Origin of the sequence: Polynucleobacter sp. MWH-Braz-FAM2G (genome assembly GCF_018687635.1) — a bacterium.
In the GTDB taxonomy this organism is placed as follows: domain Bacteria; phylum Pseudomonadota; class Gammaproteobacteria; order Burkholderiales; family Burkholderiaceae; genus Polynucleobacter.
Genome location: NZ_CP061300.1, coordinates 1,023,389 through 1,081,059 on the forward strand (window position 1 = coordinate 1,023,389; position 57,671 = coordinate 1,081,059).

General features: G+C 43.2%; 56 protein-coding genes and 5 tRNA genes (2 of these 61 running past the window's edge). 37 read left to right on the plus strand and 24 right to left on the minus strand.

Annotation, left to right across the window (positions count from 1 at the left end; translation table 11 throughout):
* The 5 genes from phaC to FD973_RS05385 form a co-directional block, all read left to right on the plus strand.
* Positions 1-672 carry the 3' end of a class I poly(R)-hydroxyalkanoic acid synthase gene (gene phaC / locus FD973_RS05365; RefSeq protein ID WP_215324583.1) on the plus strand. 963 nt of this gene lie to the left of the window's left edge, so 672 of the gene's 1,635 nt are visible here — the last part of the coding sequence; its start codon lies beyond the left edge, outside the window; its stop codon occupies positions 670-672.
* A gap of 32 nt (positions 673-704) precedes the next feature.
* Entirely contained in the window at positions 705-1,445 is a 741-nt protein-coding gene (locus FD973_RS05370) for a 3-ketoacyl-ACP reductase (protein ID WP_215324584.1), read from the plus strand.
* A gap of 116 nt (positions 1,446-1,561) precedes the next feature.
* Positions 1,562-2,122 carry a polyhydroxyalkanoate synthesis repressor PhaR gene (phaR, locus tag FD973_RS05375; protein WP_215324585.1) on the plus strand — a complete coding sequence of 187 codons (561 nt, stop codon included), beginning with the start codon at positions 1,562-1,564 and terminating at the stop codon, positions 2,120-2,122.
* Between the two features lie 2 nt (positions 2,123-2,124).
* Positions 2,125-3,483: a 30S ribosomal protein S12 methylthiotransferase RimO gene (rimO, locus tag FD973_RS05380; RefSeq protein ID WP_215324586.1), complete on the plus strand. Its 1,359-nt coding sequence runs from the start codon at positions 2,125-2,127 to the stop codon at positions 3,481-3,483.
* A 70-nt stretch (positions 3,484-3,553) separates the two neighbouring features.
* Positions 3,554-4,738 (plus strand): acetyl-CoA C-acyltransferase family protein, encoded by a 1,185-nt coding sequence (locus FD973_RS05385; protein ID WP_215324587.1) that lies wholly within the window; start codon positions 3,554-3,556, stop codon positions 4,736-4,738.
* A 34-nt stretch (positions 4,739-4,772) separates the two neighbouring features.
* Here the strand turns inward: FD973_RS05385 and serB are convergent, their stop codons facing one another.
* Together serB and mfd are read right to left on the minus strand one after the other, a co-directional pair.
* The gene (gene serB / locus FD973_RS05390; RefSeq protein ID WP_215324588.1) at positions 4,773-5,663 is read right to left on the minus strand and encodes a phosphoserine phosphatase SerB; all 891 of its coding nucleotides are present in this window, start codon (positions 5,661-5,663) and stop codon (positions 4,773-4,775) included.
* A gap of 21 nt (positions 5,664-5,684) precedes the next feature.
* A complete protein-coding gene (mfd, locus tag FD973_RS05395; RefSeq protein WP_215324589.1) occupies positions 5,685-9,227 on the minus strand; it encodes a transcription-repair coupling factor in 3,543 nt (1,180 codons plus the stop codon).
* A 23-nt stretch (positions 9,228-9,250) separates the two neighbouring features.
* On the opposite strand from mfd, the gene ispD reads away from it, so the two are divergent.
* From ispD to FD973_RS05440, 9 genes are all read left to right on the plus strand, one after another.
* Positions 9,251-10,000 carry a 2-C-methyl-D-erythritol 4-phosphate cytidylyltransferase gene (gene ispD / locus FD973_RS05400; protein WP_215324590.1) on the plus strand — a complete coding sequence of 250 codons (750 nt, stop codon included), beginning with the start codon at positions 9,251-9,253 and terminating at the stop codon, positions 9,998-10,000.
* 9 nt (positions 10,001-10,009) lie between these two features.
* Complete coding sequence (gene ispF, locus FD973_RS05405; RefSeq protein WP_215324591.1) at positions 10,010-10,513, plus strand: 2-C-methyl-D-erythritol 2,4-cyclodiphosphate synthase; 504 nt, start codon at positions 10,010-10,012, stop codon at positions 10,511-10,513.
* A 79-nt stretch (positions 10,514-10,592) separates the two neighbouring features.
* Positions 10,593-10,679 (plus strand) — tRNA-Leu (locus FD973_RS05410).
* A 57-nt stretch (positions 10,680-10,736) separates the two neighbouring features.
* On the plus strand, positions 10,737-12,074 hold the full coding sequence (gene tig / locus FD973_RS05415) for a trigger factor (RefSeq protein WP_215324592.1): 1,338 nt from the start codon (positions 10,737-10,739) through the stop codon (positions 12,072-12,074).
* Between the two features lie 30 nt (positions 12,075-12,104).
* On the plus strand, positions 12,105-12,734 hold the full coding sequence (gene clpP, locus FD973_RS05420; protein ID WP_215324593.1) for an ATP-dependent Clp endopeptidase proteolytic subunit ClpP: 630 nt from the start codon (positions 12,105-12,107) through the stop codon (positions 12,732-12,734).
* 28 nt (positions 12,735-12,762) lie between these two features.
* Positions 12,763-14,124: an ATP-dependent Clp protease ATP-binding subunit ClpX gene (gene clpX / locus FD973_RS05425; protein WP_215324594.1), complete on the plus strand. Its 1,362-nt coding sequence runs from the start codon at positions 12,763-12,765 to the stop codon at positions 14,122-14,124.
* Between the two features lie 191 nt (positions 14,125-14,315).
* Complete coding sequence (gene lon, locus FD973_RS05430; protein ID WP_215324595.1) at positions 14,316-16,748, plus strand: endopeptidase La; 2,433 nt, start codon at positions 14,316-14,318, stop codon at positions 16,746-16,748.
* Between the two features lie 105 nt (positions 16,749-16,853).
* Positions 16,854-16,929 (plus strand) — tRNA-Val (locus FD973_RS05435).
* A 109-nt stretch (positions 16,930-17,038) separates the two neighbouring features.
* Positions 17,039-18,502: a peptidylprolyl isomerase gene (locus FD973_RS05440; RefSeq protein ID WP_215324596.1), complete on the plus strand. Its 1,464-nt coding sequence runs from the start codon at positions 17,039-17,041 to the stop codon at positions 18,500-18,502.
* Between the two features lie 12 nt (positions 18,503-18,514).
* On the opposite strand, the gene FD973_RS05445 is transcribed toward FD973_RS05440, so the two are convergent.
* A complete protein-coding gene (locus FD973_RS05445) occupies positions 18,515-19,186 on the minus strand; it encodes an arylesterase (protein WP_251368848.1) in 672 nt (223 codons plus the stop codon).
* Positions 19,187-19,188: 2 nt separating this feature from the next.
* On the opposite strand from FD973_RS05445, the gene FD973_RS05450 reads away from it, so the two are divergent.
* From FD973_RS05450 to FD973_RS05460, 3 genes are read left to right on the plus strand one after another with little or no spacing between them, the layout of a single operon-like run.
* Positions 19,189-19,863, plus strand: a complete 675-nt coding sequence (locus tag FD973_RS05450) for an ABC transporter ATP-binding protein (RefSeq protein ID WP_215324597.1) — start codon at positions 19,189-19,191, stop codon at positions 19,861-19,863.
* A 21-nt stretch (positions 19,864-19,884) separates the two neighbouring features.
* A complete protein-coding gene (purL, locus tag FD973_RS05455; protein ID WP_215324598.1) occupies positions 19,885-23,922 on the plus strand; it encodes a phosphoribosylformylglycinamidine synthase in 4,038 nt (1,345 codons plus the stop codon).
* A 3-nt stretch (positions 23,923-23,925) separates the two neighbouring features.
* Positions 23,926-24,696 (plus strand): spermidine synthase, encoded by a 771-nt coding sequence (locus FD973_RS05460; protein WP_251368849.1) that lies wholly within the window; start codon positions 23,926-23,928, stop codon positions 24,694-24,696.
* 83 nt (positions 24,697-24,779) lie between these two features.
* On the opposite strand, the gene FD973_RS05465 is transcribed toward FD973_RS05460, so the two are convergent.
* Both FD973_RS05465 and FD973_RS05470 read right to left on the minus strand, forming a co-directional pair.
* Complete coding sequence (locus FD973_RS05465; RefSeq protein ID WP_215324599.1) at positions 24,780-27,365, minus strand: bifunctional aconitate hydratase 2/2-methylisocitrate dehydratase; 2,586 nt, start codon at positions 27,363-27,365, stop codon at positions 24,780-24,782.
* Positions 27,366-27,572: 207 nt separating this feature from the next.
* Positions 27,573-27,761, minus strand: a complete 189-nt coding sequence (locus FD973_RS05470) for a superinfection immunity protein (RefSeq protein ID WP_215324600.1) — start codon at positions 27,759-27,761, stop codon at positions 27,573-27,575.
* Between the two features lie 111 nt (positions 27,762-27,872).
* On the opposite strand from FD973_RS05470, the gene FD973_RS05475 reads away from it, so the two are divergent.
* Genes FD973_RS05475 through ftsB form a run of 4 tightly spaced genes read left to right on the plus strand, consistent with a single transcriptional unit; the run spans position 27,873 to position 32,062 of the window.
* Positions 27,873-29,534, plus strand: a complete 1,662-nt coding sequence (locus tag FD973_RS05475) for a CTP synthase (protein WP_215324601.1) — start codon at positions 27,873-27,875, stop codon at positions 29,532-29,534.
* Between the two features lie 8 nt (positions 29,535-29,542).
* Positions 29,543-30,406, plus strand: coding sequence for a 3-deoxy-8-phosphooctulonate synthase (gene kdsA / locus FD973_RS05480; protein WP_215324602.1), 864 nt, complete (start codon positions 29,543-29,545; stop codon positions 30,404-30,406).
* A gap of 52 nt (positions 30,407-30,458) precedes the next feature.
* The gene (gene eno, locus FD973_RS05485) at positions 30,459-31,745 is read left to right on the plus strand and encodes a phosphopyruvate hydratase (protein WP_215324603.1); all 1,287 of its coding nucleotides are present in this window, start codon (positions 30,459-30,461) and stop codon (positions 31,743-31,745) included.
* An 11-nt stretch (positions 31,746-31,756) separates the two neighbouring features.
* Positions 31,757-32,062, plus strand: coding sequence for a cell division protein FtsB (ftsB, locus tag FD973_RS05490; RefSeq protein WP_215324604.1), 306 nt, complete (start codon positions 31,757-31,759; stop codon positions 32,060-32,062).
* Between the two features lie 4 nt (positions 32,063-32,066).
* Here the strand turns inward: ftsB and FD973_RS05495 are convergent, their stop codons facing one another.
* Positions 32,067-33,032 (minus strand): Hsp33 family molecular chaperone HslO, encoded by a 966-nt coding sequence (locus FD973_RS05495; protein ID WP_215324605.1) that lies wholly within the window; start codon positions 33,030-33,032, stop codon positions 32,067-32,069.
* 64 nt (positions 33,033-33,096) lie between these two features.
* Here FD973_RS05495 and gltX point away from each other — a divergent pair, with 64 nt between their 5' ends.
* The 5 genes from gltX to FD973_RS05520 all read left to right on the plus strand — a co-directional run bounded on the left by gltX (position 33,097) and on the right by FD973_RS05520 (position 36,400).
* A complete protein-coding gene (gene gltX / locus FD973_RS05500; protein WP_215324606.1) occupies positions 33,097-34,494 on the plus strand; it encodes a glutamate--tRNA ligase in 1,398 nt (465 codons plus the stop codon).
* Positions 34,495-34,572: 78 nt separating this feature from the next.
* A tRNA-Ala gene (locus FD973_RS05505) sits at positions 34,573-34,648 on the plus strand.
* Between the two features lie 32 nt (positions 34,649-34,680).
* Positions 34,681-34,756, plus strand: a tRNA-Glu gene (locus FD973_RS05510).
* A 52-nt stretch (positions 34,757-34,808) separates the two neighbouring features.
* Positions 34,809-34,885: transfer RNA gene (locus FD973_RS05515), tRNA-Asp, on the plus strand.
* 144 nt (positions 34,886-35,029) lie between these two features.
* On the plus strand, positions 35,030-36,400 hold the full coding sequence (locus tag FD973_RS05520) for a hypothetical protein (RefSeq protein WP_215324607.1): 1,371 nt from the start codon (positions 35,030-35,032) through the stop codon (positions 36,398-36,400).
* A gap of 16 nt (positions 36,401-36,416) precedes the next feature.
* Here the strand turns inward: FD973_RS05520 and FD973_RS05525 are convergent, their stop codons facing one another.
* The 9 genes from FD973_RS05525 to FD973_RS05565 form a co-directional block, all read right to left on the minus strand.
* Positions 36,417-36,893: a hypothetical protein gene (locus FD973_RS05525; RefSeq protein WP_215324608.1), complete on the minus strand. Its 477-nt coding sequence runs from the start codon at positions 36,891-36,893 to the stop codon at positions 36,417-36,419.
* A 15-nt stretch (positions 36,894-36,908) separates the two neighbouring features.
* The gene (locus FD973_RS05530; RefSeq protein WP_215324609.1) at positions 36,909-37,538 is read right to left on the minus strand and encodes a hypothetical protein; all 630 of its coding nucleotides are present in this window, start codon (positions 37,536-37,538) and stop codon (positions 36,909-36,911) included.
* Between the two features lie 170 nt (positions 37,539-37,708).
* Positions 37,709-38,110, minus strand: a complete 402-nt coding sequence (locus FD973_RS05535; protein WP_215324610.1) for a hypothetical protein — start codon at positions 38,108-38,110, stop codon at positions 37,709-37,711.
* Between the two features lie 400 nt (positions 38,111-38,510).
* Positions 38,511-38,870, minus strand: coding sequence for a hypothetical protein (locus FD973_RS05540; RefSeq protein WP_215324611.1), 360 nt, complete (start codon positions 38,868-38,870; stop codon positions 38,511-38,513).
* Between the two features lie 2 nt (positions 38,871-38,872).
* Complete coding sequence (locus FD973_RS05545; protein ID WP_215324612.1) at positions 38,873-39,088, minus strand: AlpA family transcriptional regulator; 216 nt, start codon at positions 39,086-39,088, stop codon at positions 38,873-38,875.
* Positions 39,089-39,174: 86 nt separating this feature from the next.
* The gene (locus FD973_RS05550) at positions 39,175-39,909 is read right to left on the minus strand and encodes a hypothetical protein (protein WP_215324613.1); all 735 of its coding nucleotides are present in this window, start codon (positions 39,907-39,909) and stop codon (positions 39,175-39,177) included.
* Positions 39,902-41,083, minus strand: a complete 1,182-nt coding sequence (locus FD973_RS05555) for a site-specific integrase (protein ID WP_215324614.1) — start codon at positions 41,081-41,083, stop codon at positions 39,902-39,904. Before FD973_RS05555 ends, FD973_RS05550 begins: the two co-directional genes overlap by 8 nt.
* 257 nt (positions 41,084-41,340) lie before the next feature.
* Positions 41,341-42,063, minus strand: coding sequence for a sterol desaturase family protein (locus tag FD973_RS05560; protein WP_215324615.1), 723 nt, complete (start codon positions 42,061-42,063; stop codon positions 41,341-41,343).
* Between the two features lie 43 nt (positions 42,064-42,106).
* Entirely contained in the window at positions 42,107-42,985 is an 879-nt protein-coding gene (locus FD973_RS05565) for a carboxylesterase (protein ID WP_215324616.1), read from the minus strand.
* A gap of 35 nt (positions 42,986-43,020) precedes the next feature.
* Between FD973_RS05565 and FD973_RS05570 the strand changes: the two genes are divergently transcribed.
* Genes FD973_RS05570 through FD973_RS05580 form a run of 3 tightly spaced genes read left to right on the plus strand, consistent with a single transcriptional unit; the run spans position 43,021 to position 44,952 of the window.
* A complete protein-coding gene (locus tag FD973_RS05570) occupies positions 43,021-43,476 on the plus strand; it encodes a DUF4118 domain-containing protein (protein WP_215324617.1) in 456 nt (151 codons plus the stop codon).
* Complete coding sequence (locus FD973_RS05575) at positions 43,469-43,705, plus strand: acyl carrier protein (RefSeq protein WP_215324618.1); 237 nt, start codon at positions 43,469-43,471, stop codon at positions 43,703-43,705. The genes FD973_RS05570 and FD973_RS05575 overlap by 8 nt, the downstream gene beginning before the upstream one ends.
* Positions 43,702-44,952, plus strand: coding sequence for a beta-ketoacyl synthase (locus tag FD973_RS05580; RefSeq protein WP_215324619.1), 1,251 nt, complete (start codon positions 43,702-43,704; stop codon positions 44,950-44,952). The genes FD973_RS05575 and FD973_RS05580 overlap by 4 nt, the downstream gene beginning before the upstream one ends.
* A gap of 2 nt (positions 44,953-44,954) precedes the next feature.
* Here the strand turns inward: FD973_RS05580 and FD973_RS05585 are convergent, their stop codons facing one another.
* Both FD973_RS05585 and FD973_RS05590 read right to left on the minus strand, forming a co-directional pair.
* Positions 44,955-45,314: a hypothetical protein gene (locus tag FD973_RS05585; protein WP_215324620.1), complete on the minus strand. Its 360-nt coding sequence runs from the start codon at positions 45,312-45,314 to the stop codon at positions 44,955-44,957.
* 6 nt (positions 45,315-45,320) lie between these two features.
* The gene (locus FD973_RS05590; protein ID WP_251368850.1) at positions 45,321-45,917 is read right to left on the minus strand and encodes a hypothetical protein; all 597 of its coding nucleotides are present in this window, start codon (positions 45,915-45,917) and stop codon (positions 45,321-45,323) included.
* 144 nt (positions 45,918-46,061) lie between these two features.
* Here FD973_RS05590 and FD973_RS05595 point away from each other — a divergent pair, with 144 nt between their 5' ends.
* From FD973_RS05595 to FD973_RS05605, 3 genes are all read left to right on the plus strand, one after another.
* Positions 46,062-46,649, plus strand: coding sequence for a YqiA/YcfP family alpha/beta fold hydrolase (locus tag FD973_RS05595; RefSeq protein WP_215324622.1), 588 nt, complete (start codon positions 46,062-46,064; stop codon positions 46,647-46,649).
* Between the two features lie 81 nt (positions 46,650-46,730).
* Positions 46,731-47,300 (plus strand): HNH endonuclease, encoded by a 570-nt coding sequence (locus FD973_RS05600; RefSeq protein WP_371816873.1) that lies wholly within the window; start codon positions 46,731-46,733, stop codon positions 47,298-47,300.
* 101 nt (positions 47,301-47,401) lie between these two features.
* On the plus strand, positions 47,402-48,301 hold the full coding sequence (locus tag FD973_RS05605; protein WP_251368851.1) for a DUF3108 domain-containing protein: 900 nt from the start codon (positions 47,402-47,404) through the stop codon (positions 48,299-48,301).
* Here the strand turns inward: FD973_RS05605 and FD973_RS05610 are convergent.
* The 6 genes from FD973_RS05610 to mltG form a co-directional block, all read right to left on the minus strand.
* Positions 48,298-48,822, minus strand: coding sequence for an ion channel (locus FD973_RS05610; RefSeq protein ID WP_215324623.1), 525 nt, complete (start codon positions 48,820-48,822; stop codon positions 48,298-48,300). The two genes, FD973_RS05605 and FD973_RS05610, sit on opposite strands and share 4 nt — an antisense overlap.
* A gap of 74 nt (positions 48,823-48,896) precedes the next feature.
* On the minus strand, positions 48,897-49,604 hold the full coding sequence (locus FD973_RS05615; protein ID WP_251368852.1) for an ankyrin repeat domain-containing protein: 708 nt from the start codon (positions 49,602-49,604) through the stop codon (positions 48,897-48,899).
* Positions 49,601-50,392, minus strand: coding sequence for a TatD family hydrolase (locus FD973_RS05620; protein WP_215324625.1), 792 nt, complete (start codon positions 50,390-50,392; stop codon positions 49,601-49,603). The genes FD973_RS05615 and FD973_RS05620 overlap by 4 nt, the downstream gene beginning before the upstream one ends.
* Before the next feature lie 31 nt (positions 50,393-50,423).
* Positions 50,424-51,569 carry a DNA polymerase III subunit delta' gene (locus FD973_RS05625; RefSeq protein WP_251368853.1) on the minus strand — a complete coding sequence of 382 codons (1,146 nt, stop codon included), beginning with the start codon at positions 51,567-51,569 and terminating at the stop codon, positions 50,424-50,426.
* Positions 51,570-52,208 carry a dTMP kinase gene (gene tmk / locus FD973_RS05630; RefSeq protein ID WP_215324626.1) on the minus strand — a complete coding sequence of 213 codons (639 nt, stop codon included), beginning with the start codon at positions 52,206-52,208 and terminating at the stop codon, positions 51,570-51,572.
* Between the two features lie 12 nt (positions 52,209-52,220).
* Positions 52,221-53,294 carry an endolytic transglycosylase MltG gene (mltG, locus tag FD973_RS05635; RefSeq protein ID WP_215324627.1) on the minus strand — a complete coding sequence of 358 codons (1,074 nt, stop codon included), beginning with the start codon at positions 53,292-53,294 and terminating at the stop codon, positions 52,221-52,223.
* A 20-nt stretch (positions 53,295-53,314) separates the two neighbouring features.
* On the opposite strand from mltG, the gene FD973_RS05640 reads away from it, so the two are divergent.
* Together FD973_RS05640 and FD973_RS05645 are read left to right on the plus strand one after the other, a co-directional pair.
* Positions 53,315-54,322, plus strand: coding sequence for a folate-binding protein YgfZ (locus FD973_RS05640; RefSeq protein ID WP_215324628.1), 1,008 nt, complete (start codon positions 53,315-53,317; stop codon positions 54,320-54,322).
* Between the two features lie 9 nt (positions 54,323-54,331).
* Positions 54,332-55,189: an NRDE family protein gene (locus FD973_RS05645; protein WP_215324629.1), complete on the plus strand. Its 858-nt coding sequence runs from the start codon at positions 54,332-54,334 to the stop codon at positions 55,187-55,189.
* Positions 55,190-55,194: 5 nt separating this feature from the next.
* On the opposite strand, the gene FD973_RS05650 is transcribed toward FD973_RS05645, so the two are convergent.
* Positions 55,195-55,674, minus strand: coding sequence for a PaaI family thioesterase (locus tag FD973_RS05650; protein ID WP_215324630.1), 480 nt, complete (start codon positions 55,672-55,674; stop codon positions 55,195-55,197).
* 55 nt (positions 55,675-55,729) lie between these two features.
* Between FD973_RS05650 and FD973_RS05655 the strand changes: the two genes are divergently transcribed.
* The 3 genes in view from FD973_RS05655 to FD973_RS05665 are tightly spaced (at most 39 nt apart) and all read left to right on the plus strand, a layout consistent with a single transcriptional unit that may run on beyond the window.
* Positions 55,730-57,193, plus strand: a complete 1,464-nt coding sequence (locus FD973_RS05655) for a YdiU family protein (RefSeq protein WP_215324631.1) — start codon at positions 55,730-55,732, stop codon at positions 57,191-57,193.
* A 39-nt stretch (positions 57,194-57,232) separates the two neighbouring features.
* The gene (gene msrB / locus FD973_RS05660) at positions 57,233-57,646 is read left to right on the plus strand and encodes a peptide-methionine (R)-S-oxide reductase MsrB (protein WP_215324632.1); all 414 of its coding nucleotides are present in this window, start codon (positions 57,233-57,235) and stop codon (positions 57,644-57,646) included.
* Positions 57,647-57,668: 22 nt separating this feature from the next.
* Positions 57,669-57,671, plus strand: the 5' portion of a protein-coding gene (locus tag FD973_RS05665) for a septation protein A (protein WP_215324633.1). The gene runs 546 nt beyond the window's last position; only the first 3 of its 549 coding nucleotides appear in the window; the start codon lies at positions 57,669-57,671; its stop codon lies off the right edge, out of view.

Sequence of the window (57,671 nt, forward strand, 5' to 3'; positions counted from 1 at the left end):
GAGAACACCATTGGTGGTAAAGGTGGTAAGTATGGAATGATGTCAGGCCTTGATTTGGGTAACACCTTCTCATTCTTACGACCAAATGACTTGGTGTGGAATTATGTTGTTGAGAATTACCTTAAAGGCAATTCGCCTCCACCATTTGATCTGCTCTATTGGAATGGTGACTCTACCAATCTTCCAGGTGCGATGTACTGCTGGTACTTGCGTCATACCTATTTGCAAAATGATTTGATTAAGCCAGGCAAAGTCAAAATTTGTGGCGAGAAGATTGATCTTGGAAAAATTAAATGTCCTGCTTATCTGTACGCTTCTCAAGAAGATCATATCGTTCCATGGCAATCTGCTTATGAGTCGACGCACATTCTCAAAGGTAAAAATCGCTTTGTGTTGGGCGCATCTGGCCATATCGCTGGCGTGATTAATCCACCTGCCAAAAATAAGCGCTACTATTTTGAAAATAGCAAGATTGCTCCAACCGCACAGGAGTGGCTGGAAGGTGCAAAACAGATTCCAGGAAGTTGGTGGCCAGACTATACAAAATGGCTTGAGCAATATGCTGGCAAACAAAAGCCAGCTAGCAAAACCTTCGGCAATTCCAAGTATAAAAAAATGGAAGCCGCACCTGGGGTGTATGTAAAAGAAAAAGCAACACCTGAATTCAAGTAACTATTAACAAAGCTTTTTAAAAGGGGAAAGTAATGTCTCAAAAAGTCGCATATGTAACTGGTGGTATGGGTGGTATTGGTACCGCTATTTGTCAACGTCTTGCTAAGGATGGCTTTAAGGTCATTGCTGGTTGTGGTCCTAATTCACCACGTAAAGATCGTTGGATTGCTGAACAAAAAGCCCTTGGCTATGATTTCATCGCCTCAGAAGGTAACGTTTCAGACTGGGATAGCACTGTTGCCGCTTTTGACAAGGTAAAGGCTGAAGTAGGTCGTGTCGACGTATTGGTAAATAACGCAGGTATTACTCGTGACAGCGTGTTCCGTAAGATGACACCTGATGCATGGAAAGCGGTTATTGATACAAACCTGAACTCTTTGTTTAATGTAACGAAGCAAGTGATCGATGGCATGGTCGATAACAACTGGGGTCGCATTATCAATATCTCCTCAGTAAATGGACAAAAGGGTCAATTTGGTCAGTGTAACTATTCCACTGCTAAAGCAGGTTTACATGGTTTCACTATGGCTTTGGCTCAAGAAGTCGCAACTAAAGGCGTTACTGTAAACACCGTTTCACCTGGCTATATCGGTACAGATATGGTGAAGGCTATTCGTGAAGATGTGTTGGAGAAAATCGTTTCTGGTATCCCTGTTAAGCGTTTGGGAACTCCTGAAGAGATTGCTTCTATTTGTTGCTGGATTGCTTCAGATGATGGTGGCTATGCAACTGGCGCAGACTTCTCGCTAAATGGTGGTATCCATACTGGTTAATATTGCACTGCAACAATAAACAGTATTTGCAGTACGCAACACAGCGTATTTACCTTTTGGTCAAACTAAGGCTAAACTACGCTGATGTTGCGATGCAGTAAAGAGTAAGGAAAAAAATGGTAACCCGCGCAAAACGAGCCGGCGAAGATCGGCTCATCAAAAAGTATCCCAATCGTCGCCTTTACGATACCCAGACAAGTGCATATGTCACCTTGTCCGACATCAAAGGTTTGGTCATGGCAAATGAAGTATTTAAGGTTGTCGATGCTAAAACTGAAGAAGATTTAACGCGCAATATTTTGCTGCAAATTATTCTCGAGGAAGAGGCTGGTGGTGCCCCAGTCTTCTCATCGCAAATGTTGTCTCAAATCATTCGCTTCTATGGAAACTCCATGCAAGGTTTGATGGGTAATTATTTAGAAAAGACAATGCAATCTTTTGTCGATATCCACAATAAACTTGGTGATCAAACAAAGGGCCTCGGTGCAGGAAGTACTCCGGAGGCTTGGTCTCAAATGATGAATCTGCAAAATCCGCTAATGCAAGGCTTGATGGGAAACTACATGGAGCAAAGCAAGGATCTTTTTATTAAGATGCAAGAGCAAATGCAGGGTTCACAAAATATTTTTGGAAGCTTTCCATTTACGACTCAGCCTAATAAAACTGAAAAAGAATAGTTGTGGCTGGAAAAATTGGTTTTGTCTCCTTAGGCTGTCCTAAGGCATTAGTAGATTCTGAGTTAATCCTTACGCAACTGAGTGCGGAAGGTTATGAAACTGCTAAGGATTACTCAGGCGCAGATCTCGTAGTAGTTAATACTTGCGGCTTTATTGATTCAGCTGTTGAGGAGAGTCTCTCAGCAATTGGTGAGGCCTTGGCTGAAAACGGTAAAGTGATTGTAACCGGCTGTCTTGGCGCGAGAAAAAATCCTGATGGAAGTGATCTCATCTCGACCATTCACCCCAAAGTGCTTGCAGTTACAGGGCCACACGCTACCGATGAGGTCATGCAGGCAATTCATTTGCATCTGCCAAAGCCGCACGATCCATTTACAGATTTAGTTCCATCAACTGGTGTTAAGTTAACTCCAAAACATTACGCCTACCTCAAAATTAGTGAGGGCTGCAATCATCGCTGTACTTTTTGCATCATCCCCAGTTTGCGCGGTGATTTGCTATCTCGACCAATAGGAGAGGTTTTGCTTGAAGCAAAACGCTTGTTTGAGTCAGGCGTTAAAGAGTTATTGGTTGTCTCTCAAGATACGAGTGCTTATGGTGTGGATATTCAATATCGCACAGGCTTTTGGGATGGAAAGCCTGTAAAGACCAAAATGTTTGATTTGGTGAGTGCCTTAAATCAAATCGCCCGAGAATATAAGGCTTGGGTCAGATTGCACTATGTTTATCCCTATCCACATGTGGATGATGTCTTGCCTTTGATGGCTGAATTTTCTGAGCACGGTTACGGAGTTTTGCCTTACCTTGATATCCCTTTGCAACATGCCCATCCAGATGTGCTCAAGCGGATGAAACGGCCTGCTAGTGGCGAGAAGAATTTAGAGCGTATTTTGGCTTGGCGTTCAGCATGTCCAGACCTAGTTATTCGTAGTACTTTTATTGCGGGTTTCCCTGGTGAGACTGAAGAGGAATTTGAATATCTACTGCAATTCTTGGATGAGGCTCAAATTGATCGTGCGGGATGTTTTGCATATTCACCGGTTGAGGGCGCAACTGCCAATCAATTAGATAATCCAGTGCCTGAGCAAATTCGGGAAGAACGTCGTGCCAGGTTTATGGAAAAGGCTGAAGCCATCTCTGTTGAGAGGCTTGCTAAAAAAATAGGCAAACGTATTCAGGTCATTGTTGATCGTGTCGATGACTCTGGTGGAATAGGCAGAAGTATTGGGGATGCCCCTGAAATTGATGGTTTGGTGCGGGTTTTTCCGCCAAGTAAGCCTTCAAAAAGGTATCGTGCCGGAGAAATTATTCGAGTTTCAGTCATAGGCTCCCAAGGGCATGACCTAATAGCCGAAACTTGACTAATGTTATAAAAATGATGGTTGAATTATTAATTTAGCCCAATTTGTGGGCTTAGATAAGGGGATTAATATGAGTCGTGATGTCGTTGTCTTGAGTGCAGTTCGTTCCGCAATCGGTACCTTTAATGGCGCTCTCAGTAGTTTTGAGCCCTCCGAGCTTGGCGGTATCGTGATGAAAGAGGCGGTTGCTCGCTCTGGGGTTGATCCAGCATTAATTAACTATGTCACTGTTGGTAATACTATTCCGACAGACAGTCGCTATGGCTACGTTGCACGTGTTGCATCCATCCAGGCCGGCCTGCCAATGGAATCTGTTGCAATGGCATTAAATCGTCTTTGCAGCTCTGGATTGCAAGCAATTGTTACTACTGCCCAACAAATTATGTTGGGTGATTGCGATTACGGTATTGGTGGTGGTGTAGAAGTGATGTCACGCGGTATGTATGGTTCCCCAGCAATGCGCAGTGGTGCTCGTATGGGTGACACCAAGATGCTTGACTTGATGGTGGCGATTTTGACTGACCCATTTGGCGTTGGTCATATGGGTGTTACTGCAGAAAACCTAGTAGAAAAATGGAAGCTAACACGTGAGGAGCAAGATGCTCTTGCAGTTGAATCTCACCGCCGTGCTGCGAATGCTATTAAAGAAGGTCGCTTTAAATCTCAAATCGTTCCGATCACCATCAAAACTCGTAAGGGTGACGTGGTGTTTGATACCGATGAGCATGTAAAGCCAGACACCACTATGGAAACACTAGCCAAGATGAAGGCAGTGTTCAAAAAAGAGGGTGGTTCAGTAACTGCTGGTAACGCCTCAGGCATTAATGATGGTGCTGCATTCTTTGTTTTGGCTGATGCTGAAACTGCAAAGAAAGCAGGTCAAAAGCCAATCGCTCGCTTGGTATCCTATGCAATTGCTGGTGTACCTAATCACATTATGGGTGAAGGCCCAATTCCTGCGACTAAGATTGCTCTAGAGCGTGCTGGTCTGAAATTAGATCAAATCGACGTGATTGAGTCTAATGAAGCATTCGCAGCGCAAGCACTCGCGGTGACCAAAGGTTTGGGATTAGATCCTGCTAAAACTAACGTTAATGGCGGCGCTATTGCATTGGGTCACCCAATTGGTTGCTCTGGTGCAGCTATTGCTACTAAGGCGATTCATGAGTTACATCGTGTTCAAGGCAAATATGCGTTGGTAACAATGTGTATTGGTGGTGGTCAAGGTATTGCGACTATTTTCGAGCGCCTGTAATTATTCAAATTACCTATGATCTCTTAAGTAAATCTTAAGAGATCAACAGTAAGGCAGCATCCAAGCCGACATGGTCAAAAGCCGCGTCGGCTTTTTCTTTAACTACAGGTTTAGCTTTATAGGCAACGCTAATTCCTGAGCCATTCATCATGATTAAATCATTCGCACCATCACCCATGGTGATGGAATTTGCTTTAGTGCAGCCAAGACGTTCACATACTGCATCCAGGTGAGCCGCCTTTGCAAAGCCGTCGACGATATCACCGAGCACTTTACCGGTTAGCTTGCCATCAATAATCTCAAGTGTATTGGCTTGGGTTTGTTTAATTCCAAGTTGTAACCGCAATTTTTCGGTAAAGAATGTAAAGCCTCCAGATACAAGCAAACTATAAATTCCGCGTTCATTAGCACCCGCTAAAAGTTCGGCTGCTCCAGGATTGGGTTTTAAGCGTTCTCGGTACACTGATTCAAGTGCGTCAGCGTGAACGCCTTCAAGTAAGGCGACACGCCTTCTCAAGCTTTCTTTGAAGTCTTTAATTTCTCCGCGCATTGTGGCTTCAGTGATTGCAGCAACAGCGGATTTTTTACCTGTGAAATCAGCTATTTCATCAATACATTCGATATTGATGAGAGTGGAATCCATATCCATCGCTAAGACTTGAATGTCTTGTGAAACTAAATCAGCACGCAAGAAACAGAGATCGGTGCTGTAATTTGATGCAATGCTTCTGAGCGCCTCTCTTTGAAGGGTATCTAGATTAGCACTGCATTCCCAACGCGCACTATAGTAGGCGCCATTAAATAGTTGATCACCAAGGGTATGCAAACTGACGCCTATAAGGTGAGCATGATTTTTTAATTCAAAAACCAGCTTTTCTGCGATAGGCGTTCTAGAAAGAGCAACAAGAGTTTGATGGTTTGCCATAGATTGAATAATAGTGGATGACTAACTTGCCTTGACGCTATTAAGGACGGCGGATTCATTTAAGCGACGCAGGACTTGCCGAATGGCATCGAGGCGTTGTTCCAGCTTCTCAAATTCGCGATCTTTTTGCGGAAGAACCTTGAGCTTATCTTGACCATTTAATTGAATAAATTTTGAAGACTGAATCAATTGGATAATCTTCATGGGGTCAATAGGTGGATTAGGAATAAATTGAATCTGAATGGCAGCTGGGGTGGCATCAATCTTTTTTATTCCAAATCCTGACATCTCTAATCGTAGGCGATGAGTTTCATAAAAAGACTTAGCTTGATCTGGAAGATTGCCAAAGCGGTCTACCAACTCCTCTCGTAAACCCATTAATTCAGAGAAATCATTTGTCCCAGCAAAGCGCTTATACAAAGATAAGCGTTCATGCACATCGGGACAATAATCCTCAGGAAGTAGAGCAGGAACCCCTAAGTTAACATCAGTTGTCGCCTGCAGTGGCGAGAGTAAATCAGGCTCTTTACCACTTCGTAAAGATTTGACTGCGCGATTTAACATTTCTGTATATAGCTGAAAACCAATCTCATGAATTTCACCAGACTGCTTATCACCTAAAACTTCACCAGCACCGCGGATCTCAAGGTCATGCATCGCTAAATAGAATCCAGAACCCAATTCTTCCATTGCTTGAATGGCGTTTAAACGTAATTGCGCTTGTTTACTCAAAGCCTCGGGGTCTGGAACTAATAGATAAGCATAGGCTTGATGATGTGATCTGCCAACACGTCCACGAAGTTGATGTAACTGGGCTAAACCAAACTTATCAGCGCGGTGCATGATGATGGTATTGGCGGTAGGCACATCAATACCCGTTTCAATAATGGTGGTGCATAAAAGGATATTGGTTCGCTGAGTAACAAACTCACGCATTACCGACTCTAATTCGCGCTCATGCATTTGGCCGTGCGCTACGCTAATACGGGCCTCTGGAATAAGCTCTTGTAATGCATGCTTACGATTTTCAATCGTTTCAACTTCGTTATGTAAAAAATAGACCTGACCTCCACGTTTAATTTCGCGTAACACTGCCTCACGAATAACGCCATCACCTTCTCTGCGCACAAAAGTCTTAATTGCTAGACGTTTTTGTGGGGCGGTGGCGATAATAGAAAACTCGCGCAAACCTTCCATCGCCATTCCTAGGGTTCTAGGTATCGGTGTAGCTGTTAATGTCAGAATGTCTACCTCGGCACGCAGTGCTTTAAGCGCATCTTTTTGACGAACACCAAAGCGATGCTCTTCATCCACGATCACTAGGCCTAAATTAGCAAATTGCGTTTCTTTGGAAAGTAATTTATGCGTGCCAATAATGATGTCTGCTTCACCTTTAGCAATGGCTTCAAGTGCAGCATTAATTTCTTTGCCTGTTTTAAAGCGCGATAGCTCGACAATCCGCACAGGCCAGTCTGCAAATCGGTCTTTCCAAGTGGCGACATGTTGTTCTGCAAGTAGTGTTGTTGGTGCCAGAATAGCTACTTGTTTACCGCCCATTACCGCTACAAAACTAGCCCTTAGTGCAACCTCGGTCTTACCAAAACCCACATCGCCACACACCAATCGATCCATTGGTGTGCCACTAGTCATATCACCAATGACTGCGGCGATAGCATTGGCTTGATCTGGCGTCTCCTCAAATCCAAAGCTCTCAGCAAATGCAGCATAGTCATGAGCAGAAAATTCAAAAGCGTGACCTTTCCGAATTGCTCTTGCCGCATAAAGTCCTAAGAGCTCTGCAGCCGTATCCCGAATTTGTTGAGCAGCTTTGCGCTTAGCCTTATCCCACTGACCAGAACCTAGTTGATGCAAGGGTGCTGAATCAGGATCAGATCCTGCATAACGCGTCACCATTTGTAGTTGTTGCACCGGAACATACAAGGTTGCTTGACCTGCGTATTGCAGGTGCAGGAATTCTTCAAAGATTGGCGCTTCTTTGGGGGGTGCTAAATTTAAAATGACTAAGCCTTGATAGCGACCAATGCCATGTTCAGCATGCACTACTGGATCACCAATCTTGAGTTCAGATAGGTCCTTGAACAGCATATCCGGATCGGCACTCTCGGATCCTTTGCCCTTGCGTCTTTGTCTGGCTGTAGATGTAAATAGCTCCGCCTCGGTAATGATGAGCAAGTTCTCTGCAGGCCATAAAAAGCCATTAAAGAGTGGGGCTGTCACCAAGCCAAATGAAGAATCGCTTTTTACAAATTCGGCGATGCTCTCAAAGCTCTCAGGCTTTAAGGGGTATAGTGGCTTGCCATCTTGACCAGATACTGCGTTACTTTCTTCCAATAGTTGTCGAATGGATTCTTTGCGACCAGCGCTATCACTGCAAATAAGAACCCTGAGCTTTTCTTGGGAAACTAATGCTCTTAAACGAGACAGCGGGTCAGTATCGCGGCGATAAACGGCAATATCTGGAACCGACAAAAACAGAGGCTCTTCAGTAGTTTCCTTTTCGAGCGATATACGGGCATATGGTTTGGAGATAGAGAAGAATTCATCAACATCCAAAAATAATTCTTTGGGATCAAGAATCGGTCGATCAAGATCGTGCTTGAGAAACTCATAACGAGAGAGGGTGTCTTTCCAAAAGCCTCGAATGGTTTCTTCTATAGCGCCTGTACTTACAAGCCATACTGGATCTCCAGATCGGGGAAAGTAGTCAAAGACATTGGATTGCTCTTCAAAAAAAAGCGGCAAATAAGATTCAATGCCTGCACTAGGAATGCCTAGATTTGCGTCTTTGTAAATCGAGCAACGAGTGGGATCGCCTTCAAACACTTCGCGCCATCGACCCCTGAAGGCTGTTCTGGATGCATCATCAAAGGGGAACTCATGACCAGGAAGAAGTCGAACTTCTTTGACGGGGTAGAGGCTACGTTGGGTATCAGGATCAAAAGCCCTGATTTGCTCAATTTCGTCGCCAAATAAATCTAGGCGATAGGGAAGGCTAGATCCCATTGGAAATAGATCGATCAGTCCACCGCGAATACTGTATTCACCTGGGCGCATTACTGCACTTACTGGATCGTAACCAGCCTGTTGGAGTTGTAGTTTGAGCGCTGCCTCATTGAGCTTATCCCCTTGTCGGAAGAAAAAGGTATGCCCTGATAAGAAATTTGGTGGACCTAAGCGCTGTAGAGCGGTTGTGATTGGTACTAGAACAATGTCGCAACTTCCATTTAGTAATTCATAAAGAGTTGCTAAACGTTCAGAGACCAAATCTTGGTGAGGAGAGAAGTGGTCATAGGGAAGGATCTCCCAGTCAGGTAAAAGACGCACTTTAAGTTGCGGAGCAAATGCAGGAATTTCTTCAAGGAGGCGTTGGGCCTCTTGCGCTTGTGCGCAAAAGATCACCATGACGGAATAATCACTTCGATAGCGTAGGGCAGTTTGGGCTATTAATGCTGAATCAGCCGAGCCAACTAGGCCTGAAAAGGTAAAGCGCTGCCCAGCCCGCGGTGCGGGTATGGGGGGTACAAGATTTAATGCATCTGACATCTATGCTCATTATAGAATCAGGCATGAGCACTGAAAATCATTCAAACAAGAAATGCCATGCGCTTCTACCAACAGCGGGTACAGGTTCCCGTCTTGGCGGTGAGCTGCCCAAGCAGTTTCAGATGCTTGCTGGCAAGCCTATGCTTTCTTATGCGCTTGATGCATTTCTAAAATCCCCTCGTATACAGACGATTTGGATAGGGGTGAGCCCTGGATTTATTGAGAATCCGATTTTGAAGACGATTGCCGCTACCAATAGCGATATTCATTTTTTACCAACAGGTGGCCCAACAAGGCAAGAAACAGTACGCAATACATTAGCTGCAATGCTGAAGGCTGGTATAGCTGAGGATGACTGGATTTTGGTTCATGATGCCGCTAGGCCTGGGATAACACCCGCATTAATCGAGAAGTTAATTCATTCTGTAGAGGGATCTAGTGCTGGAGGCATTTTGGCAGTTCCCCTTGCCGATACCCTTAAGCAAGCAGATCTTGATTCGGTTATTGCGGGAAATATTCCGCATTCAGAAAGAACTATTCCACGCGAACATCTCTGGCAAGCGCAAACTCCGCAAATGTTTGGTTTAAAACAATTGCATGATGCTCTTGAGAATGCAATTCGTCTTGAGGCAGATGTGACCGATGAAGCAAGCGCAATTGAATTGGCTGGCGCCAAACCATTATTGATAGAAGGTGCAGCGCGTAACTTCAAGGTTACCCATCCCGCGGATTGGGAATTAATGCAACTGCTACTCAGTTCAGTTACCAAATAAAGACCTAATATGACCCAAAGTCCTACTCATATTCCACAATTTCGCATTGGCCAAGGTTACGATGTGCACGCATTAGTAGCCAATAGAAAGCTCATTTTGGGTGGAGTGCATGTGCCTTACGAAAAAGGCCTCTTGGGCCATTCAGACGCAGATGTCTTGTTGCATGCTTTGACTGATGCTTTGCTGGGGGCGGCTGGTTTAAACGATATTGGGCAGTTATTTCCAGATACTGACCCGCAATTTAAGGATATGGATAGCCGTATTTTGCTTAGGGCAGCTTTGCAAAAGGTTCAGGCCGCAGGGTTTCATATCGGCAATGTGGATGCAACAATCATCTGTCAAAAGCCAAAACTAGCTGATTTTTTGCCCGAAATGGTCAGAAATATAGCCACCGATTTGGCTGTTACCCCCAGCCACGTGAATCTCAAGGCCAAGACAAATGAATCTTTGGGTCACCTTGGAAGGGGTGAGGGCGTTGCCGTGCATGCGGTTGCTTTGCTCTATAAGGCCTAAAAGAACCTCTAAAACCGCAGGCATTGTAGAATTACGGTCTTTAGAGTGAAGTTTAAGCTTGGTAGTTTTGCGGATGTTCGCGAGGATGGCGAAATTGGTAGACGCACCAGGTTTAGGTCCTGACGCCAGAAATGGTGTGGGGGTTCGAGTCCCCCTCCTCGCACCACAAGATTACTACTTGGCTTGGACTTCACATTTCCAGATCTTCATTTAATAGACGAGAATGGCTGTGCAGATAGAAAATTTAGGTTCACTAGACCGCAAAATGACTTTGGAATTCGCCCGTGCCGATTTGGCAAAAGCGCGCGAAGCCCGTTTGGCTAAAGTTGGTAAGACCATGAAAATGGCTGGCTTTCGTCCAGGCAAAGTGCCAAAGAACCTCGTTGAAAAACAGCATGGTATGCAAGTGGACTTTGAACTCCAGTTTGATAAGGCTGCTGAACTCTTTTATGAGCAAGCCCAAAAAGAAGGCGTAGCTTTAGCGGGACAACCTCGCCTTGAGCCAAAGAGTGAGCTTGATGCTGAGAAGGTGGTCTTTGATGCCTTCTTTGAAGTATTGCCAGAAGTGAAAATTGGTGACTTTAGCGCTGCTGAAGTTACAAAGTACACAACAGAAATTGGTGAAGCAGAAATTGATCGTGCTTTAGATGTGTTGCGTAAGCAGCAAGTTCATTACCATCCACGTGGTGAGGCTGGTGCTCACGGTGATGGGGGTGCGGATACATCAGCACAAAACGGCGATCAAGTTGTTATCGACTTCGTTGGCAAAATCGATGGCGTTGAATTTGCTGGCGGCAAAGCTGAAAACTTTGAATACGTTTTAGGTGAAGGCCGTATGCTTCCTGAGTTTGAGGCTGCAACTTTAGGTCTTAAAGCGGGTGAGAGCAAGTCTTTCCCGTTAAGCTTTCCAGCTGATTACCATGGCAAGGATGTAGCAGGCAAGACTGCTGAGTTCACTATTACTGTTAAGTCTGTAAATTGGCCACATCTTCCTGTAGTTGATGATGCGTTTGCATTGTCATTGGGTGTTACTGAAGGCGGTGTTGCAAAAATGCGCGCTGAAGTAAAAGAAAATTTAGATCGTGAAGTGAAGCGTCGCATTACTTCATTGTTGAAAAATGATGTAATGGATAAGCTCAATGAATTATGTGAACTCGATGTTCCTAAATCATTGGTTGCTTCTGAGCAAGAACGTTTAGTTGAAACTGCTCGTCAAGATTTAATGCAGCGTGGCGTTCCAAATGCTAAAGATGCGCCTATTCCTGCGGAGATTTTTGCAGAACAAGCGACTAAGCGTGTTCGTCTTGGTTTGATCTTGAGTGAGTTGGTCAAAAAGCAAAACTTAGCTGCAACTGCGGATCAAATTAAAGCTGAAATTGATGAGCAAGCTGCTACCTACGAAGATCCAAAAGAAGTTGTTCGTTGGTTCTACAGCAATCCGAGTCGCTTAAAGGATATCGAAAATCTCGTTCTCGAAGATAACGTGATTAAATATTTCACATCCCAAGCTAAAGTAAGCGACAAGGCTGTGACATTTGAAGAGCTCAGCAAGCTAAACTAAGTCATCTATTTACCCATAAGAGGTTTCGAAATGATCTACAACCATTCTCAGTCTGAAAATCTAGAACCAAAAGGCTTGGGCTTGGTTCCAATGGTGATTGAAACCTCTGGCAGGGGTGAGCGTGCATACGATATCTACTCCAGATTATTGCGCGAGCGCGTTGTTTTCTTGGTTGGTGAAGTAAATGATCAAACAGCCAATTTAGTGATTGCTCAGCTATTGTTCCTTGAGAGTGAAAATCCAGATAAAGAAATTTCTCTGTATATCAACTCTCCTGGAGGGTCTGTTTCAGCAGGTTTAGCTATCTACGACACCATGCAATTTATTAAGCCGCACGTAAGTACTTTATGTATGGGCATGGCTGCCAGTATGGGTGCGTTCTTGTTGTGTGCTGGTGAAAATGGCAAGCGTTATGCATTGCCTAACTCACGCGTAATGATTCATCAACCTTTAGGTGGTGCTCGCGGCCAAGCTTCTGATATCGAGATCCAAGCACGTGAAATTTTGTATTTACGTGAACGTTTAAATAAAATTTTGGCAGACCGCACTGGTCAATCGATTGAAACCATTGCAAAGGATACAGATCGCGATAACTTTATGTCGGCAGAGCAAGCACGCGAGTATGGCTTGATCGATAAAGTGATTGAAAAGCGTCCTTAATTCTTATTAGATATTCATAGAGTTCATCTTGAGCGATACCAGCACAACAAATTCTTCAGAAAAAGTCCTGTATTGCTCTTTTTGCGGTAAGAGCCAGCATGAAGTTAAGAAATTAATTGCGGGTCCTTCAGTATTTATTTGTGATGAGTGCATCGATTTGTGTACTGACATCATTCAAGAAGAAATTTCTAAGCTTCCTAAAGAAGAGGGTGATGAATCTTTACCCACCCCTCACCAAATCCGTGAAAATTTGGATCAATATGTAATTGGTCAAGATCAAGCAAAGAAAACTTTGGCAGTGGCCGTTTACAACCATTACAAGCGTTTGCAATATTTGCCAAAGCCAAAAAAAGAGAAGTTAGATAAAGATGGGAAGCCTGTAGAAAGCGCAGACAAGAAAGAATCTAAACTTCCTGCTAAAGCCATGGTTGATGGCGTTGAATTGGCCAAGAGCAATATTTTATTAATTGGTCCAACAGGTTCCGGCAAAACATTGTTAGCGCAAACCTTAGCGCGTATGTTGGATGTGCCATTTGTTATGGCTGATGCAACTACCTTGACTGAGGCTGGATATGTTGGCGAGGATGTGGAAAACATTATTCAAAAGCTGTTGCAAGCTTGTGATTACAACGTAGAAAAAGCGCAGCGTGGCATTGTCTACATCGATGAGATCGATAAGATCTCTCGTAAGTCTGATAACCCATCGATTACACGGGATGTATCTGGTGAAGGTGTTCAACAGGCTTTATTGAAGTTGGTTGAAGGAACAATGGCCTCAGTACCACCACAAGGTGGACGTAAACATCCTAACCAAGACTTTTTGCAGGTTGATACAACCAATATCCTGTTTATTTGTGGTGGCGCATTTGATGGGCTTGAAAAAGTTATTCAGCAGCGTACTGCCAAGACTGGTATTGGCTTTAATGCAACCGTACCTGGAAAAGACGATCGCGGTGTAAGCGATCTTTTGATTGAGGTTGAGCCAGAGGATTTGATTAAGTTCGGCTTAATACCCGAGTTAATTGGCCGTTTACCAGTTGTTGCAACCTTGGCCCAGTTGGATGAAGAGGCATTAATTCAGATTTTGACGGAGCCCAAAAATGCTTTGGTTAAACAGTACCAGGCACTTCTCACAATGGAAGGGTCTGAACTAGAGGTGCGTCGGGAAGCACTGTCTGCCATCGCTAAGAAGGCAATTGCCCGTAAAACAGGCGCTCGTGGTCTTAGGTCTATTCTTGAGGGCTCCCTAATGGATGTGATGTACGACCTACCATCCATTAAAAATGTGCAAAAAGTAGTAATAGATGAAAGCAGCATTGCTGAGGGTGGCAAGCCACTATTGGTCTATAAACAGGATGACGAACAGGCTGAATTGAGCAAAAAAGCTTAATTTCCTAGGGTTTTCGCTATTTTTGGGGCATTTTTGCCCCTTTTTTGTCTTTTTACCCCTTGTTTTTCTATAAAGCCTACCCATATAGGTAGTATGCTACTCATGAATAATGTCTGTATTTAGTGTTTATTGATTTAATTTTCACTAATGAAGACTTTTTTGAGGTTTGTTTACTTTGGAGGATTTGCCCCATGCCTGGCCACTTATTACTACCCTCTGAACCTATTCAACTACCTTTGCTCCCTTTAAGGGACGTGGTTGTATTTCCCCATATGGTGATCCCATTGTTTGTGGGTCGCCCAAAATCTATTAAAGCCCTTGAGGCTGCTATGGAAACGGGTAAAAATGTGCTCTTAGTTGCCCAAAAAGCGGCTGCTAAAGATGAGCCTGTGATTGAAGACCTCTATGAGGTTGGTTGTATTGCCAACATACTGCAAATGCTTAAGCTTCCTGACGGCACCGTTAAGGTGCTTGTTGAGGGTGTGCAACGTGCAGAAGTTAGTCAAATTGAAGATAGCCTTGGCTACTTTAATTGTGAAGCTACGCCTACCGCAATTAATGTCATCGATGCTCATGAAACTGAAGCCCTGCGTCGTGCGATCATGGCTCAGTTTGATCAATATGTAAAACTGAACAAGAAAGTTCCTCAGGAGATTCTTGCTTCCTTGGGTGGTATAGATGATCCAAGTCGCTTAGCGGATACTATTTGCGCCCATCTGCCGGTCAAGCTAGAACAAAAGCAACGCCTGCTTGAAATGACGGATGTTGTTCAGCGTTTAGAGAGCCTGTTGGCGGATCTCGAAAGTGAGATTGACATACTGCAAGTTGAAAAGCGTATTCGTGGTCGCGTGAAGCGCCAAATGGAAAAGAGTCAGCGCGAGTACTACCTTAATGAACAGGTAAAGGCGATACAAAAGGAGTTAGGTGAAGGTGAAGAGGGTGCAGATCTCGAAGAGCTTGAGAAGCGCATCAAGGCTGCACGCATGCCTAAAGAGGCTTTGAAAAAAGCGGAATCAGAGCTCAAGAAACTGAAATTGATGTCTCCGATGTCCGCTGAAGCTACGGTCATTCGTAATTTTATAGATACCTTAGTCAATCTCCCTTGGAAGAAAAAGACCAAGATTAATAATGATCTCGCCAATGCTGAAAAAGTTTTAGATGAAGATCATTACGGTCTTGATAAGGTTAAAGAACGTATTTTGGAGTATCTCGCAGTTCAGCAACGTGTTGATCGTGTTAAGGCCCCGATACTTTGCTTGGTAGGCCCTCCGGGTGTTGGTAAAACCTCTTTAGGTCAATCCATTGCCCGCGCTACCAATAGAAAGTTTGTGCGCATGGCTTTGGGTGGCGTTCGTGATGAATCTGAAATTCGTGGCCATCGTAGAACCTATATTGGCTCTATGCCAGGCAAGATTCTGACTAGCCTTACAAAGGTTGGTGTACGCAATCCTTTATTCCTGCTTGATGAAGTCGACAAGATGGGGATGGACTTCCGCGGAGATCCTGCTAGTGCTTTGCTTGAGGTTTTAGATCCAGAACAAAATCATACTTTTCAGGATCATTATGTAGAGGTTGATTTTGATCTGTCGGACGTCATGTTCGTGGCAACTTCGAATTCTTTGAATATTCCTGGCCCATTGCTGGATCGTCTTGAGATTATTCGTTTGGCTGGCTATACAGAAGATGAAAAAACCAGCATTGCCGTGAACTATTTAATTCCGAAACAGATCAAAAATAATGGTCTAAAAAAGGATGAGTTAAAGATCGAAGACAGTGCCGTACGCAACATTATTCGCTACTACACACGCGAGGCTGGAGTTCGTTCATTAGAGCGTGAAATTAGCAAGATATGCCGTAAGGTTGTCAAACTCCTTCTATTGAAGAAAGAGGCGGCTCCTGTTGTGGTGAATGCGGATAACTTGGAGAAGTTCTTATCTGTTCGTATGTTCGACTTTGGTCTGGCTGGAAAAGAAAACCAAGTTGGTCAAGTGACAGGTTTGGCTTGGACTGAAGTCGGTGGTGATTTGCTTACTATCGAGGCGGCTGTAATGCCTGGTAAAGGCGTGATTACTCGCACTGGTTCAATCGGTGATGTAATGAAAGAATCGGTTGAGGCTGCGCGAACAGTTGTTCGATCAAGAGCAAAACGTCTTGGCATAATTGATGAGTCTTTTGAGAAGAAAGACATCCATATTCATTTCCCAGATGGCGCAACGCCAAAAGACGGCCCATCAGCCGGTATTGCCATAACAACCGCCTTGGTTTCTGTATTTACAGGAATACCAATTCGATCTGATGTAGCCATGACGGGTGAGATCACTCTGCGCGGTGAGGTTCTTCCTATTGGTGGGCTAAAAGAGAAGCTTTTAGCTGCTCATCGCGGCGGAATTAAGTTGGCCTTAATTCCTGAAGAAAATGTAAAGGATCTGATTGATATTCCTGATAACGTTAAAAACGCAATTGAGATTATTCCTGTACGCTGGATTGACAAGGTTTTGGAGTTGGCTTTAGAGCGAATGCCAGAAGCCTTGCCTGATCCAACGCCTGAAGAGCTTGCTAAGAAGGCAGCGGAAGCAAGCAAGGCAAGTGAAAAGGGTGCTTCGGCCGACATTCTTAAGCACTGAAATTAGAGCGATTTTCACTAAACCTATCCTGGCTGATAAGGTGGGTTTAGTGGATTTCTTACCCTAAACCCACGCTTAGGTTACAATCTCACCTGTAATATTTTGGGGCGCTTAGCTCAGTTGGTAGAGCGTCTGCCTTACACGCAGAATGTCGGGAGTTCGAGCCTCTCAGCGCCCACCAAATTATTATGATTTTTCTTTCTTATGCCTGCTCTGGCAATCCAATACCCCTCAGCTGTCTCACCCTAGTACACTCGTGGTATTGATAATTTTTACTAGCGAACTTTTACATGTTTGATACCGTCCGTAAGCATCAAAAAATATTGCAACTCATATTAATGTTGTTGATCGTCCCTTCATTTGCTTTCTTTGGGATATCCAGTTATTCGAGCTTTATGGACAAAGAGACTGATCTTGTTAAGGTGAGTGGCAAGCCGATTACCGCTCAAGAAGTTGACAATGCTGCAAAAAGACAAGCAGAACGCGTAGGGGGTAATTCACAACTTGCGCAAAGTGTTCAATTTAGACAAGCCATCTTGAATGAGTTGGTTCAGCAACGTATCGTTGGATTTGCTGTTAATAGTTTGCGTCTACAGGTGGGCAAAGAAGCTTTAATTAAAAGCTTGCAAAATATTCCGCAGATACGCGCACTCTACAAACCAGATGGTAGTTTTGACGACGCGCGTTTTAAGCAGCTCTTGGCCGGCAGTGGAATAAATGAAGAGCAGTTTTACGCTAGTCAAGCTTTTGATTTAAAAATCGGGCAACTGGTAAATTCAGTAGCCCGTACTGAAATTCCCGCTCCAAAATTATCTGACATTGTTTCAACCTTGTATGAAACTGAGCGCCAAGTTCAGATTCTCTCTTTTGATGCTAAAGATTATTTATCAAAGGTAAATCCATCACAAGAAGAACTTCAGGCTTTTTATACAGCCAATGCGAAACTGTTTGAAAGTCCAGAATACGTTGATGTTGAATACATTGTTTTAAAAGCTGATCCAAAAGAAGATGCAAAAGCATTTAGTGAAAAGGCAGATCAGTTCGCCAACATGACTTATGACCAGTCTGATAGCTTGAAGCCTGCTGCCGATAAGTTGAAATTGAGTGTTCAAACACAAAAGGGTTTAACTCGCTCTGGAGTAACTGGTGTAGCAAAGGATCACCCATTGGCTAACCCTAAAGTGGTGCAATCATTATTTGGTGATGAGGCGGTAAAGAATAAGCGCAATATCGAAGCCATTCAAACTTCTCCAGGTGTTTTTGTTTCGGCACGCGTAGTGACTTTTCATCCAGCTCAAACTTTGCCTTTTAATGAGGTGGCAGCGGAAGTAAAGCGTCAGGTCAGCCAACGTATGGCTGAGAAGCTGGCTGTTGCCGCCGCTGCTGAACGTTATTCCGCTCTAGAAAAGGATCCAAAAAATGCTACTGGCTTTGCTAGTCCCATATGGATTTCAAGAAACAAGCCAGGAAATTTAGTCGGCGGGGCGCTTGATAACGTGATGTCTGTCAACCCAGATAAATTTCCAGCAATTGTCTCAATTCCGAATCCTGGTGTGGGAACCACCTTGTATCGCGTAGACCAAGTTCGTCAGCCAACAGGTGTTGATGCAAAAGTACATAAAGCGCAGGCTCAACAAATTCAGGCGCTTGCTGCACAATCTGAATTTGCGGGCTTTATGGCCTACTGGCGTGATGTTGCGGGCGTAAAGGTGATAAACCCTCTTAAAACTGCGTCATCAGGCGCAGGAAGTTAATAACTTAATCGCTTACTTGCTTTTGAGAATTTTTTGAAATGGGGCCATAGCGCCCCATACGTTTTTAAAAAGGATGTCTTGCGCTTTCTCATTTGGGTGCATTCGATCTGCCTGAAATAAATTCCCATCGGCGGCAACGCCATTTAGAAAGAAAGGCAAGAGATCTATTTGCTCTTGGCGAGCTATCTTAGGGTATAAATCTCGAAATTGCTGAGTGTATTCCTGACCGTAATTGGGTGGAATTTGCATACCAAACAAAAGCACTTTAGCCCCAGATTTTTTGCTCATTTGAACCATCTGACGTAAATTTATTTCTGATTCTTGAATGGATAGTCCACGCAATGCATCATTAGCACCAAGCTCCAAAAGAACAATACCTGGCTTCTTTTGATCTAATAGCTTAGGCAAGCGAGTAAGTCCTCCAGCGCTGGTTTCGCCGCTAATGCTGGCATTAAATACATTCCATGGACTGCCTTGTTTTTGCAGTTCGTTTTCTAGCAGTTTGACCCACCCAGATCCCCTTACTAATCCATATTCTGCCGACAGGCTATCGCCCATCACGAGAATGGTGGTATTGGTTTGAGCATTGGTAGCAAATGAAATAAACAGGCAAAATAGGGTGATTGCAAGGTTTGTAATTGCAATTTTCTTGTTGAAGAAGTTCAACCCCATTTTTTGATTCATATATGAGTATTCCAGCTAAAGTAGTAAGCGTAAATCATCTAGGCAAGCAAGTTGTATCGAGTGATGGAATGCTGACCATTTTGCACGACATTAACTTTGATGTCTTTGCTGGGGAGAGTGTCGCTATTACAGGCGCATCTGGATCGGGTAAAAGCACTTTGCTTGGGTTGTTAGCTGGGCTGGACTCTCCGACTTCAGGAAGCGTTGAGTTGGTTTCCCAAAATCTCAATCAATTAGATGAGGATGGTCGGGCGAAATTAAGGGGTCAAAAGGTAGGGTTCGTATTTCAATCTTTTCAATTGCTTTCCCATTTGACAGCGCTTGAGAATGTAATGCTCCCAGCAGAGCTCAATGGCCTAGAAATGGCCAAGGAAAATGCGCTAATCTGCTTAGAGCAGGTGGGATTGAGTGAGCGAGCCAATCATTTTCCTAAAACCCTATCTGGTGGAGAGCAACAACGCGTGGCCCTTGCAAGAGCTTTCATAATGAAGCCTGCGATTCTGTTTGCTGATGAGCCCACTGGTAGCCTAGACGAAACAAGTGGAAATAGGGTGATTGAACTCCTTTTTGACTTAAATCGGGCTAATCAGTCGACCTTAATTCTGGTTACCCATGATCAGGCCTTGGCGGAGCGGTGCCAACGCCAATTACATCTTCAGGGCGGGCATTTGGTATAGGCAAAACCTTATAATCTAGGGATGTCTTTTTATCACTTTTTGCCTGGCGCAGATGCGCTTTCCCCCTTCCGCCAACAGCGACTTCTTGCTAATTTAGCTGCTCAAGGGGTTGTTCTTGAGTCTATCGAAGGTCAATACCTTCATTTCATATGGTCAAGGGCTGAACTGAGCCCCCAAAACCAAGAGGTCTTGGCAAGTCTTCTAACCTACGGACAGCCTTTTGCTTCAAAAATTCACCCTGGCAAGTCCTGGTTTGGTGGTAGCAAGTCGGAACATCAGGGTGCGATAGTTATTCCGAGGTTTGGAACTGTATCTCCATGGGCCAGTAAGGCTACTGATATTGCTCGTCAATGCGGATTGGATGTGTTGCGTCTTGAACGTGGTGTCCAGTTTTCTTGGAAGAGCAAAAAGGATCTCACTGCAGAGCAGAAACAATTAGTTTTGGCTGCAGTACACGACAGAATGACTGAGGCCGTAATTGATTCAACGGATGCGGCTAATGCTTTATATCAAACATTGGAAGATAAGCCATTAGCTCGTATTCCTGTGATGTCAGAAGGAAGAGCAGCGCTCGATAAGGCCAACCTTGAATTGGGTCTTGCTTTATCTGATGATGAAGTTACATATCTTGTAGAAAACTTTACACGACTTCAGCGCAATCCATCAGATGTTGAGCTAATTATGTTTGCTCAAGCAAATAGCGAACATTGTCGTCACAAGATATTCAATTCTAGTTGGACTATTGATGGTGATGATCAAGAGCGATCATTATTTGCCATGATTCGTAATACGCATCAACTTCAACCAAAGGGCACTATAGTTGCCTACTCAGATAACTCAGCTGTGATGATTGGATGTGAAGCGGAGACTTGGGTTCCGCAGGGTGCAGATCACCGCTATGAAAAAGATACTCGCTTAGTTCACACCTTAATGAAGGTGGAGACACATAACCACCCAACCGCTATTGCTCCATTTCCAGGAGCATCTACTGGAGCTGGTGGTGAAATTCGTGATGAGGGTGCAACCGGAGTGGGTGGTCGACCTAAAGCGGGTCTTACTGGCTTTTCGGTATCTAATTTGAATATTCCAGGCACAGATCTTCCTTGGGAAACTGAAAGATACGGCAAACCAGAGCGCATTGCGACACCATTGCAAATCATGATCGAGGGTCCGCTTGGTGGCGCTGCTTTCAATAATGAGTTTGGTAGACCCATTCTTGGTGGATATTTCCGAGTCTTTGAGCAGACCTTGGATGGCACTCGACGTGGTTACCACAAGCCCATCATGATTGCAGGCGGAATTGGCAGTATTGATTCCATTCATACCGAGAAAAAAGCTATACAGGCAGGGCATTTGTTGATTCAACTAGGTGGTCCGGGTATGCGTATTGGTATGGGTGGCGCAACAGGAAGTTCTGTTGCAACAGGCACCAATACAGCAGATCTTGATTTCGATTCTGTGCAGCGTGGCAATCCAGAAATGGAACGAAGGGCGCAAGAAGTCATTAATGCCTGCCGTGCGCTAGGTGAAAATAATCCGATCGTATCAATCCATGATGTGGGAGCGGGTGGTTTATCAAACGCATTTCCTGAGCTCGCCGATGGCGCGGGTCTTGGTGCAGCATTCAAACTTCGCAGTGTTCCGCTCGAAGAGAGTGGCATGAGTCCTGCAGAAATCTGGTGCAATGAATCGCAAGAGCGTTATGTTTTAGCGATTGATGCAAAAGACCTGGATTTATTTAAATCTTTCTGCGAGCGTGAACGTTGCCCATTTGCAGTTGTTGGGCAAGCTACTGCAGAACGCCAATTAAAGTTGAGTGACACCAAACAAGCCGCCGATACCGATGCAGCATTACCCATTGATATGCCGATGGAAGTCTTGCTTGGCAAGCCTCCAAAGATGCATCGTAATGTTCAGCGTGTATCTCAAGAGTTTAAGGAGTTAGATGTTACTGATGTTGACCTAGCGCAGTCAATTGCCTGGGTATTGCAGCAGCCTACTGTTGCTAGTAAGTCATTCTTAATTACGATTGGCGATCGAACCGTTGGCGGCCTTAACGCACGTGATCAGTTTGTTGGTCCTTGGCAAGTGCCTGTGGCTGACTGTGCAGTCACGATGATGGATTACAAAGGCTATCGTGGTGAGGCGATGTCGATGGGGGAGAGAACCCCATTGGCGGTTATTGATGCACCTGCAGCGGCACGAATGGCAGTGGGTGAAGCTATTACCAATTTATTAGCTGCGGACATTATCGGACTTGATGGAATAAAACTTTCTGCAAACTGGATGGCTGCTTGCGGTGCTCCTGGAGAAGATGCGAAGTTATATGACTCGGTAAAAGCAGTGGGTATGGAGTTGTGCCCAGCACTCGGAATCTCTATTCCCGTTGGAAAAGATTCGCTTTCGATGGCTACAACTTGGCAAGATGGTGGCGAAACCAAAAAAGTGGTGGCACCCGTTTCTTTGATTATTTCTGCATTTGCTTCAGTGCAAGATGTTCGCAAAACGCTGACCCCACTACTTCAATTAAAGGATCAAGCTGGATCTTCGCTTGATACTGAGCTCATCCTCATTGATTTAGGTCGCGGCAAAAATCGTATGGCCGGAAGTATCTTGGCACAGGTCTTAGATCAATCAGGCAAAACAGCGCCAAACATTGATAACCCAGAAGACCTTAAAGCATTTGCTAGTGCAATTATTCATCTTCGCAAAGAAGGTAAATTGCTGGCCTATCATGATCGTTCAGATGGCGGGTTATTAGCTTGTATTGCTGAAATGGCGTTTGCTTCTCATTGTGGCATCTCGATGAATGTCGATATGATCGCGATGGATGTCGATCAAGAACCCGATTATGGAGATGCCAAAAATTGGGCGCAACAGATTTCAGGCCGTCGTCATGAACAGACTATGCGCGCTTTATTTAATGAGGAACTTGGCGCTGTGATCCAGGTTCGCAAAGAAGATCGCGATTCTGTTTTTGCTGTCCTCAGAACATTCGGTTTGAGTGCGTGCAGTCACGTGATTGGCAAGCCAAACACCAATGGGCGTATTGAAATCTGGCGTGATGCTAAGAATATTTTTGCAGAGCCACGTGAAGTACTGCAGAAAATGTGGACCAATACCAGTTACCAAATTGCTCGATTAAGAGACAACCCTGCGTGTGCAGATAGTGAATTTTCCCTGCTGGATAACATCTCTGATCCTGGCATGACACCAAAACTTACCTTTGATGTCGCCGAGGATATATCTGCACCTTATATTGCAAAAAATGTAAGGCCAAAAGTGGCGATCTTGCGTGAGCAGGGTGTTAATTCCCATGTTGAAATGGCTTATGCGGTAAATTGGGCTGGATTTGATAGTTACGACGTCCATATGTCAGACCTATTGAGTGGCAAAGCCAAACTAGATGACTTTAGAGGTCTAATCGCTTGCGGTGGTTTTAGTTATGGCGATGTCTTGGGTGCTGGTGAGGGGTGGGCGAAGACTATTTTGTTTAACCAACAGCTTCGCGATCAATTTTCTACATTCTTTAATCGTCAAGATAGTTTTGCTTTAGGTGTCTGCAATGGTTGCCAAATGATGAGCAACCTCTCGGGAATCATTCCTGGTGCAGAAGCATGGCCAAAATTTACGCGCAATCAATCAGAGCAATATGAGGCGCGTTTAGTTATGGCGGAAGTGATGTCTTCACCGTCGATCTTCACTCAAGGTATGGAAGGTAGTCAAATCCCGATTGCTATTGCGCATGGCGAAGGGTATGCCAACTTTAACCAACAGGGAAATCTAGAGCAGATTCAGCAGCAGGGTTTAGCAGCGTTTCGCTTTGTAGATCATCAAGGCAATCCAACGGAAGTCTATCCAATGAACCCTAATGGTTCACCAAGTGGATTGACCGGAGTTACCACGCCTGACGGTCGCTTTATGGTGATGATGCCCCATCCAGAACGCGTATTTAGAGCGGCACAGATGAGTTGGTGTCCGCCGGAGTGGCTAAATATTCCAGACGGAGCAAGTCCTTGGTTACGCTTATTCCGCAACGCGCGACGCTGGGCTAATTAATACATGCTGGATCAAGCGATGGAGCCGGTTACTTTTTCCGAGAGTGGGGGAATTCGCTATCTCCATTTTGGAACAGAACTCATCCAGGGAGCGATGCGTATTCGTGATCCCGATGAAATCTATCTCGAATACAACCAGCAGATGATGGCCTGGCTTCTCTTTTTGGAAACTAAGCCAGGTATGAAAGTTGCCCAGCTTGGTCTTGGTACAGGAGCATTAACCAAATTTCAACATCGGCATTGCCCATCTGTAAAGACGACAGTTGTAGAGTTAAATCCCGCAGTCATTGTCTCTGCGAGATCCATGTTTTTTACACCTGACGATGATCGCAAACTTGAAACCATACAAACCGATGCAAAGCAATTTGTTCAAAGCTCAAAGAATAAAAATCAGTTTGATGCCGTTCAGGTTGATTTATACGATGCTATCTGCGATGGTCCCGCTGTAAGTTCCCTAGATTTTTACAAGGGGTGTTACGACATCCTCAAAGAGCCAGGTGTTATGACGGTGAATTTATTTTCACGTCATAAAAGTTTTAATCTCAACCTAAAGAACATTTGCGAAGCATTTAATAATCGAGTGCTTCTTTTCCCAGAATCACATGATTGCAATGTCGTAGCAATGGCATTTAAGGGTCCAAAGTTGGAGGCTGAATGGCAGGAAGTCTCCAAGCGCGCAAAGCTCTTACAAGAAAAAACTGGGCTTGCTACCAATAAATGGGTTGCAGGAATTAGTCGTGAGAATGCACGACAAGAGTCGAAGTTGTCTATTTGAAAAGACAATTTATAGATAACAAAAAAGGCGATCAATTGATCGCCTTTTCTCTTAGCGTTTCATGGAAACGCTTGGATACTTGCTTAGATTGTTACGGTATCCGCAACATCGCTAAATGATTTGATCTTGTCAAAGTTCATATAGCGATAGACTTCAGCGGATTTGGCATTCAAGGACTCTACTTGCTCCAAGTATTCTTGTGGAGTAGGTAGGCGACCCAAGAGCGCTGCAACTGAAGCCAACTCAGCAGAAGCTAAGTACACGCGAGTATCAATACCTAAACGGTTCGGGAAATTACGTGTAGATGTGGATACAGCAGTGGAGCCCTTGCGAATCTGTGCTTGGTTACCCATGCACAATGAGCATCCTGGAGTCTCCATACGTGCACCGGTACGTCCCAACACACCGTAATAGCCTTCCTCAGTCAGAACCATTTGATCCATCTTGGTAGGAGGCGCAATCCATAAACGAGTAGGGATATCAGATTTGCCTTCTAGAACTTTACCTGCCGCACGGAAGTGACCAATGTTAGTCATGCATGAACCAATAAATACTTCGTCAATTTTCTCACCAGCAACTTCGGAGAGGAATTTGACATCATCTGGATCATTAGGGCATGCCAAGATAGGCTCTTTGATATCGCTCATATCAATTTCAATGATTTCAGCGTAGTCAGCATTCTCATCCGCTTTGAGCAATTCAGGCTTAGCAATCCAGGCTTCCATTGCCTTAATGCGACGTCCTAGAGTGCGCTTATCTTCATAACCATTAGCAATCATCCACTTCATCAAAGTGATATTGGATTGCATATATTCAATAATTGGCTCTTTGTTGAGCTGAACTGCGCAACCACCAGCAGAGCGCTCAGCTGAAGCATCAGACAATTCAAAAGCTTGCTCAACCTTCAGATCAGGCAAACCTTCAATTTCTAAAATACGGCCAGAGAAAATATTTTTCTTGCCTTGTTTTTCAACGGTCAGCAAACCTTTTTTGATTGCATACAAAGGAATCGCATTTACTAGGTCACGCAAAGTAATGCCTGGCTGCATTTTGCCTTTGAAGCGAACGAGTACAGACTCAGGCATATCCAATGGCATAACACCAGTCGCTGCAGCAAATGCAACCAATCCAGAGCCAGCGGGGAATGAGATGCCAATTGGGAAGCGTGTATGGCTGTCACCTCCAGTACCACAGGTATCAGGTAGCAGTAAACGGTTCAACCAGCTATGAATAACACCATCACCTGGACGTAAAGCAACACCGCCACGATTTGTCATAAATGCTGGCAATTCATGGTGAGTGCGGATATCTACAGGCTTTGGATAAGCTGATGTATGGCAGAAAGACTGCATTACTAGATCAGCAGAGAAGCCTAAGCATGCCAAGTCTTTCAGTTCATCACGAGTCATTGGACCAGTGGTGTCTTGTGAACCAACAGTAGTCATGTGTGGCTCGCAGTAAGTACCAGGGCGAACGCCTTGACCTTCTGGCAATCCACAAGCGCGACCAACCATCTTTTGTGCCAAGCTGAAACCTTTTTTGTTATCAGGAGGGCTTACTGGTACACGGAATTCAGTAGATGCAGGCAGGCCAAGAGCTGCACGTGCTTTTGCAGTCAATCCACGGCCAACGATTAATGGAATACGACCACCGGCACGTACTTCATCAAAAATTACAGGGGACTTTAAAGTGAATGAAGCAATTTCTTTGCCATCTTTTAATGCCTTACCTTCATAAGGGCGCAATTCAATGACATCGCCCATATTCATTTGGTTTACATCAAGCTCGATCGGCAAAGCGCCAGCATCTTCCATGGTGTTAAAGAAGATCGGAGCAATTTTTGTGCCTAAGCAAACGCCACCAAAACGCTTATTAGGAACAAACGGAATATCTTCACCAGTCCACCACAACACAGAGTTAGTGGCAGATTTGCGTGATGAGCCTGTACCAACAACGTCACCTACATAAGCAATTTGATTGCCTTTTTTCTGCAACTCTGCAAGCTGCTTCATTGGACCACGAACACCCGTTTCATCAGGCTCAATACCTGGACGAGGGTTTTTCAACATGACGGTTGCATGCAAAGGGATATCTGGACGGCTCCATGCATCAGGAGCAGGAGATAAGTCATCGGTATTGGTTTCACCAGTAACTTTAAATACAGTGAGCTTCATGCTTTCTGGAACAGCGGGGCGGCTTGTGAACCATTCGGCATCAGCCCAGCTTTGCAATACAGACTTGGCGTTCGCATTGCCTTTTTCAGCAAGTTCTTGAACATCATGGAAATAGTCAAACATTAATAATGTTTTCTTTAAAGCAGCAGCTGAGGCAGCTCCACACTCTGCGTCGCTTAAAAGCTCAACCAATGGTTTGATGTTGTAACCACCAAGCATGGTGCCTAACAACTCGGTTGCTTTAACACGTGAAATTAAAGGTGACTTTTCAGTTCCCTTGGCAATTGCATCTAAAAATTCAGCCTTTACCTTAGCCGCTTCATCAACGCCAGCAGGAACACGATTAGTAATCAACTCTACAAGCTCAGCTTCTTTGCCGGCTGGAGGATTTTTTAACAATTTAACTAATTCAGCCGTTTGATCTTTGGTCAAAGGTAGGGCTGGAATTCCGAGGGCGGCGCGTTCGGCAACTTGGGCGTTATAGGCTTCTAACATTGTGTTTCCTATGAGGTAAAAGTGGTCAATAGAAAGGCCAAAAGGGAATTTTCTCCCGATTAGCTTAATTATAGTTACTTATTTAAGTCTTATATAAGAGTTTAAACAGTCAATTTGAACTAAAAAAGGGCAAATACTTGAAATATTAGGGTTTTTCCGAAAGACAAGGCGCATAGAAAGAGGGGTTTTTATAGTGATCTTCTATTCTCAGAGTACTTGTTCGTCTTTCATGGCCCAAACCAAGGCTATTACCCACCCAATTAGCGACCAACCAAGAAAAAGATTCAGAGCAAAGATAGCCCCTGAATTTGCCCGTCTTTTATTGAATGCTATAGCAAATGGGAGGAAGTAAAACAGGGAGAGAAGTGTCAGAATGATGGCAAAAAGAAGGCGCATTAGTGCAAAAAAGAGTCGTGTTTAGCTAAGAAGTTTTCATATTACCGATTTTCAATTTTGAAGGGAGGGTTCTCTATCGTTATAATTACTTTTTCCAACAGAGCTTAAGCGATGACCAAATACGTTTTTGTCACTGGTGGCGTGGTTTCTTCTTTAGGGAAAGGAATTGCAGCTGCCTCGCTTGCCGCGATTCTCGAATCCCGCGGCCTGAAAGTCACCCTCCTAAAATTAGACCCTTATATCAACGTTGATCCGGGCACAATGAGCCCCTTGCAGCATGGCGAGGTCTTTGTTACTGAAGATGGAGCTGAAACCGATTTAGATCTGGGTCACTATGAGCGCTTCGTTTCAGCGAAGATGCGCAAAAGTAATAACTTCACAACGGGACAGATTTATGAATCTGTTATCAGCAAGGAACGCAGAGGTGAATACCTCGGCAAAACCGTCCAGGTTATTCCCCACATTACCAATGAAATTCAAGCTTTTATAGAGCGCGGGGCTAAAGCTAGTCACGATGGTAATGCTGATGTCGCCATTTGTGAGATCGGCGGTACCGTTGGTGATATTGAATCACTCCCTTTTTTAGAGGCTGCAAGGCAGATGAGCTTACGCTTGCCCTTGCATGATTGCGCTTTTGTTCACCTTACTTTGGTGCCTTATATCAATAGTGCTGGTGAGTTAAAAACCAAACCAACTCAGCACTCGGTACAAAAACTCCGTGAGATTGGCATCATGCCAACGGTCTTGCTTTGTCGCGCAGATCGCCCAATTCCGGAAGATGAACGCGCAAAGATTTCTCTCTTCTCAAATGTGCGAGAAGAAGCAGTTATATCTGTTTGGGATGTGGATACTATCTACAAAATCCCTGAAATGCTTCATGCCCAAGGAATGGATGATTTAATTTGCCGTGAACTTGGTTTGAATGCTAAACCTGCAGATCTCTCAGTGTGGGCTCATTTAGTTTATGAAATGGCCAATCCTCAACATGAAGTCACTATCGGCATGGTTGGTAAATATGTAGAGCTGACAGAGTCTTATAAGTCTTTAATAGAAGCATTGCGTCATGCAGGCATTCATACTCATACCCGCGTCAATATTAATTACATCGATTCCGAAGATATCGAAAAAGATGGCATTGAGTGTTTGCGTAATCTAGATGCGATTTTGGTTCCAGGTGGATTTGGAAAACGGGGAACAGAAGGCAAAATTGCTGCGATTCGCTACGCCCGTGAAAATAATGTGCCTTATTTGGGTATTTGTTTAGGCATGCAGCTGGCTGTCATTGAATTTGCCCGTCATGTAGCCAACCTCACTAAAGCGAATAGCACTGAATTTGATCCTCAAAGTGATCAACCTGTAGTTGCTCTGATTACCGAGTGGTTAGATAGAGAAGGGCGTGTTGAAAAGCGTACCAATGATTCTGATTTAGGTGGCACTATGCGACTTGGTTCGCAACGTTGTCCAGTGAAAACTGGAACCTTAGCCCACCGTATTTACGGCGCTGAAGTGAATGAACGTCATCGCCATCGTTACGAGGTTAATAATACTTATGTGCCTCAGTTAGAAATGTCGGGCTTGATTATTTCAGCGAGAACACCGAACGAAGATTTGCCTGAAATGATGGAGTTGCCAACATCCACCCATCCTTGGTTCTTTGGAGTTCAATTCCACCCTGAATTTACCTCTACTCCACGCGATGGCCATCCTTTGTTCTCCGCTTTCATTAGTGCTGCTTTAGAACATCAAAAGACTGCTGAAAAGCAGGCTGCGTAAAGGTAAATATGAGCGCATTTAAGCTATGTGGTTTTGATGTTGGTTTAGACCATCGTCTCTTCTTAATTGCAGGGCCTTGCGTAATCGAGTCTGAGCAATCTGCGATTGATATCGCAGGGCAATTGAAGGAAATGACCACCGCTCTGCAGATTCCCTTTATTTATAAATCCTCATTTGATAAAGCGAATCGTTCCTCAGGCACCTCTTTTCGTGGCTTAGGCATGGAAAAGGGTTTGGAAATTTTAGCCAAGGTAAAAAAGCAGGTTGGTGTTTCTGTTCTGACGGATGTTCACGACATTAGTGAAATTGATTCTGTAGCTAGCGTAGTGGATGTTTTGCAAACCCCGGCTTTTCTTTGCAGGCAAACTGATTTCATTCGTGCATGTGCTCAGAGCGGTAAACCAGTTAATTTTAAGAAGGGTCAATTTCTCTCGCCACATGAGATGTTAAATGTGATTGAAAAGGCTCGAGCTGCTGCTGCAGAAAAAAACCTTCCTGATCAATTCATGGTTTGCGAACGTGGCGCTTCATTTGGATACAACAATCTTGTTTCTGATATGCGTAGTCTTGCCATATTGCGCGAATCAAATGCGCCAGTGGTATTCGATGCGACCCACTCAGTTCAGTTACCAGGCGGCCAAGGAAATTCTAGTGGCGGGCAAAGAGAATTTGTCCCGGTATTGGCTCGTGCCGCAGTAGCGGTTGGCATTAGCGGTCTTTTTATGGAGACCCATCCTGATCCAGCAAAAGCTTTGTCTGATGGACCTAATGCTGTGCCATTAGATCGCATGAAAGAATTATTAGAATCTTTGCTTGCAATAGACACGGTTATTAAATCTACTAATTCATTTTTAGAGAATAGTTTTAAGTAATTCATTTTTAAATTGTTTCACCCCATTTCAAATTGTTTTAAGGAGAAGGTGCATGAGCGCCATTGTTGACATCATCGGTAGAGAAGTTTTAGATTCCCGCGGCAATCCAACTGTTGAGTGCGATGTATTGCTCGAATCTGGAGTTATGGGTCGAGCAGCTGTGCCGTCAGGTGCATCTACTGGTTCACGAGAAGCCATTGAATTACGTGATGGTGATAAATCTCGCTACTTGGGTAAAGGCGTTCTCAAGGCAGTTCAAAATATTAATGTTGAAATTGCTGAATCTATTCTGGGATTAGATGCAAGCGAACAAGCTTTTTTAGATCGCACCCTTATTGAGTTGGACGGCACTCATAACAAAGCCAGGTTAGGCGCCAATGCCACTTTAGCTGTCTCGATGGCCGTTGCTAGAGCTGCAGCTGAAGAAGCTGGACTTCCTCTCTATCGCTATTTTGGCGGCTCAGGTGGCATGCAATTACCCGTTCCAATGATGAACATCGTCAATGGTGGCGCACATGCCAACAATAGTTTGGACATCCAAGAGTTTATGGTGATGCCAGTGGGAGCTGAAAATTTCCGTGATGCGTTGCGTTGTGGCGCTGAAATTTTCCATGAACTCAAAAAAATCTTGGGGTCACAAGGCATGCCAACAACAGTTGGCGATGAGGGTGGATTTGCGCCGAACTTTAAGAGCAACCATGAATGCTTGCATACAATCATGAAGGCTATTGAAGGTGCAGGCTATCAAGCGGGTGAAGATGTTTTATTGGCTCTTGATTGTGCGGCTAGTGAATTTTATAAGGATGGTAAATATCACCTGTCTGGTGAGGGCCTACAGTTAAGCTCAAGCGAGTTCTCTGACTACCTTGGTAATTTAGCGGATCAGTTTCCAATCGTATCGATTGAAGATGGTATGCACGAAAGCGACTGGGATGGCTGGGCTGATATCACTAAAAAGCTCGGTAAAAAAATTCAGCTAGTTGGTGATGATCTTTTTGTAACCAATACTCGAATTCTCAAAGAAGGCATTGAGAAGGGTATTGCGAACTCTATTTTGATCAAGATCAACCAGATTGGTACGCTTACAGAGACTTTTGCAGCGATAGAGATGGCTAAGCGCGCTAATTACACCGCTGTGATCTCTCATCGATCTGGAGAGACCGAAGACAGCACTATTGCTGACATTGCCGTTGGTACCAATGCAGGTCAGATTAAGACTGGTTCTTTATCTCGCTCTGACCGTATTGCTAAGTACAACCAACTTTTACGCATTGAAGAAGACTTGGGTGATGTCGCAACTTATCCAGGTAAATCGGTCTTTTATAACCTCAAGCGCTAATTTGCTGGCGTATGCGAATTGTCATCTACTCCATGCTGGTACTGCTAATCGCAATCCAGTACCCACTTTGGCTGGGCAAGGGTGGATGGCTGAAGGTTTATGAGATGGAGCGCCAGGTAGAGCTCCAAGAGGCAAAAAATAGCCTCTTGGCTCTCCGTAATGCCAAATTATCAGGCGATGTTAAAGACCTGAAGGATGGCACCCGTGCCATTGAAGAGCGGGCTCGTGTAGAGCATGGCTTGATCAAAGATGGTGAATATTTTGTGCAAATACTGCCTGCAGATAAATTGTCAGATACTCAAGCCACTAAGCAGTAAATTTTCAATGGCCACTTGAAGGTGGTCGTGTGGCATCGCTTAATAAGTCCGTTTTAAATACTTGCAGACAATCAACCGCGTCAAAGCGATAAGGCTTTGCACAAAAATCACAAATCGTTTCAACAGCTCCTTGTTCTGCGAGGATGCTTTGCACCTCTTCTTCGCCTAGCATGCGCAAAATATCCGCTACTTTGTTACGTGAGCAATGGCAGGAGAATCGAATAGGACGTGTAGGGAAGCTACGAACTCCGTTTTGAGCAGATTCTTCCAAAAAAAGGCGTCTTAAAATGGTTTCGGGAGGGAGATTTAATAACTCTTCATTAGTGATGGTCTCCCCTAGAGTCTGAATGCGTGACCAGCCCTCAGCGGCGGTTTGAGGATCTAGATGCGCATGTCCACCTGAGTTTGGTAGGCGTTGCAGCAATAAGCCCCCAATATGTGTGTCATTTGAAGCTAACCAAATGCGAGTGTCCAATTGCTCTGAATTATGCATATAGAGTGCTATCGCTTCAGCAGCGCTACTTACAGGCTTCACAACTGTGCCCTGGTGCTCTTGCAATGCCACGATGCCTTGATAAGGGGGTTGTCCAGGTTCGCGATCTGATGGGTCTAGGGTAATGACCAATCTACCACTTTGTGTTGCATCCAAAAGGTCAGCAAGAGTTGCATCTGGGGCAATTTCTGAGGGATCAACAGATAGCTTTACCGTAGCCCTCATCGATAAATCAGATTTACATTCAACTACCAGCAGTTGAATAGGGCCTTTGCTTTGCGCCTGAATAATAAGGGTGCCGTCAAACTTCAGGCTGGCACTGAGCAGGGTGGCCGCACCAACAAAATCACCGAGAATTCGACGCACAGCAGGGGGGTCGTTACGACGCTCTAAAACAGCTTGCCAGGCACTACCAATCGAGACTATTTCCCCACGAACTGGAGCTCCATCACATATAAATACAAGTAATTCATTCATAGACAAAGTATCCACTTTTTTTGCGTTTTAGTCATTTTGAGCCCGACCTGAGATAATCCTATTTATGCATATTCGTACACGTTTCGCCCCAAGTCCCACGGGCTTTATTCATCTGGGAAATCTTCGCAGCGCTCTCTACCCATGGGCTTTTGCGCGCCATAACAAAGGTGACTTCATTCTTCGAATAGAAGATACCGATGTAGAGAGATCTACACAGGAGGCGGTTGATGTCATCCTCGAAGGAATGTCCTGGTTGGGCCTGGATTTAGATGAGGGGCCAATTTATCAGATGCAGCGTATCGATCGATATCGTGAAGTGATTAAGCAAATGCTGGATTCTGGTTTGGCATATCCTTGCTACATGAGCGAAGACGAGCTCAATCGTTTGCGTGATCAGCAAATGGAAAATAAGGAAAAGCCTCGCTACAACGGCTTGTGGAGACCGGAGCCTGGCAAAACATTGCCCCCCATTCCTCAGGGTATCAATCCAGTTATTCGCTTTAAGAACCCAATAGGTGGGTCAGTGATTTGGAATGATGCTGTCAAGGGTCAGATCGAAATCAGCAATGATGAGCTAGATGATTTAGTAATTGCTAGACCCGATGGAACTCCCACCTACAACTTCTGCGTCGTTGTGGACGATCTTGATATGAAAATCACTCACGTCATTCGAGGAGATGATCATGTCAATAACACGCCAAGGCAAATTAACATCATGAAAGCACTGGGAGGAACGCCCCCTGTTTATGCTCATTTACCGACAGTTTTAAATGATGCCGGTGAAAAAATGAGTAAACGTAATGGTGCTATGAGCGTACGAGATTATCAAAAAGCAGGTTACTTACCAGAAGCTATTTTGAATTATCTTGCCCGTTTAGGGTGGTCACATGGTGATGCTGAAGTGTTTACCAAGGAGCAATTCGTTGATTGGTTTGATTTGGAAAGTTTAGGTCGTTCACCAGCTCAACATAATCCAGAAAAATTACTTTGGTTAAATCATCAATATATTCAAAAATCTGATCCCGCTCAGTTGGCATTGGCAACTAAACCATTTGCTCATGAACTTGGTATTGATACTGAGAATGGTCCCGACTTTGTTCAGGTAGTAGGTTTATTAAAAGACCGCGCAAATACCTTGATTGAAATTGCAGAAGGGTCAAAGCTTTTCTATTTACCTGCACCAAATTTAAATGCTGATCAAATAAAAGAAAACATCCCTGAAGTGGTTATTCCTGCGTTAAAAGATTTGGTTGAAGCAATCTCATTGTCAGAGCCATCCAAAGCTGCTTATGCTGCAATATTTAAGGAAGTCTTGGCCAAACATCAAATCAAAATGCCTGCTCTTGCAATGCCTGTTAGATACGCATTATTTGCTACTACACAAACCCCAGCAATTGATTCGGTATTGGTGGTGCTTGGCAAAGAGGAGGTTGTTAGCAGGCTTTCTAAGGTCATCCAGTAGAGAATTTGCGCACCTGCACAAAAATAGGATAAAATCTTGGATTGTTTTAAGTGTCTTGTAGTTTTAAAGCGAGATTTAGGGGGTATAGCTCAGCTGGGAGAGCGCTTGCATGGCATGCAAGAGGTCAGCGGTTCGATCCCGCTTATCTCCACCAAGCATTTAAAATAGCCGTATGTTGTAGTCTAGGTCCCCATCGTCTAGAGGCCTAGGACATCACCCTTTCACGGTGAGTACGGGGGTTCGAATCCCCCTGGGGACGCCAGTTTCTACTGGTAGATGTAAAGCTGTATGATGTTGCTTTTCTCGATGTATTTGGAGCGGTAGTTCAGTTGGTTAGAATATCGGCCTGTCACGCCGAGGGTCGCGGGTTCGAGTCCCGTCCGTTCCGCCAAGTCAATAGGTATTACAAGGGTTTGTAGAGATACAACACCCTTGTTACCAAAAGTATTACCAAAGACCACCTTCGGGTGGTTTTTTCTTTCCCATCACTTATCTTCTAGTATTAATATTAATAATCAATAAAAAGAGAGAAGTCATGAGCTGGAAATTTTGGGAAAACAAGCCCCGATCCAATGTCAAAGTGAAGCCGATCAGCTCCGAACCCTTGGGTGGAGCGGATGTAATTAGAGCAATTTTTTCTCAAATTAGCTTACCCAGAGATCTCAAGGAAGCCAATATTTTCCTTTTTTCTGCATTTTTCAATCCTGCTCCACCATTTGATATGACTGTTAATCCGGATAACTCATTGAATCCGGAGATAGTTGAGCTTGCTAATACCTCGGGAAAGGTTCTCCAGCTTTGGAAGTGGTTTGAATCAGTCGATGAAAAATTTGGTAGTGTTGCTGGGCAGATGGTCAGAGATGATTGGTATGCACTTGGAGACAAGTTAGATCAAATGGGTGAGCCTGCTAATTCTGGGTTTAGAGACGCAATACAACATTACTTGGTTTTTATAAACGAAAGCATTACTGCTTTTATGGAGAAGCCGGAAAAAGATAAGGCTATTGTCACGAAGGACGGAACTTCGTTACCCATTCCTTGGGCATATTTTCTTGCTATGAAATTTTTAGTACTTGATTCTTCCTCGCCGTTCTCTCATAAAACAGGCAAGGAAATTGATGGTGAAGATTGGCAGCTAGCTGAGACACTGGTTTACTCAATGGAGGTTGCTACTGAAGCTTTTAATCTAATTTTAGCGAAATTAGATAGCTTTAATCCTGACAAGCTAATGCACTGGGAGTTCCATCAAGAAGACGCAGGTCCGTTTGAGGCCCACTTGATTCGGAGACACAATAATCCTCTGTTTGAGCCGGATAGACAGGAAGTTAATGCAGCGGATGTATATCAGGCAAGAATAAAAGATTTAGAAATTTACGCAGACGTCCATTCAAAAATTAAAGCAGTTAAAAAAGTAATTTTTGATGATGAAATAACAGCTGAATATGAGGCTAACTTAAATACCTGCCGTGAAATCCTAGAGGATTGTATTGATGAAGCTCAGGATATGGGTAAGTATGGATTACCGTTATACGAAGTAGCGACAATGATGCGAGCAGATGTTCTTGGAATTTGGAGAACGGCTAAAAAAGACAATCCTGAAGTTATAAAGCTTTTAGACGAAGCAGAGGAGGTTTATAAAAATCAGGACTTTAGATCAAAGCCGGAATTAATCTGCTTAATATCAGGAAAATCAATGCCACCAGAAGATATTATTCCCACCATTTTGTCCTTATCCAAAGATGAGGTTAAAAAGGGTGTTGAATTCTTTTCAAAGCATGATGATATGAGAAAAGTATTAAATGATGTACGAACTGGATGCTTAGATGTAGCTAGAGCAGCATTCAAGAGAGGGGCAAAACGAGATGATTTGAGTGAGAAGCTTGAAATTATCGGGGTATCGCTATGATCTTATGTGCTTCTATTTAGAAGTTAGACATGTCCCTTAGGTCAACATCGCCCTTATTAAATTCTACCCATGCAATTTTATGTCGTTCGTACAAATCAAGATAGGGATCTAGCTTCGCTTTTGGGATGATATTAGTTTGTTTTATTTCTGCAAGAACTGGCAAAAGAACATCATCTTCTACCAAAAATGCAGAGCCAATGTAGGCGGTTTCTGCAAATGATAGAGCAGCATCAGCTGTAGACTCATCCAATTCATTACGCATTTGTTGGACATCATTTAGAAGTTTTAACCCAGCAGTCATTAAGATCAGCTTGGAGTATGGAGATTGGGTGTCAGAGACTACCCCTAGGATTTCTCTCAGCTCATTCTGATGAAACCACTCACTAAATGTTCTGCAAACCACGAGAGATCCACCGGCAGATTCTATTTCTCTCGATAGCTCCGAAAGCTTGTCAACCATCTTTCTTTCTTTGCTTTTAAATATTCCAAACATGAGAATCCTAGGTATTTATTTAAATGGATTAAATAGTAAAAGATAGGCTGTCAATCCGTAGGAGATCGCCATGCCCCTTAACAGTGGATTGCATACTACCTTTTCAACCCAGTCAACCTCAAGACCATTTTTCTTAATAATATCTTTGATAGCAGATTCACTTACAGGTGCATCGGGGTTATCTTCGTAATAATCTCTTAGTAGACTAATTCGTTTATCAATCTTATTCCTGTAGAAGAGTGTGAAAATGCTGTCCTTATATGCCATGACATCATCATCGCTCCAATATTTTGGGTGCTTGCTATTTAAATTCATAAGTCTAATTGCTTGCTGACCGCCTTTAACAACTAAAACTGCTTCTTCCTTACTTCTTCCATCCGCCGGAATTACATCAACAAGTAAATAAAATAAAAACATAAATAATTTATCGATGTAAGTAACTGCAATTAGCCAGATAATTTCGCCCAAAAACAGGGCAATTAGAGATGCTCCAATCTGCAGTAGCCTGTTATCCGCAAGACTTAATCCAATTCCATAATAAATAAATGGAAGAGCAAAAATTGCGACCAGCCTAAGAATGAACCAAGGTATGCCAAAAATTATTAAAAATAGCTTATTTGCTCTGTAATCAAGCATTCCAAACACGGCGATTCCTTTTCATTCTTTATCTTATAACTATCATACAGCTTAATTTTGTATGCAAGACAATTGAGATGAGAAAGAAGTAGGAGTTAGGTTCCGCTTTATGGGCTGACTTTAATTGCCTATCGCATGGATTTTCGTAAAGTTACCAATCCTAGTTACCAAAAACTTTTCTAGTTAATAGCCGGTTTAACTTCTCTGCAAGAGTAGAAGGAGATAGGAAGGTCACGAATACCTTTTCTAAGGTCTCCTTTTAATTTGCTGAACGATAGGGTAGGTTGATTTGTAATTGAACATTCGATAAGCAAATCATTTGATATGCAATCTTTAAGTGAATAGTCATTAAGACTGTACTTTATGCCTCCAAAATATTCATTAACAATCAAAAATTCGTCTTGAAAGGTGCTTTTACATTCAAAAAACTTCTTTGTGGGATTTAATGATTGATATGTAATTACCATCCCAGCTAGTATTGCAAGTGATAAAGGTAGTGTCGAAGTTTTTGCTCTAAACATTTTATTTTTGCTAAATATTTTGATTTTAAAGGCGGAAGGGGGGGGTAGCTTTTCTTTCATTTTAACTTTTTTAAGTATCTACTCAGCCACCTAAAAAACAAAATGAATCCACCGGATTCCGTGCAGCAAAGCCTTCTTGGTTGAAGCCCTATATGACTTATAAGTTCATAATTATTAAGGTTTAATACTTATACGTAAGACAACTATCTTAGTAAAACAACATATAAAGAAAAAACACCTAAGAAGCTTTTAACTTAAAAGACAAACTTTGAAGTCTCTTTAAAGTATATATAGTGTGTATAAAATTTAAAAAAAACAATCATCTTGATGTCGCAAAGACTTTTCCATGGTGAACGTCTTTGAGGTATCCTATTTAATTTTGTCGACCCTCTTGTGGTCTCATGGCTTTAGCGGTCAATTACGAAAAATACTGATAATTAGGTCGTTCCTATGAGGTGCTTTAGCGACTCATCCATTTGGTAATTTCATTCTCATGGTCGATTGAAACCGCATTTTTAGCCCCTTTGATGAGGTTTTGACCCTTCGCCATGCTCGATGAGCTTTGAGCTGCTCTACGGAGACTATTTACTAAATAAATACTGGCATCAGGATTGGAAAAGGCATCAACGGTAGCCTGAGCCATCATCATATGCAACTCCCCTAATCCTGATCCATCGAAAACAGCCTTAGAGTCGATTTTCTGTGCTTCAGTAAGGTAGAAACATACCGCTTCGCCTTTTAGATGAACTTGTTGGCTTAGTGGTTTATGAAGTGGGCAGGCTGATGCATGACATTTATCAAACTTAGGACATTCATTCATTTTCAATTGAAATCTCCCTTGGCAAGGGAAGCAGAGGTTTGAAAATGATCGTCGATCCACTTCCAAACATCGGACTCTTTCCATACGGTGATGGACGCAGAGAGTTTTGTTGGTTTTGGAAATTGGTTTTGACTTACCTTTAGCCAGATTGTGCTTTTGGCTAGAGTGGTAATCCTAGAAACGTCTGCAATACGAAGAAGCTTATTTGTTGATTCCATTTGTGTTCCTTTCGGTTCGGTTAGACACAAATAGATTTTCTGTTTTATAGCTCCTTAGTTAAATTCATCACTTCAGTGTTGTCGATTTATTTGCGTACTGACGAAGGCTTAACTCCCGTATGTTTCTCGAAGAATGCTCTTAGAGTGCTTTCCGACCACTTCAGCCGATTTCCTGATTGTGCATTTGCTTTTTGCAGATCTTCGCTTTGTAGCATTTCTTGTTTATTCCGCTTATATGCAGGAATAACAGGTGGGGTTGGATAGGTCTTGATAACTAAAGTCCTGAATCTAATGTAATCCGCAGGATTTATTGCGACATTAGATTTTGACTTCATAAGCTCTAAACACTCCTTGAGTGCCAGATGATTTTTTTCATATCTGTCATTTAATCCCTTGGTTTGAGAGGCTACTTTATTCAAGTTATTTATGTGAACAGTTTCAAGCTTTTTTGTTATGGTCAGCTTATCCCTTCCAAGGAAGCTAGCAATTTGTTTTAAATTGGAATTTTCAATAATAAGATCTGCAAACAAATCGATTAATTCATCTTGTGGTAGTTTTGCAATCCCTATCTTCATTGCCTCTTTGGCTTGGTTACGCTTTTGAGCATCAAAGAATAATAGTGCTGGATTGTCCGAATTTAAAAAATCGTAATAGGGCATGTACAGCTCTAGTTCTTGTTCCAGATTTTTTTGTAATTTAGATTTTCTATTGGGCGATCTTTTTTGCTCATCCGAAATCTGATTTTCTAATTTGGATATTATTTCTTGAACCGATTTTCTCCATTCAGATATTTCAGTAAGCAATATTTTCTCTTTAAGCATTCTTGCCTCCGTCAGTGCAATATTTTTCCCAATCTTTCATTAGAGTACGTCTACGTTCAAGAAGGTCTCCACGTCGATAAGCTGCTTCAACTTGATTTCTAATTGTGTGGGCTAATGCCATTTCAGCCACCTCTGGAGAGTGGTCAGTAAGCTCTGACACCCAATCTCGAAAGGTTGATCTAAAGCCATGTACGGTTACATCTTTTTTAAGTCTTCTGAGCATCATTGGCATTGCCATATTGCTCAATGGCTTACCATTTTTAGAGAAAAGATAGATGCTGTTTTCATCCATTGCTGAGGCGATAGCCAAGATCTCAATTGAGCGATTGCACAAAGGGACTCGATGCTCCTTTTTGGCTTTCATTCGACTCGCTGGAATAGCCCATAAGCCTTCTTTAACCTCACTTCGTAAACCGCCAATAACCTCACCAGTTCTTGATGCATTGAGGATTAAAAATTCCAAGGCAAGGGCAGCCACGCAATCTTGCTGCCTTAGTGCTTCAATAAAGTAGGGTAGATCTTTGAGGTCCATGGCTTTGTGATGCTTTACTTTCATTAGCTTGCTGGGTGCGGAAAGAATGGTTTGAAGGTGACCTCTCCAAAGGGCTGGATTAACTCCGCTGCGAAGCTTTCTGGTGGTGGCAGATGCCAGTATCCACTCAAGCCTTCCACGCAGCCGAGATGCCGTCTCAGTCTTAGTGCTCCAAATTGGTTCAAGTATCGTCAAAATATCGTCCGTATCAATTTCATCCAAAGCCTTATTGCCAATGACTGAAAAAGCGAATTTTTCTAGGGTGTACAGCCATTGAGCAGCATGCTTTTGATTGGACCACTCAGGTTTCTTCTTTTCAAGGCAATCCAAGGCAAAATCTTTAAAAAGTATCTTTTCTTGTTTGGGAGCTTTTTCTGCCTTCCTTGCTAGAGCAGGATTAATGCCCACTTCAAGTTGGTCCCGAACCTTTTGAGCTTCTATGCGAGCTTGAGCAATTGATAGGGCAGGGAAGACTCCAAGACTAAGATCATGGGAGCGTTTGTTATGGGAAAAACGAAAGATCCAGTATTTGCGGTTATTTGGCTTCACCCAAAGCTGCAAGCCCTTTACTAGGGCATCCGTATACCTTCCAGCGGATTTCAGGTTTTGCACTGTTTTAAAGTCGAGTTTGATAGTCATCATTAGTCCTTGAGTTACCAAGAATAGTTACCAAGATCCGCTCCTATAACGGCTTGTACTACTCTGGATTCAAATGTATGACTTATGACTTTTTCTGAATATTCATCACTTAAGTGATGTCAATTTATTCAATTAGGTCAATTACTTGACTTCGTCTGGGGATGTCTAAATGGGTATTGAGTAGTCGCAAGCCATACATGCTCAGACTAAGACGTCCGTTCCGCCAAGACAATTAAAAGCCCCCTTAACTGGGGGCTTTTTTATTCAACTTGCTTGCAGACAAGCATTTCCTTTACGCGACTTTCATTTTGCAGCTCGAAACCGCATTCCACTTGCCGATTGCTATTTTCGTAGGTTCCAAAAATGAGATCCCATATTGGCAAACCATAGTTATTGCTGTGACGATTTCGTTCGTGATGAATTCGATGCATTTCAGGGCGAACAATAAAGTAGCCGAGCCAACGAGGCGTTCTTACATTCGTATGCTCCCAGTATTCAAATACAGAAACCCATAGCGTTGCCCATGAGGCGGCTTCAATATTCAGACCCAACAATCCATAACAGACTAGGTTAATAATGAGTAAGTTCGCTACAAAGTCAGTAGGGTGCGCATAAAGAGCGGTAATAGCTTGTAAGCGGTAAGTGCTGTGATGAACCTGATGGAATACTTTCCAGGCTAAATTATTGTGATGGCGAAATCGATGCCACCAGTAGACGAAAAAGGTGATGATTAAATACGCTACAAGTCCACTTAGCCAGTTAGGTAGGGAGCTAAGGTATTTTGATGCTGCGTTTGCCTCAATATAGGGCTCTAGAATAAATCCAACGAGTGCAGTCGCAATTAGACCCAGTCCCGCATAGCTAAAAAGTCTTAGGTGCCAATCTCGATCAGCTTCATATTGGTACTGTGGATAGCTTCTCTCCCACAGGCTGAGTCCTAATAATATGATCAGAGAGAGGGCATAAAGGAGTGCTGAACTCAATTATTTTTCCTAAAATCAGTCACAGAATAAAACCTGTGAAGGCTTAGATGCTATCGTCAATTCGATTGAGATTTCGTAAAAAGCGTTGCAATTCAGGGGCAAGAACTTTTTCTTCATCAGGGGTTGGCTTTATTTTTCCATAAATTAAGTCAAGAAAACTGATAGTTTCTGCTGCCACGGTTTCGCGTTCATTATCAACAGTGATCATGTGATAACTATTACCAAGATAAATTTGCCTAAGATAGGTTGCGCTTGAAAGATCGGCTACTAACTGAGCGTTATAGCTGTTGGCGATTTCATCATCAATTGCATGAATCGTTAGGATTGATGAACTTACGGAGGATAGGTTGTCGATTACGTATTTGCACAACTTATTTCCTTCGTACATGTGTCGAAGAGACATGTAAAGGCCACCTACGGCTGAAGTATCCTGACTTGATAGAACCCTTTTAATATAAGCTCGAATTTGGTGATTTTTAATCCCAAACGGGTCCTTTTCCTTGTGCTTAAAGTAGTCTCCAAGGCCTAAAGCCATGCCAAGGGGGATAAGTGAGCGGTACCATGGAACGGCCCAACCGTTGTATTTGAGGGTAGTGGATAGGGCAATTACACCTAATATGTCGTTGAGCTCGGTCGCCACCGCCAAAGCCAATGTCGATCCAAGAGAGATTCCGCCAAGGCTTATCGGTTGAGATTCAGTCTCCTGAAGGGCTTTTACGTGACTTACTGCCTCATTAACCCAGTGTTTCCAGCTGCTGGCATTACCCCCAAAACTGTAGCCTGCAATACTTGGGGTGCTGACCCGATACCCCGCAGATATAAGCTGTGAGCTTAAAAAATTAAACTCAAGGGGTGATGACGAGAGGCCGTGAAATAACACGACCAACGGTTTGGTATCATCACACTGTAAAAGGTCGCTCATAACTATTAATTCTAGACCCATTAGAGACAACAGGCATGATTATCAAAAACGCCAAAAATTGGTCCCCGCATAGTAGCTTAAATGCAGCTGCTTGGTCTTTTGTGGCCTTTGCTGTTATCTCTTTCATGATGTTTAATTTAGGGCGCGATTTTTATAGTGCCCACTCTTATAAATTTTATTTTATAGCCGCTTCTTTCATATCCTATTATTTTGGATATAGACCCGCAGTTATTTTTATTCTGGTTTCTAGTATTTTTGCTAACTATTTCTTTGTGGCGCCATTTGGTGAATTTATATTTTCAACCAATGACGTGGAGCGATACTTGCTCAATCTTACATTCGGTAGCATTGCAATTATCTTGATTGAGTTGGTCCAAAGAGAGCGATTCAAATTTAAACTGCTGCTACTAGTTTCAGAATCTCGTTATTTAATATTGCTTCAAAGAGATAATCAGCTGATGCAGGAGCTTAAGAGAAAGAACCATGTCTAATACGCTAAATACACTTATTGGGTTAGTTGCGCAAAAGTTCGATAAGAAAATTGATGAATTGGGTCCAGATACCACATTAGAGAGTCTTGGCGTAGATTCGCTTGGAAAGATTGAGTTAATTTTTGATCTTGAAGACCACTTTAAAGTCCGCATACCAAATGAGGACGCGAAAGTAGATACCCTAGGCGAAGTTGCTGCCTTACTTGATACAGCAAAGCCCATCAATTGACCAAAGGTAATGATCGTAGGGTTGTAATAACTGGACTCGGTGCAGTTTCTGGCCTTGGGGTTGGTGCTCAAGCACAGTTTCAAAGATCAACAGCTTGCTCTTCAGGCATTACAAAATTCACTAAATCAACCGCAATACCAGTAGATCTTCCATGCGCCTCACTCATTAAAGAGGAGCTTGCATTTAATTTAGATGCGACTTCACTCGGTATGTTTGATAGAACTGCTCACTTATCTTGGTTGGTATCAAACGAAGCTTTGCAACAATCAGGGCTAAGTGACTTGAACGAACAAGAATTGGATCGTAGTGGCATTTTTTGGGGAACAGGCTTTGGCGGCTCCAATACCCTTGATAACGCTTATCAAGATATCTATTTAAATGGTAAGCAACGTGCTCGACCATTTACTATTATTGGGGTAATGACTAACGGTTCTGCTGGATTGCTATCTATGCAGACGGGTTTTAAAGGTCCATCAATGACCTACTCAACAGCATGTGCCTCATCTAGCCATGCGATAGGAGAGGCTTTTAGAAGCATTAAATATGGTTTTTGCGATAGGGCAATTGCTGGCGGCGCTGAAACACTTTTTAATGCTGGCCCGATTAAAGCCTGGGAAGCGTTAAGGACATTAGCAACACCTGATGTTAAAAATATTGCTGCCTCGTGCAAACCTTTTTCCAAAGATAGGTCTGGTTTTGTATTGGGTGAGGGGGCTGCCGCACTAGTCTTGGAGTCCTTTGATAGCGCCGCTAAGAGAGGTGCAACTATTCTTGGTGAAATTATTGGCTATGGCGCCACCACTGATGCGATTCATATCACAAGGCCTGATTCATTAGGTCAAGCAAAAGCGATGTTGGCTTGTATGGCTGAGGCGGGAGTTAATCCAGATCAAATTGCGTATATCAATGCCCATGGCACAGCCACGGGTGTTGGTGATGTAGCGGAGACGAATTCGATCAAAACGGCCTTTGGTCTAGATGCGGCTAATAAGACTCTAATAAGCTCAACCAAAGCCATTCATGGTCACACTCTTGGTGCAGCGGGGGCATTAGAGTTGGTTATCACCACCCAAGCAGTAGCAAATAACATTGCGCCAGGGACTGCATTTTTGGAAATCCCAGATCCTGAATGCGATTTAAATTATCTACCTCTTACATCAGTTGATGTTGATATACCAATAGCTATGAGTAACTCGTTTGCTTTTGGTGGGTCTAACGCATCGATTTTGATATCAAAAGTTCGATAATCTCAAAACAGTTTTAGGTATTTCTTGGTGATTTCATAGTGCCATAGGACACCAACAGTAATACCAGTAAATAAAACTTCTGTATCACTTATAAATGTATGGAAATTATCCGACTCATATGAATCGGATGCAAAGTTAATGAGGATCTCAGAAATAACTAAAGAAACTGTAAATGCCAAACGATATTGCTTTATTTTTGGAGATAGCTCATCGAATAACTGACGATGATTCTTTAGTAGCAAAAGGCAGCTAGTAGAATTTGCTAGCCAAAAGAAAATGATTAGCGCATTCAGGTGAAACGGGGCCGACAAGTAATAGAGTCCCGATACGACCACCTGAAGCGCTAGTAATAACTGAATCAAGGATTATTACTTCTTAGGGGCGGTGATTGAGGCTGCCATAGCATCGTAGTAAATCACTTTTACTTGCTCGCCTACATTAACATCAGCAAGGAGGGCTGGATTTTTTACAGTAACTGTAGTGATCTTGCCGCTAGGTCCTTTTACGGACACTAATTTTTTCTCGCGATTCACTTCGACAATATCAGCAATGATAGTAGTTTGGTTGGCAATTTTTTCAGCAGGCTTTTCATCGGCTTTAGATTTTGTAACAGTATTAGTTTCAACTTTAGAGCGGACGCCATCACTTTTAGTCTTTATCAATTCAATAGCTACTGCTAATTCATAGCTCACATTTACGCGATCACCTTTCTTGATCTGCGCAAAATTGGTAATTTCAGGGCCAGCAACAAATTTAGATTCACCTTCCTTATTTTTAAAAGTAATGGTGCGAGTTTTTTTATCCACCTTCACCACTTCACCTTCATAAAGTTGATAGCGGTTGTCAGTAACGGCAGCGTCAATAACAACTGGCTTGGCCGCTCCTGCTGCTGGGGCTTGGGCATAAACTGCAGAAGAACCGCCAAATAGAGATGCAAGAACGAGGGTAATTGGTGCAAGTTTCATATTCATTATTTTCCTTGTATATAAATGCTACTAAGAGGAATCTTAGCTTACTTTTCGCATTTATAGCCTAATTGACACTATAGAATATTGCGAAACCCGCATTGTATTTTTAAGATTTTGAATATGGATCAAAACCCTTCAATTATGACAACCACATTAGTCGTTTATCTGCATGGATTTCGTTCATCACCCCGTTCAAGTAAGGCAGTGATTACTGGGGAAGCCATTCAGAAGATGTCGTCAGCCGAACATACTTATATATGGTATTGCCCCCAACTTCTAGTATCTCCCAAGGCAAGCATGGAGATGATCGAAAGCTACATTAAGAGCTCAAGATATGATCAATTGGTAGTAATGGGATCTTCCTTGGGTGGTTATTACGCAAATTATCTGGCTGAACAATATGGCTGCAAAGCTGTAGTTCTGAATCCTGCGGTAAGGGCTCCTAGGGAGTTGGCGCCTCATGTCGGTATGCTAACTGCATACGACACCGATGAACCTTATGACTTTCGGCCAGAACATATTGATGAATTAATCTCACTCCAAGTTAATGCGATCACCAAACCAAGTCGCTACTTTCTTCTTGCGGCAAAAGGTGATGAACTCCTTGACTGGCGCGAGATGGTTGATTTTTATAAAGGGGCACATCAATTAGTCCTTAAGGGTAGCGATCATGGTATTACTGAGTACCCAGAGCATTTACCACGGGTCCTAAAATTCCTATCCGAATAGTGGATTGATTGCCTAGGACTAATTCTGTAAGATGATCCCAATGACATTCCCATAGATGTGGATGTCTAGAAAGGAGAGTTTGTGCTGAGCATCTTGAAATTAGACGCTGGTGGAATTCCCCAATGCTGGGTTAACGCTGAAGAGGCCACAAAACAATATGCTGACAGCAGCGTACTGTGGACACTAGGTGATCCTATTCTCCAAATGCGTGGCGGAATTTCTCGGGCAACTGGCAAGCAATCTATTATTGAGCTTCACTCAATTATTGCCGTTAAAGGCAGCTCAAAAATAAACCTTTTTGATGTAGTCCCTGTTATCACCAAGCACAAACTATTTAAGCGTGATCGAGGCTTATGCGCATATTGCGGTGTTCCAGTACATGAAAATCAGGCCGAGGCGGAGCACATCATCCCCAATAGCCGCGGCGGTAAATATAGCTGGATGAATTTAGTTATCTCTTGCAGGCCATGCAATCAGCGCAAAGGCAATCGCACCCCCGAACAGGCTGGCATGGGCCTGTTATACACGCCATATTTACCAAGTCTTTATGAAGACATGATACTCAAGGGGCGAAATATATTGGCCGACCAGATGGACTTTCTTGCTGCCAATCTTCCTAAAACTAGCCGCCTATTGGAGGGGCAGTTCTGATCCAGTTTTTTCAGCAGCGCATTACGCCTAATACGCCCAAATTTAAATCCTTGCGACTTATTTTGATTGCTCTGCTAATTTCAATAGCAGGGCATTTCATATTGTTTTTTGGCTTACCACTGCTTTCGTTTAGTCAAAATCAAGCTATTCCAGAAGATCTCATTATTAAGACTGAATTAAAGACAGAGCCACCTAAGAAAATTCAGATTTCTAAAGCAAATAAAAGAAAGATTGTTAAAGAAAAGCAAATCGCTGGAGAAAGCTTAAGTCCGATTGCTCAAGATGTTGGGCAGCAGGGCGGTACGACAAATCAAACAGGCGTGGCATTTAAGTTACCTGAATCTGGAATCCTTTATTACGATTCATATGTTGATGGCCAAAAGTATCAGACTGGGGAAATTGATTGGATTAATGATGGCAGTAGTTATCGCCTCTATGTAAATATTCCATACGCCTTTATTGGACCTTTTGTCTTTGAATCTAGGGGGTCGGTTGATGCCTATGGAATGGCGCCGAGTATTTATTGGTCTCAAAGAGGGTCAAAGCCACCTCGTTACTCCAGATTTGACCGAAATGAAAAAGGGGAAGGTCAGATGTTCTTTTCTGAGAAGCCTGACTACACGCCAAACATCCTTCCAGGTACGCAGGATCGCTTTAGCCTCATCTTTCAACTCGCATCATTACTCAATGGCGATAGCAAAATTGATGAGGCTGGAAGTATTCGGGGCATTCCAGTAGTTGACTACAACACACTGGAAATCTGGCAATTCAAGAGTTATGGTGAAGCATATTCTGAGGATATACCGAGTCTAGGTAAGTCCATAAACCGTCATTACGCCTTAATGCAACGAGAAAATGACCCCTACAAGCGTCAGGTTGACATATGGCTTGCTAAAGATCTTGAGTGGCTACCAGGACGTATACGTTCGCAGGAGTCAAACGGAAGGGTTTTAGAGCTTGTTTTCAAACAAAAAAACCCCATTCCATCCAATGGAGGCTAGTTTTGGCTCGATTTTTGGTTTTGACTGCTACGCCCCAATAACGCACCCATCATTGAATAAAGGGCTGCTCCTGACATTGAAACGGCAAAAATCCCTGAAAATGAAATGATAATTGGCAGGATTCTCCATTGCTCGGATAGTTTGTAATCTCCAAAACCTACAGTTGTATACATTTCACCGGCAAAGTAAAAGGTTTGAGGGTTTGTTGGAAAGACTTTAAGGGCCATACAAATATAGGTCCAGGCGATGATCTCTAGGAAGTGACTCCCAATAATGAGCAAGATTGCAATGAAGTACGAAAGAAAATTTGCACCGTAGACACGCCTGTTTTGAAGCTTTCTATCAATCCAATGAAAGGCGCCAGCGATGATCAATACCGCAACACCATGGAGTGTAAGCATTAAACAAGCTAGGACCAATACAAGCCATATTTGCCCGCTACCCATATCTGAATTGACCTGAGAAATGAGGGTATTGAAGCTTGGTAGGTCAGTGATATGTAAGTGGTCTAAGAACGTCATAGATTTAATTTAAAAGACAATTATTACAGAAATATCTTATTTGACATAATAATGATTATACGCAAATAAGCTTATCAGGACTTAGGCTGGCCAAGACCCTTGGGACCGACATAGTCTTGTTTATAAAGCTTTCGCCAGCGTGAACTTAAGCCCTCTGCGATCCAAGGTTTCTCATAAATAACAGCAATATCGATCGCAGTAAATCCATTTGCATTGCGAAGCTGAAGATCTGCGCCTTTATCGAGTAACAACTTTATTAGTTCTTCATTGCCAGATTGAACTGCCATCATCAATGGTGTTGTATTTCCAGGACTTTGAGAATCAACAATTGCACCATTAGCCAGCAGATATTTGGCAACCTCAAGCTGACCCTTGGTGCATGCGTAATGCAATGGTGTCCAGCCAATATGATCAATTTTTGCCTTTCTTTGCTCTACAAGTCTCTTTACAACAGGTAAATTACCTTCAATTGAGGCGATCATCAGAGGCGTTTCACCATATTTATTCGATAAATCAACATCGGTGGCTTTATTGGCAATCAGAAAGGCAATTACATCTGTAGATTGATCCTTAATAGCTAAATTGAGCATTGGATTGCCTTTTGGATCAACTGTATTTGGGCTAACACCCTTGGAAACCAATTCCTTTACTGTGGATATATCGTTAAATTTAGCTGCCTTAGTAAAGTCAGTAATCTGATCTTCTGTTTGAGCAAAGCAGGCATTCCTCAGCAAAACTAAGCCAATAAAAAGAAAGATAGAATAATTAAATTTGATTCTCAAGAGTGATTTATATCTATTTGAAAACATTGATAAAAATTATTTGAAGTATGCATGGCGAGCGCCTCTATGGAGACATTCTTTAAATCTGCAACAAATTCACCGACTTTAGATACCCAAGCAGGTTCATTCGTCTTACCGCGGAAAGGAATTGGAGCCAGATAAGGCGAATCCGTTTCTATCAACATCCTGTCTAGAGGCACTTTTTTGCATGTATCTTGGAGATCCTTGGCGCTTTTGAACGTCACGATTCCGGAGAAAGAGATGTAAAAACCCATATCCATTGCTGCTTTTGCGACCTCATAAGACTCGGTAAAGCAGTGCATTACCCCGCCAATCGTATGAGCACCCTCCTCTTTGAGGATTTTGATGGTATCTTCAGAAGCAGAGCGAGTATGGATGATTAAAGGCTTTTTTGAGGCGATTGCCGCTCTAATATGCGTCCTAAAACGTTCGCGCTGCCACTCCATGGATTCATAGCTGCGATCTCCCATTCGATAGTAATCAAGACCTGTTTCACCGATTGCTACGATTTTGGGATGCTGGCGGGCTGTTTCCACTAAGAAGTCAAATGAAGGCTCTGGAGTTTCTTCATAGTCTGGGTGCACACCGACCGATGCATAGAGATTGGCATGGTCTTGGGCCAGCTTTAAAACATTGGGAAAGTCTGGTAAATCCACTGAAACACACAAGGCATGACTTACTTTGGCTTGCTGCATATTTTCCAAAACCTCGGGAAGACGGGATTGGAATTCTGGAAAGTCGAGATGGCAATGGGAGTCTATGAACATCACCCACTATTTTAGTCTGCCTTGAGTCTTCTTAATCCTTAAAGATCAGCTGATATTGAGAAAGGAGGGCTTCAAGTTGAATCCTGTTGGCCAATGGATGATTTTCATGGCGACGGGCTTTGGATAGGGATTGCCAAAATTGGAGCAATTTTTGCTCTCTAGCCATATTGGCAAGACCTTGTATCGTTGAAAGGTGCTTAGGGAAATAACGAGGCCCGCCACCCTGCTTTACGGATTGCATGTCCGAAATCCAGCGTTGCATGCTTGCTAATAAAAACCCATAACGTGCCTTATGAATTTTTTCAGCTGTTTCAAGCCAATTGACCCTCTCCCCCTGAGCCATAGACTGCAATAAAAGACGTGAAGCCAATATAGAGATGGTTAATTCATCTTTATCATCTTTATTATGTCGCGCGATTAATAAATCAAGTACTGAAAAAGGTGCCCCACCCTGTTCGTCATAAATAGCTTCAGCATCGGTTGCGCTAATAGTCATCCCATTCATTTTGGCCAATTGCTCTCTTAACCAAGCCAATCCTTGATCGCGATTTGGTCGAGGAGCAGTTAAAAGTCTGCAGCGCGATCTGATTGTGGGTAAAACACGATCGACTCGATCCGCTATCAAAATGAAAATAGTATTCGCTGGCGGTTCTTCTAGAGACTTTAATAGTGTGTTGGCAGAGTCTGGACGCAGCATTTCAAGTGGATATATGAGGATCACGCGATTGCCACCCCTATGAGATCCAATCGAAAGACTTTCTATTGCTTGCCTTGTTTCTTCAATTGAAATATTTTTCTTTTCTTTTTTCTCACCAGATTCGCTATCGCCATCATCTAGAGCAGACTTACCTCTTTTTGGGGAATCATCACCCTGATAATCGGCATGAGGCAAAAGCTTTCGATGCGTTTCTGGAACAAGAGCAATAAAGTCGGGATGGTTTCCGGAACTAAACCAGTGACAGGCTTCACATTGATTGCAGGGTCTTAGGTCGGCATTGGAATTCTCACAGAGGAGTGCTTTAGCCAATTCAACTGAGAAAGCAAATTTGCCAATACCCGATTGACCGTGCAACAAAATAGCATTGGGGAAGTTATGAAAATCCAAACTTTTCCATAATGGTTCAAGCCAGGGGGCTATTCGAGCTCCTTGATGTACATCGAGCATAGCTTGAGTCACTTAAATATTGATCTCAATGGATTTCAAACCGTTCCAAATGGCTTCGGGGGTTTGCGTGGCATCGACTAAATGGAAACGACTAGGATCTTCTTTGGCTCGACGCAAGTACTCTTGACGAACTCTTTCAAAAAAATCTAAATCCAACTTTTCAAATTTATCTGGTGCCCGAACTTTGGAGCGTCGAGTTTCTGCAACTTCACCTGGCAAATCAAACAAGATTGTGAGATTGGGTTGCAATATAGAGCCATCCGCGCGTCCTTGAACCCAACGCTCTAAAGCATCTAATTTATGCAAACTTAACCCTCTACCCCCACCTTGATAGGCAAAACTAGCGTCTGTAAAACGGTCAGATATAACGATGTTGCCAGCCTCAAGTGCAGGGTTTATTACTTGCGCAACGTGCTCTTTGCGAGCAGCAAACATTAACAATGCCTCGGTCTCTAGGTTCATTGGCTCATCTAAAAGTAGTTTGCGTAATTGCTCTCCTAATGTTGTCCCGCCAGGCTCACGAGTCATTACGACTTCTCGATTTGGGAAGCGCTCTTGCATGAGCGACCGAAATGCATCTATGTGTGTGCTTTTACCAGCCCCATCGATTCCTTCGAAGCTAATGAAATATCCCGAATGTGCTGAGCTCATATACAAATAAAATTAATTGGAGGACTTACTAGGGTTAATCTTACGTTGATATCGATCTACGGCAGATTCATGCTCTTTTAAGGTCTCAGAAAAGTGACTATTCCCATCCCCTTTTGCTACAAAAAATATAGCATTACTCTTGGCAGGGTGCGCTGCAGCCAAGATTGACTCCTTGCTAGGCATTGCTATTGGGGTGGGAGGTAAACCTTTATGCATATACGTATTGTAGGCAGTGTCTTTGCGCAGATCTGCTTTCCTTAAATTTCCATCAAATTTGGGGCCTATTCCATAGATAACAGTAGGATCAGTTTGTAGTGGCATTCCCTTATTGAGGCGATTGATAAAGACCGCTGAAATCATGTCTCGATCACTAAGTCTGCCCGTTTCCTTTTCAATAATGGACGCCAAAATTAAGAGCTCATAAGGTGTTTTTATAGGCAAACCCGACTGTCTTTGTTCCCAGCTTTGTTCTATCTGTTTTTGCATTCCAAGGGAAGCTCTTCGATAGATATCTAAATCTAGTTCATCTGGATCGAATACATAGGTTTCAGGAAGAAAAATTCCTTCATCGCTGGGATAGTTTAATTTCAGGAGACTTAACAGCTCCTTGTTACTCATGCCTCTTGTCTGATGAGTAAGATCTGGATGCGAGTCTATAAGCGCCCTAAGTTGCCAAATTGTCATCCCTGGAATAATGGAGATGCTTTCTTTAATTCGATCGCCACGCGCGATTTGTAATAGAACTTTGCCAAGGCTGGCCCCATTTGAAAATAAATAAGTTCCTGGTTTTAGTTTTGAAGCGACAAAAAGACTTCGAGCTCCAATTTGTAGCGTCAACGAATTAACAAATAAACCCTGTTGGCGCAGTTGCTCAGCTATGCTTGAAAGGCTTGAGTGTGGTGCAATCTTCGCTTTATAAGCAGACCCACCTTCAATATTGGATCGATTGGGTACCGCTGGCAATAAAAAAATACCGCCATATATAAACCCAAATATTGAAATGAAAGAGATAAGCCAGTACTTGAATCTCCCACTTTTAGGTAGTTTCTTAACAAAAAGTGTTCTTCCCTGATTTTTTTTGCTCATCAGGCTATGATAAAAGGGTCATGACTAAAGCCCATCAAATATTGCAAAACAGCATGAATAACCCTACTCCACTACCCTGCCATTTGGATCAATGGGGTGTTATTGCGGTAGAAGGTTCAGATGCTGCAAGTTTTTTACAAAGTCAATTAACCAATTCTGTATTGGGACTTAACGTTACCTTAATTGGCAAGCAGGCCTTTGGTTTCTCTGCCACTCGTCTGATCGGTTATTGCAACCCTAAAGGAAGATTGCTAGCAAGCGCGTGGTTAGGTCTATTTTCATCAGGCAGTGATGGTAATGACCGTTTTATTTTATTTCTTTCAAAAGATATCGCCGCAAGTACTGCTAAACGCTTATCTATGTATGTCTTGCGCTCAAAAGTTAAGGTCACAGATCTTTCTAATGAATGGGTTGTTCAGGGCTTATATGGATCAGATGCGCAAATCGCTGGTATTGAAGTAAATGCCAATGACATCGCTTTGCGTTTGCCTGATGTTTTGGTGAGTGAGCAATCTGTTGCACGCCTTCTAATTGCAGGACCGAAAGAAAGTCTAGACAAAGAGCAAGATTCAGGCGAGCGCCTGATCGTGTTGAATGCATTAGAAGTGTTGAGTGCGATTCCACGTATTGTTTTAGCAACTCAAGAGCAGTTTGTGCCTCAAATGATTAATTTTGAATCCGTTGCAGGCATTGATTTTAAAAAGGGTTGCTATCCAGGACAGGAAATCGTTGCGCGCAGTCAGTATCGTGGCGCAATTAAGAGAAGGCTACAGCTAGCCCATGTAGATGGCATTTCTCAGAATGACAGCCCATGCGTACCAGGGGTTGAACTATTTCATGACAAAGATCCAAGCCAGCCGGCTGGAATGGTTGTTTTGGCAGCACAATCTCCCGAAGACCAAACTCGCATAGACATGCAAATTGAATGTAAGTTAGAGGCTCTAGAGAATGGAGAAATTCATCTTGGTAGCGCAACGGGTCCTGTGTTAAAAATAGACGTATTGCCCTACCCTTTATTAGAGATTTAATACTTTCTTATGTGCCTCATCTTATTCGCATGGAATTCGCACCCTGACTACTCTTTAGTGGTAGCGGCGAATCGTGACGAGTTTTATGAGCGTGATACAGAGGGTGTTACTTGGTGGACGGAGCATCCTAATATTTTGGCCGGAAGAGATCGAGCTGATGTATTAGGAAGTCCAGGTACTTGGCTTGGGTTTACTAAAACAGGTAAGTTTGCCGCCTTAACAAATGTTCGTGCGCCTAGTGAAAAAAATCCGGATGCAAGAACTCGGGGTGAGCTATCTTTGATGTACTTGACCAGCAAAGATAGTCCTGCTGAATTTATACAAAGTAATGCAAAACGCTTTCAACAGTACAACGGTTTTAATTTGCTTATGGCAAATCTGAGTGATCCTGCAAATGCTGAAATGCATTGGGTAAGCAATCGTATGTTGATGGGGCAAAATCTTCGCCCACGCAAGGTATTTCCACCACAAGCTCTTGAGCCTGGGGTTTATGGCCTATCTAATGCCATGCTCGATACTCCATGGCCAAAGGTAAATCATCGAGTCGCAGCCTTTGCACAGGCATTGGCTATGGATCATGGGCAACTAAATAATTCAGATCAGTACTTAAAACTTCTCTCTGATACACATCATGCAAGTGATCATGAATTACCCAATACTGGTGTTAGCAAAGATTGGGAGAAAGCGCTCTCCCCAGCTTTTGTTAAAACACCCAATTATGGAACACGCTCAAGCACCGTTCTCAGAGTACGAAAAGACGGTCAATTTGAATTAGTTGAGCGTCGCTTTGATGCCTCTGGAACGGTTGGTCATGATGTTATTACTGGCGCACTAAGCTCCGCATCAGACTCTAATTTGTCGGTCTAGAAACCCTATAGTCGACCATCGTCGTTTATAACCCGCTCGCCATCCGCATTGCGAGTGGCTAAACGCTTTATATATTTGAATGTGCCTGTGGCCATACAGCAAATCTCACCTTGATCGTTGTATAGCTTTGCCTCACAAAATGCCATCGTGGCTGTTCTACGCACCGTGTCAGCCTTCACCCTAAGCACCCCAGTTGCAGCTTGCATGAAATTATTTTTCATCTCAATAGTCACTACACTACGATCACCAGGATCGCCAGAGCGTGCTGCCACGGCCATGGCTACATCCATCAGCGTTAAAAGAACGCCACCATGGGCCACCTCCCATGTATTGTTGTGCTCTGGTTTTAGGGCAAGCAAAATCTCACCCCTTCCCATTTCTGCACTTAGACAACGAACCCCAAGAAGCTTTAAAAAGGGAACATTGAGCTCCTCACCAAGATTGGCTAGTTGAGTCTGAGGATTGATTTGCACTTGTTTATTCATGGGGTAATTTTAGAGGGATGTACGAAATTTTGGAAATACTCCTAGAATAGACTTCATGGCTTTTACTTTAAGTGGCGATGATGTTTGCCAAACCACCCTGCCGACCCCGATTCCTGATCCGTATTGGGTTGCATTTTCACCATCAGCAGCCAAATTAGCCAATATTCCCCTTGATGTTAATTCTTTGCCTGTTGACCAATCTTGGCTACAGGTTTTAGGGGGTAATGAGTTAAGCACCACCAATCATCAATTCTCAAATCCAATTGCCACCGTCTATAGCGGCCATCAGTTTGGGGTTTGGGCCGGACAACTCGGTGATGGTCGCGCCATTTTGCTGGGCGAGATTGACGGGCAAGAATTACAGTTAAAAGGTGCTGGCAAAACTCGATTTTCACGCATGGGTGATGGTCGCGCTGTTCTCAGATCGTCTATTAGAGAGTTTCTCTGTAGTGAGGCGATGCATTCATTGGGAATTCCAACTACAAGAGCATTGTCGGTTGTTGGTTCTGATTTACCAGTTCGGAGGGAGGCAGTAGAGACTGCCGCAGTATGCGCTCGACTAGCTCCAAGTTTTATCCGAATCGGACATTTTGAGCATTTTGCTTCCTTACAAAATATTGAACGCTTGAAAGAGCTTGCTGATTCACTGATAGAGCAGCATTATCCCAACTGTCTTCAAGCTAAAAATCCATACCTTGTTTTGTTTAAGGCAATTTCTGAGCGCAATGCAAAATTAGTTGCGCAATGGCAATCGATTGGATTCTGTCATGGAGTGCTCAATAGCGACAATATCAGCGCACTTGGCTTAACAATTGACTATGGCCCTTTTGGCTTTCTAGATCGATTTCAAATTGATCATATCTGCAATCATAGTGATCAAGGAGGTAGGTATGCCTACCATCGACAACCACAGATCATGCATTGGAATATGGCATGTCTTGCTAGCGCGATGATTCCATTAGTTGAGATCCATTCTGGGGATGATTCGCAGAACCTTTTACGCGCTGCTCTTGAAGACTTTCCAGTAATTTATGCTCAAGCTTGGCAAGACCTATTTAGAAAAAAGCTGGGGCTCTTTACTTCTCAAGAGGGTGATATCGCCCTGCTCGAAAGGCTGCTGCAGTCTATGCACGATTCAAAGGTTGATTTCACGAACTTCTTTCGAGGTCTTGGAAGTTTGCGCGCAACTACCTCTCTGTCACAGATCTCCCTCAGAGATGATTTTATAAATCGAGAGGAAATTGATAAGTGGTTTAACGATTACATTGAGCGCTTAAAAAATGAATCGAGCGATGATCGTCAACGCCAAGAAATGATGAATCAGATCAACCCAAAATACATCCTACGAAATCATTTGGCACAAGTTGCGATTGAAAAGGCCCAGAAAAAAGACTTTACTGAGATAAGCAAGCTTCTCAATATATTAAGCAGGCCTTATGAAGAACAGAGTGAAAATGAATCCTATGCATTAACCCCACCCATTAATTTTCCCTCCGTAGAAGTTAGCTGCTCTTCATAACTTTCCAATACAAACAAGCAATATGTACTCAGAGACCCTATGAAAAAAACTGACCAAGAATATAAACAAATCCTAAATGATATTGAGTATCGCGTTACCCGCGAAGCTGCTACCGAGCGGCCATTTTCTGGCAAGTACTGGGATCATTGGGATCAAGGTAGATACAAGTGCATTTGTTGTGATACCCCCCTCTTTTTATCAGAAACAAAATTTGATGCTGGTTGCGGTTGGCCTAGCTATAGTGCCCCAGAAGTTCCATCCTCAATAAAAGAGATTCGCGATACCAGTCATGGCATGATCCGTACCGAAGTTCGTTGTGCTCACTGTGATGCTCATTTAGGGCATGTATTTGACGATGGACCGCTACCAACTGGGCTTCGGTATTGCATTAACTCTGCTTCATTGACTTTTGAGCCTAGTCAAAACGCGACCCCAATAAAAGATGTCGAATAAAGAATTGCAGGATAATTCATAAATG

Coding starts and splice junctions, on each gene's coding strand:
- FD973_RS05370 (WP_215324584.1), top strand. CDS start 705: ATGTCTCAAAAAGTCGCATATGTAACTGGTGGTATGGGTGGTATTGGT.
- FD973_RS05620 (WP_215324625.1), bottom strand. CDS start 50,392: ATGTTCATAGACTCCCATTGCCATCTCGACTTTCCAGAATTCCAATCC.
- FD973_RS05385 (WP_215324587.1), top strand. CDS start 3,554: ATGAGTCGTGATGTCGTTGTCTTGAGTGCAGTTCGTTCCGCAATCGGT.
- FD973_RS05595 (WP_215324622.1), top strand. CDS start 46,062: ATGACAACCACATTAGTCGTTTATCTGCATGGATTTCGTTCATCACCC.
- FD973_RS05460 (WP_251368849.1), top strand. CDS start 23,926: ATGCTGGATCAAGCGATGGAGCCGGTTACTTTTTCCGAGAGTGGGGGA.
- clpP (WP_215324593.1), top strand. CDS start 12,105: ATGATCTACAACCATTCTCAGTCTGAAAATCTAGAACCAAAAGGCTTG.
- lon (WP_215324595.1), top strand. CDS start 14,316: ATGCCTGGCCACTTATTACTACCCTCTGAACCTATTCAACTACCTTTG.
- mfd (WP_215324589.1), bottom strand. CDS start 9,227: ATGTCAGATGCATTAAATCTTGTACCCCCCATACCCGCACCGCGGGCT.
- FD973_RS05575 (WP_215324618.1), top strand. CDS start 43,469: ATGTCTAATACGCTAAATACACTTATTGGGTTAGTTGCGCAAAAGTTC.
- FD973_RS05520 (WP_215324607.1), top strand. CDS start 35,030: ATGAGCTGGAAATTTTGGGAAAACAAGCCCCGATCCAATGTCAAAGTG.
- FD973_RS05470 (WP_215324600.1), bottom strand. CDS start 27,761: ATGCGCCTTCTTTTTGCCATCATTCTGACACTTCTCTCCCTGTTTTAC.
- tig (WP_215324592.1), top strand. CDS start 10,737: ATGGCTGTGCAGATAGAAAATTTAGGTTCACTAGACCGCAAAATGACT.
- eno (WP_215324603.1), top strand. CDS start 30,459: ATGAGCGCCATTGTTGACATCATCGGTAGAGAAGTTTTAGATTCCCGC.
- FD973_RS05655 (WP_215324631.1), top strand. CDS start 55,730: ATGGCTTTTACTTTAAGTGGCGATGATGTTTGCCAAACCACCCTGCCG.
- mltG (WP_215324627.1), bottom strand. CDS start 53,294: ATGAGCAAAAAAAATCAGGGAAGAACACTTTTTGTTAAGAAACTACCT.
- ispD (WP_215324590.1), top strand. CDS start 9,251: ATGAGCACTGAAAATCATTCAAACAAGAAATGCCATGCGCTTCTACCA.
- FD973_RS05440 (WP_215324596.1), top strand. CDS start 17,039: ATGTTTGATACCGTCCGTAAGCATCAAAAAATATTGCAACTCATATTA.
- FD973_RS05465 (WP_215324599.1), bottom strand. CDS start 27,365: ATGTTAGAAGCCTATAACGCCCAAGTTGCCGAACGCGCCGCCCTCGGA.
- FD973_RS05550 (WP_215324613.1), bottom strand. CDS start 39,909: ATGCTTAAAGAGAAAATATTGCTTACTGAAATATCTGAATGGAGAAAA.
- FD973_RS05555 (WP_215324614.1), bottom strand. CDS start 41,083: ATGATGACTATCAAACTCGACTTTAAAACAGTGCAAAACCTGAAATCC.
- FD973_RS05445 (WP_251368848.1), bottom strand. CDS start 19,186: ATGAATCAAAAAATGGGGTTGAACTTCTTCAACAAGAAAATTGCAATT.
- serB (WP_215324588.1), bottom strand. CDS start 5,663: ATGGCAAACCATCAAACTCTTGTTGCTCTTTCTAGAACGCCTATCGCA.
- FD973_RS05450 (WP_215324597.1), top strand. CDS start 19,189: ATGAGTATTCCAGCTAAAGTAGTAAGCGTAAATCATCTAGGCAAGCAA.
- FD973_RS05570 (WP_215324617.1), top strand. CDS start 43,021: ATGATTATCAAAAACGCCAAAAATTGGTCCCCGCATAGTAGCTTAAAT.
- FD973_RS05525 (WP_215324608.1), bottom strand. CDS start 36,893: ATGTTTGGAATATTTAAAAGCAAAGAAAGAAAGATGGTTGACAAGCTT.
- FD973_RS05535 (WP_215324610.1), bottom strand. CDS start 38,110: ATGAAAGAAAAGCTACCCCCCCCTTCCGCCTTTAAAATCAAAATATTT.
- phaR (WP_215324585.1), top strand. CDS start 1,562: ATGGTAACCCGCGCAAAACGAGCCGGCGAAGATCGGCTCATCAAAAAG.
- FD973_RS05590 (WP_251368850.1), bottom strand. CDS start 45,917: ATGAAACTTGCACCAATTACCCTCGTTCTTGCATCTCTATTTGGCGGT.
- purL (WP_215324598.1), top strand. CDS start 19,885: ATGTCTTTTTATCACTTTTTGCCTGGCGCAGATGCGCTTTCCCCCTTC.
- FD973_RS05650 (WP_215324630.1), bottom strand. CDS start 55,674: ATGAATAAACAAGTGCAAATCAATCCTCAGACTCAACTAGCCAATCTT.
- FD973_RS05645 (WP_215324629.1), top strand. CDS start 54,332: ATGTGCCTCATCTTATTCGCATGGAATTCGCACCCTGACTACTCTTTA.
- ispF (WP_215324591.1), top strand. CDS start 10,010: ATGACCCAAAGTCCTACTCATATTCCACAATTTCGCATTGGCCAAGGT.
- FD973_RS05640 (WP_215324628.1), top strand. CDS start 53,315: ATGACTAAAGCCCATCAAATATTGCAAAACAGCATGAATAACCCTACT.
- gltX (WP_215324606.1), top strand. CDS start 33,097: ATGCATATTCGTACACGTTTCGCCCCAAGTCCCACGGGCTTTATTCAT.
- tmk (WP_215324626.1), bottom strand. CDS start 52,208: ATGAGCTCAGCACATTCGGGATATTTCATTAGCTTCGAAGGAATCGAT.
- kdsA (WP_215324602.1), top strand. CDS start 29,543: ATGAGCGCATTTAAGCTATGTGGTTTTGATGTTGGTTTAGACCATCGT.
- msrB (WP_215324632.1), top strand. CDS start 57,233: ATGAAAAAAACTGACCAAGAATATAAACAAATCCTAAATGATATTGAG.
- ftsB (WP_215324604.1), top strand. CDS start 31,757: ATGCGAATTGTCATCTACTCCATGCTGGTACTGCTAATCGCAATCCAG.
- FD973_RS05495 (WP_215324605.1), bottom strand. CDS start 33,032: ATGAATGAATTACTTGTATTTATATGTGATGGAGCTCCAGTTCGTGGG.
- FD973_RS05540 (WP_215324611.1), bottom strand. CDS start 38,870: ATGAATGAATGTCCTAAGTTTGATAAATGTCATGCATCAGCCTGCCCA.
- FD973_RS05545 (WP_215324612.1), bottom strand. CDS start 39,088: ATGGAATCAACAAATAAGCTTCTTCGTATTGCAGACGTTTCTAGGATT.
- FD973_RS05565 (WP_215324616.1), bottom strand. CDS start 42,985: ATGAGCGACCTTTTACAGTGTGATGATACCAAACCGTTGGTCGTGTTA.
- FD973_RS05475 (WP_215324601.1), top strand. CDS start 27,873: ATGACCAAATACGTTTTTGTCACTGGTGGCGTGGTTTCTTCTTTAGGG.
- FD973_RS05610 (WP_215324623.1), bottom strand. CDS start 48,822: ATGACGTTCTTAGACCACTTACATATCACTGACCTACCAAGCTTCAAT.